Below are 55,938 nucleotides of genomic sequence, written 5' to 3' on the forward strand. Positions count from 1 at the left end.
TCCCCCCCCCCCCCCCCCCCCCTCCCCCTCCTCCCCCCCCCCCCCTCCACCCCCCCCCCCCCCCCCCCCCCCCCCCCCCCCCCCCCCCCCCCCCACGGCGGCTCTAACCGAGCCAGCAGCGCGTGACGGTACCGTCCGTCACCTCGAAGTTGATGCGGCCCTCCAGGTACTCCATGGTGATGATCGAGCCCGGCGGCAGGGAGCGGACCACGCTCCAGCCGTGGTCCCGGGCGAGCCGTTCGGCGTGCTCCTGGTCGAGCCCCACATAGTCTTCCGGCGGTACGGGGAACGTCGGCTTCGGTGTCATGTGCCTCACGTTAGTCCCTTATCGGTCACGCTTGTGTCACAGCTTCTCGACATATGTTTGACACGAACGCCGTCACCCGAAAGGGCAGTTTCCGGCCGATTCTCAGGTAATTCCAGGCCCACTCCGACACCTCGCACGAGGGCCCGGTGAATTCCGTTCCACGCCCTGGTCAGCGGAATTCGGGGGCGAACGGCCGCCGCCCGGTATTCACGATTTCCGCGCACGACGCGCACACGCTCGGCCGACCGGAGCAGCGCGACCGGCGCCCCTCCCGTGCCCCCGCCCCCCGGACGCGCATCATGTCCGGACGATTCGGAACCGGAGGCATCGATGGGAACCGACACCGCGGACGCGGCCGTCGAATCACCTCGGGAACGGCATGGGCGGGTCCTGATCGACTGGCTCACCACGACCGACCACAAGAAGATCGGGCACCTCTACCTGGTCACCTCGTTCCTCTTCTTCCTCGCCGCCGGGATCATGGCGATGCTGATGCGCGCCGAGCTGGCCCGCCCCGGACTGCAGCTCATCGACAACCAGCAGTTCAACCAGGCGTTCACCCTGCACGGCACGATCATGCTGCTGCTCTTCGCGACGCCGACCTTCGCCGGCTTCGCCAACGAGCTGGTGCCGCTCCAGATCGGCGCCCCCGACGTCGCCTTCCCGCGGCTGAACATGTTCTCGTACTGGCTGTTCCTCTTCGGCGGACTGATGGTGCTCAGTTCGCTGTTCGTGCCGAGCGGACCCGCCGCCTTCGGCTGGACCGCCTACGCACCGCTCAACAGCCTGGAGCGGATGCCCGGCATCGGCGCCGACCTGTGGATCATGGGGCTCGCGCTCTCCGGTTTCGGCACGATCCTCGCCTCGGTGAACTTCCTGGCGACGATCATCGGGATGCGGGCGCCCGGCATGACGATGTTCCGGATGCCGATCTTCACCTGGAACGTCCTCTTCACCACGATCCTGGTCCTGATGTCGTTCCCGGTCCTGGCCGCGGCGCTCCTCGTCCTGGAGTCGGACCGGCGGTTCGGCTCGCTGGTCTTCCAGCCGCAGAACGGCGGGGCGCTCCTGTGGCAGCACCTCTTCTGGTTCTTCGGGCACCCCGAGGTCTACATCATCGCGCTGCCGTTCTTCGGCATCATCACCGAGATCATCCCGGTCTTCTCCCGCAAGCCGATCTTCGGCTACGTGACCCTGGTCGCCGCCACCATGGCGATCACCGGCCTCTCGATGGTGGTGTGGGCGCACCACATGTTCGTCACCGGGGCGGTGCTGCTGCCCTTCTTCTCGATGCTGTCGTTCCTGATCGCCGTGCCGACCGGGGTGAAGTTCTTCAACTGGATCGGCACGATGCTGAAGGGCTCGCTCTCCTTCGAGACGCCGATGCTCTGGTCGGTCGGATTCCTGGTGTCCTTCCTCCTCGGCGGGCTGACCGGGGTCATCCTGGCCTCGCCGCCGATGGACTTCCAGGTCAACGACTCGTACTTCGTCGTCGCCCACTTCCACTACACGGTCTTCGGCACGGTCGTCTTCGCGATGTTCGCCGGCTTCTACTTCTGGTGGCCCAAGTTCACCGGCAGGATGCTCGACGAGCGCCTGGGCAAGATCCAGTTCTGGACGCTCTTCGTGGGCTTCCACATCACGTTCCTGGTGCAGCACTGGCTCGGCGCGGGGGGCATGCCGCGGCGGTACTCCGATTATCTGGACGCCGACGGCTTCACCACGCTGAACACGGTCTCGTCCATCGGCTCGTTCCTGCTCGGCGCGTCCACCCTGCCGTTCCTCTACAACGTCTGGAAGACCGCCAAGTACGGGACGAAGGTGGACGTCGACGACCCCTGGGGGTTCGGCCGCTCCCTGGAGTGGGCGACGTCCTGCCCGCCGCCCCGCCACAACTTCGACGAGATCCCGAGGATCCGCTCCGAGTCCCCCGCGTTCGATCTGCACCACCCGGAGTTCGCGACCTTCGAGCGGATCCGTCTCAGCGCTCCGCGCGCTCCACGGCGCGGGAAAGCCGGTCCCTGAGCATCCGCACCCAGTCGTCGAGCTCCCTCGGGGCGACGACCTCGAAGTCGACACCCAGCATCAGCACGTGGACGACCATGCCCGCGAGACTGTCCGCGCCCGCGCGCAGCAGGCAGGCGTCGTCCCCGTCCGGCTCCAGGACACCGTCCATCGGTCCGACGGCCGAGGCGGCCTCGGCAAGCGGGACGTGCAGCCGGATCGTCGCCTCGGCCGCGTAGGCCGCCCCGGAGATGCCCTTGGCGACATAGCCGGCCAGGTCCTCGGCGGGAGGCTCGCGGGGTGGGAAGCGGGGGCCGTGGGGCGGCATCGGGTCGATCCGGTCGGCCCGGAACGTACGCCAGTCGGCCCGGTCCACGTCCCAGGCGACCAGGTACCAGCGGCGTTCGGTGCACACGAGCCGGTGCGGTTCGACGGTGCGCCGGGTCGTGGTCCCGCCGTGGTCGCGGTATGCGAAGCGGAGCCGCTCGCTGTCCCGGCAGGCGTTCGCGAGCTCGGTCAGGACGGCCGGGTCGACCTGACCGGCCGGGGTGCGCAGCATCGGGACGGTGAAGGCGTTGAGCGTGCTCACCCGGCGCCGCAGCCGGCCGGGCAGCACCTGTTCCAGCTTGGCGAGGGCGCGTACGGAGGCCTCGCCGATGCCCTCCACGCCCTGGCCGGCGGCCGTGCGCAGGCCGACCGCGACGGCGACGGCCTCCTCGTCGTCGAGCAGCAGCGGCGGAAGCTCGGCGCCGGCGCCGAGCTGGTACCCGCCGCCCGTGCCGGGGCTGGCGTTGACGGGATAGCCGAGCTCGCGCAGCCGGTCGACGTCCCGCCGTACGGTCCGGGTGGTGACCCCGAGCCGCTCGGCGAGGTCGGCGCCGGACCACTCACGATGGGCCTGGAGCAGCGAGAGCAGACGCAGAAGCCGTGCGGAGGTCTCCAACATGAGGCCGAGTCTGCCAGCCGTCGAGGACAGGTACGGTCCTCGACGGTCGCCCGCCCGGTCAGCGGAAGCGGCGGACGAGAACTCCGATCCGGCGCTTCAGCTCGTACCCGGCGTCGATGATGCCGCCGACCGCGCGATGGCGGGTCTCGCGGAGACGGCCGTGGGTGCGGCCGCTCGCGCCCCGGGCGACGAGCTCGGTCCATATCTCCTCGTGGCGGGCCGCTATACGGACCGGGTCGAAGCGCTCCGAGGCGGTGAGCGCGGCCCGCGCGGTCTTGGCGCGCAGTTCGTCGTCCTCGATGAGTTCGAGCAGGGCGCGCGCCACCGCGGAGGCGTCGTCCACGGGCACGAGGCGGCCGTCGACACCGTCCTCGATGATCTCGCGTGGGCCCAGCGGGCAGTCGGTGGAGACGACCGGCAGACCGCACCGCATCGCCTCGACGATGGTCATGCCGAAGGACTCGCGCCGCGAGGTGACGGCGGCGATCGAGCCCTTGGCCCACTCCGGCTCCATCGGGTTGGCCGTGCCCATGAGGAAGACGTGCTCGCCGAGGCCGAGCCTCTCGATCTGCCGGGTGAGCGCCGGCTTCGTGTTGCCGCCCTGGTCGCCCGTGCCGTAGATCTTCAGCTTCCAGTCCGGGCGGGCCGCGGCCACCTCGGCGAAGGCGTCGACCAGTACGTCGTACCGCTTGATCGGGGTCAGCCGTCCCGCCGCGACGACGAGCTTCGAGGCGGGGTCGGCGGGCGGGACGTTCGGCGCGGGCACGCTGTTGGGCACCGCGTCGATCCGTACGCCGGGCAGCCGCAGGCGGGTGCGGTACGAGCGGGCGTCGGCCTCGGTGACCGTGGTGACGGCGTCCAGGAGCGCGTACCGGTGGGCGATCTCGCGACGCAGCCGGTAGGTGTGGCCGTCCAGGAACAGGTGCTCCTGGCCGACGAGGACCGGGCCGCGCCGGGTCTGCCGGGCGAGGTGGACGTTGAGTCCGGGCCGGGTCGAGACCACCACGTCGGCCTCGACGGACGCCAGATGCGCGCCGATCCGGGCGTCGGTGAGCGCGCTGTACTGCTTCCACCGGCCGTCCCCGCGCGGGAAGACCCTGGCCGGACGGGAGATGTCGGGGTGCTCGCCGTCGTAGTCGGGGCTGTCCTTGCGCAGGTCCACGAGGTGACGCAGGGTCACACCGGCGGGGACGCCCAGGATCGGCTCGTTCCGGTGCCGGAAGACGGAGACGATCTCCACCTCGTGACGCTCGGCCAGGACATGGGCCAGCGTGAACGTCGTCCGGATGGTTCCGCCGATGTGGTAGGCGTTGTGGAGCAGAAAGGAGATGCGCATCGGGCTGCCGGTTCCCCCCGGTCGTCACGTGGTCGGTAGAGGGCGACTGTACTGCCCTCCTCGCGCCCGGCTCTCGGTCGGTGGCTTCACGGTCGGTGGCTTCACGGTCGGTGCCTCACGGTCGGTATCCGAGCTGGGGGACGTCGGCGCAGTTCGTGTTCATGTCCCCCTGGGTGACCCAGCCCCGTCCGTCCTGCCAGCGTGCCACCGACAGACAGGTGTCACGGCTCTTCGGCGGTTCGGCGAGCTTCTCGAAGCGGACGGGCAGCAGCAGCCCGCGGGCGGTGTACGGCTCCGGCCGGTTCATGAACTTCTCGACGCAGGCGCGGGTGAGCCGGTCCCCGCAGGAGAGCGCCGCGTCCGTGAACCACATGGCGGCCGCCCAGCCCTCCAGCTGCCACTGGGACAGCGGCCGGTCCTCCCCCATAGCCTTCCGGAACTCCCGTACCGCGGGATGCCCGGTGTCCTCGTAGTTGCGGCTGGAGCCGGTGACGAAGAGGGAGGCGCGGCACGAGGGCGAGCCGGCGTAGTCGCGGGGCACGGTCGAGGACCAGTTCTGCACGTTGGTCACCTTGGCGGTGACCTTGACGCCCAGCGCCTCCATCGCCTCGCAGAGCCGGGCGTTGCCGTGGGTGTCCATGGCGTCGAAGACGAGGTCGGCGCCCTGGGCCCGCAGATCGGCCGCGACGGCCCGGAAGTTGGGCAGGGCGAAGTCGACCTGCTCGCCCACGACCTTGTACCCCTCGGCGCGGAGCCCCTCGGAGATCAGCCGGGCGTACGCCGTCGACGCGGCCTGGTTGTAGGCGACGACGGCGGCGGTACGGGCGCCGTGCTCGCGCTTGAACCAGCGGTAGACCTCGGTCCCGCCGTACAGCATCCCGTTCCAGCCGGGCTCCTTGCCGGTGCGCGGGGCGGAGCTGCCGTAGATCCCGTACAGATGCGGATAGGTGTCGTACGCCGGGGTGAGCGGCTGGCCCCCGATGTCGGGGACGCCGGCCCTGGAGACGAGCGGGGCGCCCGCGTAGTCGAGGGCGGTGGTGGCGACCAGCGCGAACACTTTCCGCTGGTCGAGCAGCCGCTGCACGCACTCGTTGTTGCCGACGCCGCTGCCGCCGTCGTCGCAGGTGACGACCTCGACCCGGCGTCCGTTCAGTCCCCCGCGGGCGTTGAGGGCGTCGAACCAGGCGCGGGCGCCGTCGCGCGTGCCGGTGAACGCGCCGCCGCCGACGGGGCTGGTGGCGCTGGTGATGATGCCGACCCGGAGCGGCTCACCGCCGGAGGGGAAGGTGGCGGTGGGCCGCGTCTCGAACGCGCGCTCCGGGAGCCGGCTGCCGCACGCCGCGGTCAGCGCAAGCAGCCCGGTGAGGAGCAGCGCTCCGACGGTCTCAGCAGCCCTGAACGGTCGCACCGCTGAGCTGCACCAGACCGCAGAGTGTCTTCACGGACACCTTCCAGGTGTCCTCCTGGAGGACGGCCGTGCCCTTGGAGTCGGTCAGGGCGGGCGTCCCGCCGACCAGCAGGTCCCAGGTCACGTCCGCGTCGTTCGGCGAGGTGAACTCGATGCCCTTGACCTTCGCCGAGGACATGGCCGCGTTCTTGTCGCCCGCGAAGGCGGCGAGGACCGGCGCCATCTGCTCGCCGTTCTCGAGCAGCTTCACCTTCTCGGCCGTGGATGTCTTCGGGTCGAAGAAGGCCGTCCAGTTCTTGGTGATGTCGTTCTTGGCGCTCTCCGGATCGAGTGGCTGGTCCGTCGCGGCGGGCAGGTTGGCCGGTGGGATGTAGCCGCCGTCGCCGTCGCCACAGCCGGCGAGAACGGGCCCGAGCACCAGAGCCGACGCGGCCGCCACCGCCGCGATGCGAGAGCGTCCGCCATGTCGCTTGAGAACCATCTGGCTCACCACCGGATGTCCGTCGAGGCCGGGCGGCCTGATGATTCCAGGGTGTGCTGGTTCCGGGCATAGTGCAAGGAACGGCTCGCCGTCGCGAGGGAGGTCCCGTGCCGACATCCCGGGTACTGCTGTGGGGCGGCCTCGCCGCGGCCGCCGGGGGCGCGGTGCTCTGCGTCCTGGGGTGGTACGGGATCTCCGGCGAACGCTTCGCGGAGCGGCAGCTCCCCTATCTGGCCTCCAACACCGTGCCGGGCGCCGCGCTGATCGTGGCGGGCGCGGTCCTGGTGATCGGGGCGGTGGTCCGGATCCCGGCGCGGGACCAGGAGCCGCCGCCGTCCGACGTATCCGGGGACGACACCCCGCCGGAGGAGCCGCCCTCCTCGGACGAGCCTCCGCTGCGGGTCCCCGGCGGGACGCTCGCGCACCGGCCCGACTGCCCGCTGGTCGCGGGCCGGGCGGACGCCGAACCGGCGGGGGACGCGGAGCTCGAGCCGTGTCCGGTGTGTGAGCCGTGGCCTCGCTGACGTACGACCTCACCCTCGCCGGTCTCGCGGTCGGCAGCGCCGCCGCGCTCACCGGCATCGGTCTTATCGTCACCTACCGGGCGACCGGGGTGCTCAACCTGGCGCACGGGGCGATCGCCATGGTCTGCGCGTACGTGCTGCGGCAGTTGGTGGTCGAGTGGGGCTGGCCGCTCTCCCTGGGCGCGCTGGTGACGCTGCTCGTGGTCGCGCCCGGGATCGGTCTGGTCCTGGACCGGGCCGTGTTCCGGCCGTTGGCGCTGCTCGGCTCGAACCCGGCGCAGACGCTGGTGGCCTCCATCGGCGTCTTCGTCCTGCTGGTGGGCGGGGCGGCGTTGGTGTGGGGCACCGGGGCGCGGGCGGACTCGCCGGTGCTGCTCGGCGACGATCCGTGGACACAGCTCGCGGCGGTGGTCCTGCTGGCGGGGGCCGTGGGGGCGGTGACCCGGTGGACCCGGTTCGGCAGGGAGCTGCGGGCGGTGGTGGACAACCGGCCGCTGGCCATGCTGGGCGGGATCGACGCGGACCGGGTGTCGGCGGCGGGATGGGCGTTCGGCGCGTTCACGGCGGGTCTGACGGGGGTGCTGCTCGCCCCGTACGTACGGCTGGATCCGTACGGGATGCCTCTCCTGGTCGTGGAGGTGATCGCGGTCGCGGTGGCGGCCCGGATGCGGAGCCTGCCGGTCGCGGTCGTGACGGCCCTCGCGCTGGGCGTGGCGCAGGCGCAGCTGACCCGCCTCCATCCGGAGGGCTGGGCGGGTCCGCTGGTGCTGGCGGTGGGGGCGAACCTCTTCGTCGTGGCCCTCCTCGTGGCGGCGCTGGCCCTGCCGGGGGTCGGGGGGCGCGGCCAGGACGTGCTGCCGCCACCGACGGTCGCGCCCCGGACGCCGACGGGGGTGTGGCTCACGGTCGCCGTGCTCTTCCTGCTCCCCCTGGGTTTCGCGGGCACGGACCTGCACACCTCGATTCAAGTGCCGGCGCTCGCGATCGTGCTGCTGTCGCTGGTGGTGGTGACGGGTCGGGGCGGGCAGATCGCGCTCGGCCAGGCGGCGTACGCCGGTCTGGGGGCGCTGTTCACGGCGCTGCTCGCGGCGGGCGGCGTGCCGGAGCTGGGGGCGCTCGCGCTGGCGGTGCTGCTCGTGGCCCCGCTCGGCCTGGCGACGGGGTATCCGGCGATCCGGCGGCACGGTCTGGCCCTGGCGCTCGCGACGCTGGCGGTCGGGGTGGCGGTGAGCCGCTTCGTCTTCGCGCAGCCGTACGCGACGGCCGGCCTTGATCTCGGGCGCCCGGCGGGCTTCGCGGACGACCGCCTCTACTACGCCCTGGAGCTCGTGGTCCTGGCCGGCTGCCTCGTCCTGGTCGCGGCCCTCCGCCGGGGCCGCACGGGCCGCGCGCTCGCCGCGCTGCGCGACCACGAGGTGGGCGCGGAGGCGTCCGGAGTTCGGGTGAGCCTGCTCAAGGTCCTGGCCTTCGTCCTGGGCGCGGCCCTGGCGGCCCTGGGCGGCGGCCTCCTGGGCATGGGCCTGCGCGCCTTCGACCCGGAGGCCTACGACCCGGTCCGCGGCCTCCTCTGGTTCGCCGCGATCATCGTCCTGGGCGCCGACAGCCTCCTCTCCCCCCTGGCCGCCGCGGCCCTCCTGGTAGGCCTGGACGCGGGCACGAGGGGAGGCGTGGCAGCGGCGGCGGTAGGCATCCTGGCGACGCTGGTAGGCCGAATCCCACCCCTGACGTCCTGGCTACCGGCGAGCAGGCGCGTCGCGGCAGCCGCCGACGGCGGGAAACCACCCACGGGAAGACCCGCACCTCTGTCGACTATTGGTACGGGTGGTGCGGGTGGGAAACCCAGGCCGGGCGGAGCCCGGCCGCACCCCCACCGGCCGGCACCGGCCCCCGCACCGACCCCCGAACCCGCCCCCGCGAGGCTCCGCGCGGACGACCTCACCCTCACCTACCCCGGCGGCCTCACCGCCCTCTCCCACGTCACCCTCGCCCTCACCCCCGGCCACGTCACCGCCCTCGTCGGCCCCAACGGCGCCGGCAAGAGCACCCTCTTCGACTGCCTCGCCGGCACCCTCCGCCCCACCCACGGCCGCGTCACCCTCGACGGCACCGACATCACCCACCTCCCCGCCCACGCCCGCACCCGCCTCGGCGTCGCCCGTTCCTTCCAGCAGCTCGCCGTCTTCCCGTCCCTCACCGTCGAGGACAACGTCCGCCTCGGCGCCGAACAGACCCCGGGCCCCGTGGACAGGGCCGAACAGGCCCTCCGCCTCCTCGGCCTCGCCGGCCCCGTCCGCCGCCACGGCGCCGCCGACCTCCCCACCGGGACCCTGCGCCGCGTCGAGCTGGCCCGCGCCCTCGCCGGCGGCCCGCACACCCTCCTCCTCGACGAACCCTCCGCCGGTCTGGACGCCGCGGAGACCGACGCCCTCGCCCGGATCCTCGCCGCCCTCGCCGCCGACGGCCTCACCGTCCTCGTCGTCGAGCACGACCCGGACCTCGTCGCCGGCATCGCCCACACCGTGCTCACCATGGAGGGAGGCAGGATCGTGTCATGAGCGTCGAGATCGCCCTGCGCGCCGCCCGCGTCCGCTACGGCCCCCTGGAGGCCCTGCACGGCCTCGACCTGCCCGTCCCGCCCGCGACCGTCACCGTCCTCGTCGGCCGCAACGGCTCCGGCCGCACCACCGCCCTGCGCGCCCTCGCCGGCACCGTGCCGCTGGCCTCCGGCAGGGTCCTGTGGCGCGGCGAGGACGTGACCCGCCTGCACGCCCACGCCCGTGCGCGGCGCGGACTCTGCTTCGTACCGGATCTACGGGCCGTGTACGCGACGCTCACCGTCGCCGAGAACCTGGACCTGACCCCCGGGGACCCCGATCGGGCACTGGAGGCGTACCCCGAACTCGCCCCCCTCCTCGCCCACCCCGCCGGCATCCTCTCCGGCGGCGAGCGCCGGATGCTCGCGCTCACCCGGGCCATGCTGACCCCCGCCCGCGTGGTCCTCGTCGACGAGCCGTCCCTCGGCATGTCGCCCACGGTGTCCTCCCGTACGTACCGGCTGCTCGCCGACCTCGCCCGGCAGGGCGGCGCCGCCGTCGTACTCGCCGAGCAGCGGCCCCCGCCCGGGCTGCCGCCCGGCACGCTGCTCCACGAACTGCGCCGCGGCTCCCTCGCGTTCAGCGGGGAGGCCGCCGAGTTCACCGCAGGACGGTGAGCGGTGCGATCCGCAGCATCGTTCCGACGAGGAGCCGGTTCGGGTCCGCCCCGACGACGCTCCGGTTCGCCGCGTACAGCGCCTGCCAGCCGCCCGCGATCCCGAAGCGCCAGGCGACCGAGCTGAGCGTGTCGCCCAGCTGCACCACGTGGGCCCGCCCGCTCAGCCCGTACCGCTTCGAGCAGGCCGGCCACGCCGCCCATCCCTGCGTACGCAGGACCTCCTCCGCGATCGTGATCTGCTGCTGACGGGTCGCCAGGTCGGCCCGCTTCGCGTAGCGCAGCCCGCCGTGCTCGACCCACGTCGGCTGCCAGAACTGGAGCCCCCCGTAGAAGCCGTTGCCGGTGTTGACGTGCCAGCGGCCGCTGCTCTCGCACGCGGCGACACAGCCCCACGGCCACTGGTCCTTGGCGCAGGCGTACGCGGGCACGGCCTGCGCGGGCGCTGCCTGCACGCGCACGGCCTGCGCGGGCGCGGCCTGCGCGGGCGCGGGGGCGAGCGCCAGCAGCACGGCGGCGGACGCACCGGCTGCCCAATATCGGATCTTCGACATCGCGGCAGGCTAGGCAGTGTGCGGGCACACCACGCCCGTGCCGCGCGGGACGACGCGCATCCCCCACCCGGTCGGAGTCACGCAAGTTGCCGCACCCGGACGCGTGACCCCGGCCGAGCCTTCCCCGTTGAACTCGTCATGAGACGTGCCGGGATCCGCCCGGCGTCGCACGTACCGAGTCCAGGGAGCCCCCCGTGCCGCGCATGCTCGACGTCAGCGAGGACGTACGCGCCGAGATCGGCGACGAAGAAGCCGACCGGCTGCTCGCCGGCGACAACGCCCCGGGCAGCTACGACTGCACCTCCTGCCGCACGCCGGGCGACTCCGAGCAGGAGCGCACGAGCACGGTGCTGTTCGTCGGCGAGGAGACCGCCGTCCTGGCGTTCGCCCACGCCAGCTGCATCCCGTCCCAGGTGGTCAAGGTCGCCGAGGAACAGCTCCAGGGCGCCGTGCGCTCCATCGCGGCGACGGACGCGGCGGACGAGCTCGGCGCCGCCCACCCCGAGCAGGCGGTCCTGGGTGTCACCAGCGGTCTCGTCCTGATCGAGGGCGAGCTGCACCCGGCCCTTGTCGTCGAACCGACCGCGCCGGTCGCCCGCCCGGGCTCGGACGGGCTGAGCGACGAGTTCCTGCCGCTCCTGATCGAGCAGGGCTTCCAACCGGTCGCCGACGTGAACCAGAAGCCGGGCACCCTCCCGGGCTGGTCCGTCCTCGTCGCGATGGGCCAGCTGCACTCCGTGCTCCAGCCGGGTACGGGCGGCAGCGGCCAGGCCGCCTGGTGGCAGGCGCACCAGCCGCTCCAGGTCACCGAGGGCTGGCGCGCGGCGGCCAACAAGTCGCACACGGTCCTGGTCTTCGCCGCCCCGGTCGGCTCCATCGGCCAGCAGCCGCGCGAGGACCTGCTGCGCGACGCCCTGGAGAAGGCCGCGGCCAACGGCCGTCTGGTGGCCGCCGCGATGCCGCTGGCCGGCACGTGACGGAGCACGGGCGCACCGGCATAGGGCAGCCGGGGTTCGGCCCCTGGATCCCGACCGTGCCCCGTCCCCGGCCGGCACCTCTTTCCGAGAGCCGCCCGCATCCGACGGAGGGCGGGGTCGTTGGCACATACGTGCACACATACGACCCACCCCGCCAGCCCTATTCGAGTCAGATCCCGTCCATGCGTCCGGCGCAGGACATCACGTCAGGCGAGTCGGCGACGCCGATCTACGACGCTCTGTACTCGGAGTACCGCCGGTCGTTCCGCGCGCTGCCGGGTGACCGCAGCGGCGAGGAGGATCTGGGCTTCCGGGCCTTCGGGACGCCGGTGAGCGCGGGGCTGTACGGCAGCCACGGACACCGGCACACGGCGCATCCGGTGGCGTGGTCGGCGCAGCACCACGCTCCGACGGCGCTTCCGGCACTTCCGCCGGGGCCCCGCAGGGGTCTGTAGGGATTCGCAGGAGATACGGCTGAGGGCCGGGGCACATCGCCCCGGCCCTCAGCCGTACTCACGCACTGACGCGCTACTTCTTGCGGCCGCGCTTCTCGCGGACCCGCACCGAGATGTGGATCGGCGTGCCCTCGAAGCCGAACTCCTCACGCAGCCGGCGCTCGACGAAGCGGCGGTAGCCGGCCTCCAGGAACCCGGAGGCGAAGAGCACGAACCGGGGCGGCTTGGTGCCGGCCTGCGTGCCGAAGAGGATGCGGGGCTGCTTGCCGCCGCGGATCGGGTGCGGGTGGGAGGCGACCAGCTCGCCGAGGAAGGCGTTCAGCCGGCCGGTGGGGACGCGGGTCTCCCAGCCGGCGAGCGCGGTCTCGATCGCCGGGACGAGCCGGTCCATGTGGCGGCCGGTCTTGGCGGAGACGTTGACCCGGGGCGCCCAGGCGACCTGCTGCATCTCGGTCTCGATCTCGCGCTCCAGGTAGTAGCGCCGCTCCTCGTCGAGCTCGTCCCACTTGTTGTACGCGATGACGAGCGCGCGGCCCGACTCCACCGCCATCGTGATGATGCGCTGGTCCTGGACCGAGATGTTGTCGGTGGTGTCGATCAGGACGACGGCGACCTCGGCCTTCTCGACCGCGGCGGCGGTGCGCAGGGAGGCGTAGTAGTCCGCGCCCTCCTGGAGGTGGACCTTCTTGCGGATACCGGCGGTGTCGACGAACTTCCAGGTCTTGCCGCCGAGCTCGATCAGCTCGTCGACCGGGTCGCGGGTGGTGCCGGCCATCTCGTTGACGACGACGCGGTCCTCGTTGGCGACCTTGTTCAGGAGCGAGGACTTGCCGACGTTCGGGCGGCCGATGAGGGCGATGCGGCGAGGGCCGCCGATCGCGTTGCCGAAGGTCTGGGCGGGGGCCTCGGGCAGGGCCTCCAGGACGGCGTCGAGCATGTCGCCCGTACCGCGGCCGTGCAGCGAGGAGACGGGGTACGGCTCGCCGAGGCCGAGCGACCACAGGGCGGTGGCGTCGGCCTCGCCGGACGGGCCGTCGACCTTGTTGGCGCAGAGCACGACGGGCTTGCCGGCGCGGCGCAGCAGCTTGACGACGGCCTCGTCGGTGTCGGTGGCGCCGACGGTGGCGTCCACGACGAAGACACAGGCGTCGGCGGCCTCGATGGCGTACTCGGCCTGGGCGGCGACGGAGGCGTCGATGCCGAGGACGTCCTGCTCCCAGCCGCCGGTGTCGACGACCTTGAAGCGGCGGCCGGCCCACTCGGCCTCGTAGGTGACGCGGTCGCGGGTGACGCCGGGCTTGTCCTCGACGACGGCCTCGCGGCGGCCGATGATCCGGTTCACCAGGGTCGACTTGCCGACATTGGGGCGGCCGACGACGGCGAGGACGGGGAGCGGGCCGTGCCCGGCCGCCTCGATCGCGCCTTCGACGTCCTCGATGTCGAAGCCCTCTTCCGCGGCGAGCTCCATGAACTCCGCGTACTCGGCGTCGCCAAGTGCCCCGTGGTCGTGCTGGTCGTTCATGAAGTCCGTTCCTTGATCATTCGTGGTCGGTGGGCGCGAACCCACTACTCAGAGTCTCACTCAGCGCCCGGTGAGGCGCCTGGCGTTTTTCAGGTGGGCGGTGAGCCGCTCCTGAATACGTACGGTGGCGTCGTCCAGCGCCTTGCGGGTGCGGCGGCCGCTGCCGTCGCCGGCCTCGAAGGCATCGCCGAAGACGACGTCGACGCGGCTGCGCAGCGGGGGCAACGCCTTGACCAACCGTCCGCGTCGCTCGGAACTTCCCAGTACGGCGACGGGGACGATCGGCGCGCCGCTGCGGACGGCGAAGTAGGCGAGTCCGGCGCGCAGGGAGGCGAAGTCGCCCTCGCCGCGGGTGCCCTCGGGGAAGATCCCGAGGACGCCGCCGTGCTCGAGCACGCTCAGCGCGTTCCCTATCGCGTTCCGGTCGGTGCTGTCGCGGTCGACCTTGACCTGACCGATGCCCTCCAGGAAAGGCCCGAGGGGCCCGACGAAGGCTTCCTTCTTGATCAGGAAGTGCACCGGTCGGGGAGCCGTGCCCATGAGCATGGGGCCGTCGATGTTGTGCGCGTGGTTGACGGCGAGGATGACGGGGCCGGCGGCCGGCACCCGCCAGGCGCCGAGGACGCGCGGCTTCCAGAGGCCGTACATCAGCCCTATGCCGATGCCACGCCCGACGGCGGCGCCCTTCTCGGAGGGCTGGGTCACTTGACGGCCGCCCGCTTCTTGGTGCGCAGCTCCTCGACGAGGGTCACGACGCACTCTATGACCTGGTCCAGGGTGAGGTCGGTGGTGTCGACCTCGACGGCGTCGTCGGCCTTGGCGAGCGGGGAGTTCTTGCGGTTGGAGTCGGCCGCGTCCCGCTTGATCAGGGCCTGCTGGGTGGTGGCCACGTCGACGCCCTTGAGCTCGCCGGAGCGGCGGGCGGCGCGGGCCTCGGGGGACGCGGTGAGGAAGATCTTGAGGTCGGCGTCCGGCAGGACGGTGGTGCCGATGTCCCGGCCCTCGACGACGATGCCGCCCTCGGCCTCCTTGGCGATGGACCGCTGCAGCTCGGTGATCACGGCCCGCACCTCGGGGACGGCGCTGACGGCGCTGACCTTGGAGGTGACCTCTTCGGTACGGATGGGCCCGGAGGCGTCGGCGCCGTCGACGGTGATCGTCGGGCGGGCTGGGTCGGTCCCGGAGACGATGACGGGCTTGGCGGCGGCGTTGGCGACGGCCTCGGCGTCGTGGACGTCCACGCCGTTGCTGATCATCCACCAGGTGATCGCCCGGTACTGCGCACCGGTGTCCAGGTAGCTCAGCCCCAGCTTGGCGGCAACCGCCTTCGAGGTGCTCGACTTGCCCGTGCCGGAGGGCCCGTCGATGGCGACGATCACGGTTTCCACGGTGGGGAACACCTTCCTGGGGTACGCGGTAGGGCCTCGCGGGACGCGGGGGGCCACCCCAAGGTTACCGAGTCCCAGCCACCCATCTGGCCGAGCGGGCCTGCGGCCCCCGGAACGGGCACCGCCCCCGTGGGCACAACAGGTCCTCACCCCGCCCGCAGCGCCCAGCCCCGCTCCCGCAGCGCAGCCCCCAGCACCGGCGCCGCCGAGGGGGTCACCATCAGCTGGACCAGACCCGCCTGCTGACCCGTCGCGTGTTCGATGCGGACGTCCTCGATGTTGACGCCCGCGCGGCCCGCGTCCGCGAAGATGCGGGCCAGCTCGCCGGGCTGGTCGCTGATGAGGACGGCGACGGTCTCGTACTGCGCCGGCGCCGCGCCGTGCTTGCCCGGGACGCGGGCGCGCCCCGCGTTGCCGCGGCGCAGGACGTCCTCGACCCCGCTGGTGCCCTCGCGGCGCTTGTCCTCGTCCGTGGACTGGAGTGAGCGGAGTGCCCGGACCGTCTCGTCCAGGTCCGCCGCGACGCCGGCGAGGACGTCGGCGACCGGACCGGGGTTCGCCGAGAGGATCTCGACCCACATGCGCGGGTCGGACGCCGCGATGCGGGTCACATCACGGATCCCCTGCCCACACAGCCGTACCGCCGTCTCGTCCGCCTCCTCCAGGCGCGCGGCGACCATCGAGGACACCAGCTGCGGGGTGTGCGAGACGAGCGCGACGGCGCGGTCGTGGGCGTCCGCGTCCATGACGACCGGGACGGCGCGGCAGAGCGCGACCAGCTCCAGGGCCAGGTTCAGGACCTCGGTGTCGGTGTCGCGGGTCGGTGTGAGGACCCAGGGCCGCCCCTCGAAGAGGTCCGCGGTGGCCGCCAGCGGGCCGGAGCGCTCCTTGCCGGACATCGGGTGCGTCCCGATGTACGCGCTGAGGTCGAGCCCCAGCTCCTCCAGCTCGCGCTTCGGCCCGCCCTTGACGCTCGCCACGTCCAGGTAGCCGCGCGCGACGCCCTCCCGCATCGCGGCGGCGAGGGTGGTGGCCACGTGCGCCGGGGGTACGGCGATGACGGCGAGGTCGACGGGGCCCTCGGGCGCCTCGTCGGTGCCGGCGCCGAGCGCCGCGGCCGTACGCGCGCGGGCCGGGTCGTGGTCGCGGAGGTGGACGGCGATGCCGCGCCCGGCGAGCGCGAGCGCCGCCGAGGTGCCGATCAGGCCGGTTCCGATGACGAGCGCGGTTCTCACTGGGCGATGTCCTTGCGCAGGGCGGCCGCGGCACCGAGGTAGACGTGCGCGATCGCGGACTTGGGCAGCTCCGACTCGACGTGCGCGAGGAGTCGTACGACCCTCGGCATGGCACCCTCGATGTCCAGCTCCTGCGCGCAGATCAGCGGCACGTCGACGATGCCGATCCGGCGCGCGGCGGCGGCCGGGAAGTCGCTGTGCAGATCGGGCGTGGCGGTGAACCAGATGCTGATCAGGTCGTCGGTGGTGAGCTCGTTGCGCTCCAGGACGGCGGTGAGCAGCTCCTCGACCTGCTCGTGCATGTGTCCGGCCTCGTCCCGTTCCAGCTGGACGGCGCCTCGGACCGCTCGTACCGCCACGTCGTGCTCCTTACCCTGACCTGCGAACCTTGCGAGAGTGCTCCGATCAGCCTAGTCAGGCCCGCGGACACACCGCCGCGGCGACCGCCCTCCGAGACGGCCAATGTCACCCAGACCAGGCCATGCCGCCACTCGGGGTATGCGGCGGTCGCGGGGCGCGCGGTACAACTGTCGGCATGCTGCTGCACGTCGTACCGCTGGACGAATGGTCCGCCGATCCCGAACTCCCTTACGCCCCGCCCTCGCTGGCCTCCGAGGGCTTCGTCCACTGCTCGCCGGACGAGACGGCGGCGCTGGTCGTCGCGGACGCCCACTACCGGGGTGTGCACGGTCCGCTCCTGGTCCTGGTGATCGACGAGAGCCGGCTGAGCGCCGAGGTGCGCTGGGAGGGCTCGGAGGACGTGCTCTTCCCGCACGTCTACGGGCCGATCGAACGGGCGGCCGTCACGGCGGTCCTGGAGGTGCGCCGGGACGCCGACGGCCGTGCGAGGGAGCTGACGCCCTGGGTCTAGGCGTGTTGCGGACCGTGGGCGGGGGCGCGCGACGAAGCTGTACGGCATGACTGCTGAAGCCACGCCCCGCCGTACCGTGCTGCTGGCCGGCGCGGGTTCCGTCGCCGTCCTGGCCACCGGCTGCGGCAACGACGGCGACGACGGCGACGACGGCGGTACGACCGCCGGCCCGACGACGCCCCTGCCCACGGGCCCGACGACCCCGGGGACGGCGCCCGCCGGGACATCGCTCGGCCGCACCTCTCAGATCCCGGTCGGCGGCGGCACGGTCTTCAAGGACGAGAAGGTCGTCGTGACGCAGCCCACGGCCGGCGAGTTCAAGGCGTTCTCGGCGGTCTGCACCCACCAGGGCTGCACGGTGGGCAAGGTGGAGAACGGCACGATCGACTGTCCCTGTCACGGTTCCAAGTTCCGTATCGCGGACGGCTCGGTGGCCGCGGGGCCGGCCCGGCGCCCGCTCCCGGCCGAGCAGATCACCGTGTCGGGAGACACCATCACCCTGGCGTAGCCTGTCGCGCATGAATGCGACGGACCTGGTGCGCGACCACACGATCTATTCCTGCGTCATGGGGTCGCGCGCCTTCGGTCTGGAGACCGAGGACAGCGACACCGATCGTCGGGGCGTCTTCCTCGCCCCGACGCCGCTCTTCTGGCGCTTCGACAAGCCGCCGGCGCACGTGGAGGGGCCCACGGAGGAGCAGTTCAGCTGGGAGCTGGAACGCTTCTGCGAGCTGGCGCTGCGCGCGAACCCGAACGTACTGGAGTGTCTGCACTCCCCCGTCGTCGAGCACATCGACGACACCGGCCGCGAACTGGTCTCGCTGCGCGGGGCGTTCCTCTCCCGCCGGGCGCACCAGACCTTCGTGCGGTACGCGGGCGGGCAGCGCAGGAAGCTCGACGCGGACGTCCGCCAGTACGGCCATCCGCGCTGGAAGCACGCGATGCACCTGCTGCGGCTGCTGATGAGCTGCCGCGACCTGCTGCGCACCGGCGAACTGACCATCCACGTCGGCACCGACCGCGACCGCCTGCTGGCGGTGAAGCGCGGCGAGGTGCCGTGGGCGGAGGTCGAGTCCTGGATGAATCGTCTCACCGAGGAGGCGGACGCGGCGGCCACCACCTCCCCCCTCCCGCCGGCCCCGGACCACGCCCGCGTAGAAGACTTCCTGATCCGCGCCCGCCGCGCCTCAGCCCTCCACACCCTGTAGCCGCACCCGCACGACGAACTCGTGCAGGGCCTCCAGGGCCCCGGGAGCCTCGCCGAGCGCTGTGGCCGCCTGTGCGGTGTCCAGCACCGCGTGCAGCGCCTCCACGTCCCCGCGGACTCGCGCCAGGTCCACCTCGGCCGGTCCGTGCTCGGCCGCGGCCTTCGCCTCGACCAGCTCCGGCACGTACGCGGGTGCCTCGGCGACCTCCCCGAGGAGCGTGGGCAGATGGGCCTGGACCTCGCCGGAACGCATCAGGTGGATGCCGGTGAGCAGTGCCCGGAGGGTGTAGAGCAGCGGCTTCAGTTCCTCCGTCTTCTCGAACAACCGCCACTGCGTCGCGGCGAACCCACGGTAGTGATGCGCGTGATGGCGGGTGAGCACATGCGGCGCGAGGGATATCAGCTCGGCATGAGCCTCCGAGGTGTGGGCCACCAACGGGGAGAGCAGCTGTTCCAGTACGTAGCCGTTGCGGCGCAGCATCAGCCGGACGAACTTCCGCACGTCGTGCGTGACGAGGTCCATCTCCACGCCGTCGCGGTCCCACATGCGGCTGCGCGTCTCCTCGGGCTCGCGCAGCCCGATCAGCCCCTCCACCGACAGCACGTGCACGCCGCGCAGGTCCACGTCCGAGTCACGGGACGGGAATCCGTACAGATGCGCGCCCGAGACGGTGGCGAAGACCAGGGGATCGGGCTGTTCGGCGACCACGGCGGAGAGGTCGACTTCGGGTACGAGAGCTACGGTCATGGCCCAAGCTTCCCAGCCGGGGCTCACGCGTCCCAGAGGGCGCCCAGGGTCAGGAGTTCGCTGCGGTACTCGATGTGCTCCTCCCAGGCCTTCGGCCACGCGCCCGCGCCGAGGTGGGCCCCGGCGAAGGCGCCCGCGAGGGCGGCGATGGAGTCGGAGTCGCCGCGGGTGCAGGCGGCCCTTCGCAGGGCGGTCAGCGGCTCGTCGGGGAAGAGCAGGAAGCAGAGGAGGCCGGTGGCGAGGGCCTCCTCGGCGATCCAGCCGTCGCCGGTGTAGGTGCAGGGGTCGAGCTCCGGGTCCGCCGTGCGCTGCACCGCGTCCAGCTTCTCCAGGACCGCCAGGCACTCGTCCCAGCCGCGCTCGATGAAGTGCCGGGCCGACGGGTCCTGGGAGCGGGTCCACAGGTCGCCCAGCCAGGTCTCGCGGTACACGGAGCGGTTCTCGTACGCGTACGAGCGCAGGTGGCCCACCAGGCCCGTCGCGTCGACGCCCTGCGTCAGCAGGTACACCGCACGGGCCGTCAGATCGGAGGCCGCCAGCGCGGTCGGGTGGCCGTGCGTGAGGGCCGCCTGGAGCTGGGCGGCGCCCGAGCGCTGCTCCTCGCTCAGGCCGGGGACGAGCCCGAGGGGCGCGACGCGCATGTTGGCACCGCACCCCTTGGAGTGGATCTGGCTGGCGTCCTGCCACACACGGTCGCCGTCGAGGAGGTGGCACGCGCGCAGACAGGTGTTCCCCGGCGCCCGGTTGTTCTCCGGGGAGTGGTACCAGTCCACGAACTCCTCCCGGACCGGCCGCGCCAGCCTCAGCGGAGCGAGGACTCCCCGGTCCATGGCGGTCCGGATGCCGCGCCCCAGGGCGAGCGTCATCTGCGTGTCGTCCGTGACGTATGCCGTGCCGCGCTTCACCGGCAGTTCCATGGCCCGCCAGGGGCCGAACTTCGCCAGGATCGACGGCACGTCGTTGAACTCGGTCGGGAAGCCGAGGGCGTCCCCGAGTGCCAGTCCGACCAGCGCCCCCGTGGCAGCCTGCTTCGTCGCTTGCGTCGTCATGCGGATCGTCCTTCCGGTCGCAGCAACGGCGGGTGGAGGGCCGTGGCCTCGCCCGCCCGGTAGAGAGCGGCCGGTTTCCCCCGTCCGCCGGTGAGGCGCGGCGGTCCCTCCACGGCCTGGACGAAGCCGGGCGTGGCGAGGACCTTGCGCCGGAAGTTGGGGCGGTCGAGTTCGACGCCCCAGACCGTCTCGTACACCTGCCGCAGCTCGCCGATCGTGAACTCCGGCGGGCAGAAGGCGGTGGCGAGGCAGGTGTACTCGAGCTTGGCGCCGACCCGTTCGTGGGCGTCGGCGAGGATCCGGTCGTGGTCGAACGCGAGCTGGCCCTGCGTTCCGTACGGCATCCACCGCGCCCGCGTCGCGTCGCCGCCGCCGCGTGGCTCGGGGGCGTCCGGGAGGAGCGCGGTGAAGGCGACCGAGACGACGCGCATCCTGGGGTCGCGGTCGGGTTCGCTGTACGTCCGGAGCTGTTCGAGGTGGAGTCCGGAGACGGTGTCTTCCGACAGGCCGGTCTCCTCGGCCAGTTCGCGGCGGGCCGCCACCTCCGCGGACTCGCGGGGCAGGACGAATCCGCCGGGCAGCGCCCAGGCTCCGGCGTACGGCTCCTGGCCGCGTTCGACGAGCAGCACCTGCAGCCGCTCGTCGCGGACGGTGAAGACGGCGAGGTCGACGGTGACGGCGAACGGCTCGAAGGCGTACGGGTCGTAGCCCTCAGGGGCCTGGGAAGCGGTCATCGGTACTCCGGCAGAGGGTCGGCGAGGTCCCAGCCCTCGGCGAGCAGCGCGTCCACGGCGGCGACCGCCGCCGCGAGCCGCTCCTCGTGCGGTCCGGTCAGCACGGCCGTCCGGCGGCCGGTGTGGGTGAGCTGGGTGTGGAAGCGGGCCGTCATCCAGGACCGCAGATGCTCCCCGTCCCGCAGCCCGTCGGCCTGGAACGCGACACCCCGGTGGTCGGTCAGCAGCCACAGGTGGTGCCGGCCGCGCGCAGCGACCTCACAGGTGGCCGGGCTGGTGGTGCCCATGTACCGCTCGTGCCAGATGGTGGTGGCGAAGGCGTCGGTGTCGCAGAAGAGCACGGGCGAGCCGGCCCGCGCCGCCTCCTCCTCCAGCTCGGCCTGGCGCAGTGCGATGAGCGGGAAGTCCTCCGAGTGGAAGGTCACGTCCTCCCCCGTGGCATCGGGGCGGCGGGCGCGCAGTTCGGCGAGCTTGAGTTCGCTGAACTCGCGGCCGTACTCCGGTACCCAGCGGGTGCGCGCCCAGACGCCGCCCCTGGACCGGTAGTGCTCGGCGAGGGCGCGGGCCATGGTGGTGACGCCGGTGGACTCGGCGCCGAGCACGACCACGCGCCGGGTGAGCGCGGCCCGCACCGGCGGTTCCAGGTAGTCCCAGCAGCCCACGGGGTCCTTGCGGACGGCCGTGTCGGAGACAGGGAAGAGCGTACGGTCCGGGTCGACGCGGACGGATTCGGCGCCGAAGCGGCGGCCGAGCTCCTCTCCGTACGGCTCCGAGGTGAAGACGGCGTCGACGGGCTCGGGCACCGCGCTCCGGAAGACGGCCATGTGGGCGGCCCACACATCGGGGTCGTGGAGGTCGACGGGGATGGCGTCGACGGCACCCACGACCAGGACGTCGGGGTGGATCTCCCGCATCCAGGCGACCCGGTCCTCCAGGGGCAGTGTCTCCACGGAGGAGGCGCAGACGAGCACGGTGAGGCGCTCGCAGCGGTCGCGGGCGGTGCGGACCAGATGGTGGTGGCCGGCGTGCGGCGGACAGAACGTGCCGAGCACCAGGCCGTGTCCGTAGCGCTTCATGCGACCGCCTCCCTCTCGACCGTACGCCGCTGCTTGCACGTCCCCACCACCCCCGCCGTGAGCAGGGTGTCGGAGCCTGGTCCACCCCCGTGGGTCCAGGTCCACCAGCCGTACACGGCGAGGGCGATGAAGACGCCTCCTTAAGAGTCATGTTGACTATAAAGGGTGGCGGGCTTCGCCCACAAGTGCGAAGAAGCCCGTGACCGCCGGGCGGTCACGGGCTTCTTCTCGTACGAACGACTCGTACGAACAACGGACTACATGCCGACTTCCTTCATCAGCATGCCGACCTCGGTGTTGGTCAGGCGGCGCAGCCAGCCCGACTTCTGGTCGCCGAGACCGATCGGGCCGAAGGCGGTGCGGACCAGCTTCTCGACCGGGAAGCCCGCCTCGGCGAGCATCCGGCGCACGATGTGCTTGCGGCCCTCGTGCAGCGTGACCTCGACCAGGTAGTTCTTGCCGGTCTGCTCGACGACGCGGAAGTGGTCGGCGCGGGCGTAGCCGTCCTCCAGCTGGATGCCCTCCTTGAGCCGCTTGCCGACCTCGCGGGGCAGCGGGCCGGTGATGGCGGCCAGGTAGGTCTTCTTCACGCCGTACTTCGGGTGCGTGAGGCGGTGGGCCAGCTCACCGTGGTTGGTGAGGAGGATGATGCCCTCGGTCTCGGTGTCGAGGCGGCCGACGTGGAAGAGCCGGGTCTCGCGGTTGGTGACGTAGTCGCCGAGGCACTGGCGGCCGTCGGGGTCCTCCATCGTGGAGACGACACCGGCCGGCTTGTTCAGCGCGAAGAAGAGGTACGACTGGGTCGCGACGGTCAGGCCGTCGACCTTGATCTCGTCGTGCTCGGGGTCGACGCGCTTACCCTGCTCCAGGACGATCTCGCCGTTCACCTCGACGCGGGCCTGCTCGATCAGCTCCTCGCAGGCGCGGCGCGAGCCCATGCCGGCCCGGGCGAGCACCTTCTGCAGCCGCTCGCCCTCCTGCTCGGCGCCGGGGAAGGTCTTGGGGGTCTTGATCTCCGGCCGGTCCGCGTACCGGTCGCGGTTGCGCTGCTCGATCTTGGCGTCGAGCTCGCGCGAGCGCGCCGGGGCCTGCCGCTGTCCGTGCGGGCCACGACGGGGCGGGGTGCCGCCCTGCGGGGCCTTGGGGCCGCCCTTGGCGCCACCTCGGGCCGCGGCGCCGCGGCCCTTCTTCGGGGCCTCGGACGTGCCGCCCACGTCGTAGCGGCGCTCCTCGGGGCGCGGGTTGCGCAGCCGACCGCTGTCCTGCCTGTCGTCGCGGCCGCCGCCACCGGCTCCCCGGTAACCGCCACCGCTGCCGCCGCGGCCCCCACCGCTGCCGCCACTGCGGCCCGCGCCACCGCTGCCACCGCTACGGCCCGCGCCGCCGCTACCGCCGCGGCCGCCGCTGTTGCCACCACGGCTCCCGCCGTTGTTTCCGCTGCTGTTCCTGCCGCTGCTGCTTCGCATCAAATTTCCGTCTTGTCGTCTGCGTCCTCGAAACCCGGCGCATCTGGTGCGTCCGGGTCGAACGACGGGACCCCTTCCAGCGTCTCCGCCTCGATCGCGTCCGCCTCGGGGAGGAAGGGCGCGAGCTCCGGGAGCTCGTCCAGGCCGCGCAGGCCCATCCGCTCCAGGAAGTAGTTCGTCGTCCTGTACAGGATCGCACCTGTTTCGGGTTCCGCGCCCGCCTCCTCCACGAGACCCCGCTGGAGGAGGGTGCGCATGACACCGTCGCAGTTCACTCCGCGGACCGCGGAGACGCGGGAGCGGCTGACCGGCTGGCGGTACGCGACGACGGCGAGGGTCTCCAGGGCCGCCTGGGTGAGGCGGGCCTGCTGGCCGTCGAGGACGAAGGCCTCGACGGCGGCGGCGTGCTCGGGGCGGGAGTAGAAGCGCCAGCCGCCGGCGACGAGGCGCAGCTCGAAGCCGCGGCCCTGGACGGTGTACTCGTCGGCGAGCTCGCGCAGGGCGTCGGCGACCTCGCGGGGGGTGCGCTCCAGGACCTTGGCGAGGTGGGCTTCGGTGGCCGGCTCGTCGACGACCATCAGGACGGCTTCGAGGGCGGGCTTGAGGTCGCTCATGCCTTCTCCTCCACGGGTTGATCGAACTCGTCGGTGACCTGGGTCTCGTCGTCCCCGCCGACCCAGGTGACGGTGAGCTCGCCGAGGGCGTCGTCCTGGTCGAGGGCCACGGCCTTCTCGCGGTAGAGCTCCAGGAGGGCGAGGAAGCGGGCGACGACGGTGAGGGTGTCGCCGGCGTCCTGCGCGAGTTCCCGGAAGCTGACGCTCCCGCGCTCGCGCAGCAGGGCGACGACGAAGCCGGCCTGTTCGCGGACGCTGACGAGGGGGGCGTGGATGTGGTCGACGTACACCTGCGGCTTGGCCTTGGGCTGCATGGCCTTGACGGCGAGCCTGGCGAAGCCCTCGGCGCCGATGGAGATGACGACCTCGGGGAGCAGCTCGGCGTGGTGGGCTTCGAGGCCGACGGTACGGGGGTGACGCCGCCCCTCGGTCTCCCACCGCTCGCTGAAGATCTCGGCGATCTGTTTGTACGCGCGGTACTGCAGGAGCCGCGCGAAGAGCAGGTCCCGCGCCTCCAGGAGCGCGAGATCGGCCTCGTCCTCCACCTCGGCGGCGGGCAGCAGCCGGGCGGCCTTGAGGTCGAGCAGGGTCGCGGCGACGACGAGGAACTCGGTGGTCTGATCAAGATCCCAGTCGGGCCCCATGGCGCGGATGTGCGCCATGAACTCGTCGGTGACCTTGGAGAGGGCGACCTCGGTGACGTCGAGCTTGTGCTTGGAGATGAGCTGGAGGAGCAGATCGAAGGGCCCCTCGAAGTTGACGAGCCGCACGGTGAACCGCCCATCGCCGCCGGGGGCGGCCACCTCCCCGGTGCGTGCCGACTCGGACGCCAGCCCCACCGGACCGGAACCGCCCGACGACTCGGGCGCCCACCGCGCCGACCCCACCGCGCCGGTACCCGCCGACGGCTCGGGCGCCGACCCCGCTGGGGCGGCGTCGTCGAGCGTCGTGGGGAGTGCCGACGCGGAAGGGGCGGCCGGAACGCTCGCGGCGCCGCGCGTCTCGGACGGCCCGGGCCGTCCGTCCTGCGGGCGGCTCTCGGCGGACGCCCCGGCAGTCGCCGGTGGCTCTCCGTCCCCGCCGGGCGGGGAGTCGCGGACCGCTCCCGCGGGCTCCCCCACCGTGGCTTCCCCGGTCACGCCGGAGGGTGCGCCCGCAGCCGGGTACACAGCGTCGTCCACCGACAAGGGCTCGGGGGCCGCCGGCAGGGACTCGAGGGCCGATCGAGGCTCGGAGGCGGAGGCCTCCTCGTCCGACCGACGGGGCTCGGGGGCCTCCCCCGTGCCCCCGGCGTTCGCCGACTGGGCCTCCGCAGGGGCCTCGGGCGAGGGCCCTGGGGGCGTGGGCGTCGTGCCCGGGCCTCGGCCCAGGGGGCGGCGGGGACGGGACGTTTCGGCAGGGGGTGGGGGCATCGGGGTCCAGGGAGGAGCAGGGGGCGTTGCAGCCCGCAGGCTACCCTCAGCGGCCGCGCAGGCGGCGTACGAGGATGCTCGCGTCGCCGCGGGACTCCAGGTCCGCCAGGACCACCGCCACCGCCTCGCGGACGATCCGGCCGCGGTCCACGGCCAGGCCGTGCTCGCCCCGCAGCACCAGGCGCGCGTGCTCCAGGTCCATCAGCTCCTCGGCGGAGACGTAGACCGTGATCTTCTCGTCGTGCCGCTCCCGCCCGCTGGGCCGCCGGTTCGGCGACCGGCCGCGCCTGCGCGCCTGGGCGGGCGCCGGGGCCGGGGCCGGAGCGGCCGCGGGCTCCGCCGCGCGGGCCCGGGGCTCCGCCTGTTCGGCGGGCTGCGCCGCCGCGTGCTCCGGGGAGCCGGTACCCGCGCCCTCCGCCCCCGCCTCCGTGTCGCTCTCGCCCGCCGGAGCCGGCACCCGGCCACGGGGCGAGGAGGACTGCAGCGCCATCCCCCCGGTCGTACGGAACAGTTCGTCGGCGCCGGGCAGACTCACTCGGCGTGACACCGGGCGAGCACCTCCCTGGCGAGCTGGCGATAGGCGGCGGCACCCACCGAGTTCGACGCGTACGTCGTGATCGGCTCACCGGCGACCGTGGTCTCCGGGAAGCGCACGGTCCGGCCGATCACCGTGTGGTACACGTGGTCGTCGAAGGCCTCGACCACACGCGCCAGGACCTCACGGCTGTGCACGGTCCGGGAGTCGTACATCGTGGCGAGGATGCCGTCGAGCTCCAGGTCCGGGTTGAGCCGCTCCTGGACCTTCTCGATCGTCTCGGTCAGCAGGGCCACACCGCGCAGCGCGAAGAACTCGCATTCCAGCGGCACGATGACCTTGTGAGCCGCCGTCAGCGCGTTCACGGTCAGCAGACCGAGCGAGGGCTGACAGTCGATCACGATGTAGTCGTAGTCGTTCATCAGCGGCTTCAGGGCGCGCTGCAGCGTCGACTCGCGCGCGACCTCGCTGACCAACTGCACCTCGGCCGCCGAGAGGTCGATATTGCTCGGCAGCAGGTCCATGTTGGGCACGGCGGTCTTGAGCAGCACCTCGTCCGCCGACATGCCCCGCTCCATGAGCAGGTTGTAGACGGTGAGGTCGAGCTCCATCGGGTTCACACCGAGACCGACCGACAGGGCTCCCTGCGGGTCGAAGTCGACGAGCAGCACCCGCCGTCCGTACTCCGCGAGCGCGGCACCCAGGTTGATGGTCGACGTGGTCTTGCCGACGCCGCCCTTCTGGTTGCACATCGCGATGATCTTCGCGGGTCCGTGATCGGTCAGCGGACCCGGGATCGGGAAGTACGGCAGGGGCCGTCCGGTGGGGCCGATCCTCTCGCGGCGCTGACGGGCAGCGTCGGGTGCGAGGGTGGCCGCGTACTCCGGGTCGGGCTCGTACTCGGCGTCGGGGTCGTAGAAGTGCCCCTCGGGCACCTCGTCGTAGGCGGCGAAGTGGGTGGACTCTCGGCCACTCTCGTTGCCGGCCGTGGCGTTCACGTGTAGGCCGTCCATCATCTTCATCGTGTGGGCTGTCGTCACGGGCTGATGCGTCGCGTGCGTCGCGTGGTTCGCGTTGGTCGCGAAGGTCCGGACGGCGACGGAGCCGACAGGGATTCCTGGCTGTCCGCCCCCGGGAGTAAATGTCGACTCATTCACAAGTCGTCTTACCTCCTTGGATGTGACCAGGAACATTTATCGATAGGTCAGCGTGGCACCATGCCGACGGTTGGCGACTCTATGGCGTGTCACCGCTCCGCAGCAACACAATCCGCCGGACCCGGCCCGATGTGTCGGCAACCGAACACCTCTCTGTCAAGGGTGCGCAGCCATGCATCCGCACGTTTCGGGGGTGTGCGAAACGGTTAAAGGGTTACGTTCGAGGCGAGTTGCGCGGCGGCCCGGAAGTGGCCGGATGCACATCCGGCCGGACCTTGGTGCACAAGGTCCGGCCGGATGCGTGAGGTTGACGGCGCGCGTTGACGCGACGTCCAAGAGGGTCAGCCCAGGAGGCTGGTCAGCTCGACGTGCTCGAGGCCGTGCGCCTGAGCGACCTCCTTGTAAACCACCTTGCCGTCATGGGTGTTGAGGCCCAGGGCGAGCGCGGCGTCCCGGCGCAGGGCCTCGGCCCAGCCGTTGTTCGCCAGCGACACGATGTAGGGCAGCGTGGCGTTGGTGAGGGCGTACGTGGAGGTGTTCGGCACCGCGCCCGGCATGTTGGCGACGCAGTAGAAGACCGAGTTGTGGACCTGGAAGGTCGGCTCGGCGTGCGTGGTCGGGTGCGAGTCCTCGAAGCAGCCGCCCTGGTCGATCGCAATGTCGACAAGGACACTTCCGGGCTTCATCTTGGCGACGAGCTCGTTGGTGACCAGCTTCGGGGCCTTGGCGCCCGGGATGAGGACGGCGCCGATGACGAGGTCGGCCTCGACGACGGCCTTCTCCAGCTCGAAGGCGTTGGAGACGATCGTCTTCACCTTGGTGCCGAAGATCTTGTCGGCCTCGCGGAGCTTGTTGATGTCACGGTCGAGCAGGGTCACGTGGAAGCCCATGCCGACGGCGATCTGGGTGGCGTTCCAGCCGGAGACGCCGCCGCCGATGACGACGCACTCGCCGGCGTGGGTGCCGGGGACGCCGCCGGGGAGCACGCCACGGCCGCCGACCGAGCGCATCAGGTGGTAGGCGCCGACCTGCGGGGCCAGGCGGCCCGCGACCTCGGACATCGGGGCGAGCAGCGGCAGGGCGCGGTTCGCGGTCTCGACGGTCTCGTAGGCGATGGCGGTGGTGCCGGACTCCAGCAGCGCGTCCGTGCACTCGCGGGAGGCGGCGAGGTGCAGGTACGTGAAGAGGGTCTGGTCCTTGCGGAGGCGGTGGTACTCCTCCGCGATGGGCTCCTTGACCTTGAGGAGCAGGTCGGCCGTGGCCCAGACCTCGTCCGCGGTGGCGAGGATCTGGGCGCCGGCGGAGACGTACTCCTCGTCCGTGATCGAGGAGCCCACACCGGCGTTCTGCTCGATGAAGACCTGGTGGCCGTTGCGGACGAGCTCGTGGACACCGGCAGGGGTGATGGCCACGCGGAACTCGTTGTTCTTGACCTCGCGGGGGATGCCGACCTTCATCGTCGATCACGGTCCTTGAATCAGGGGATAACGGGGGGTGCACTGCGATACATACCCGGATGCATCATGGCGCACCGGGACAGACCGCGGTCGATCGCGGCGCACCCAGTCTAATGAAGGAGTTCCCTGTGTCTAGCCTTGCAAAGCATTAATCTTCGACGGAAGCACTACGGATTTCGTAGGCGGAAGCCTCGCCTCCGAGGAGTCTTTCGGCCGCGGACCGATGCAATCGGGCCGCAGCGGGGTCGCCGAGCCGGTCGAGAGTGTCCGCAAGCCGGAGCTGGAGCGCCGCCTGGAGCCGTACGTCCTGGGCGCGCCGGGCCCACTCCACCGCCTCCTCGCAGGTCCGCAGGCATTCCTCGGGCCGTCCGGCGTACTCCTGGACCCGGGCCGCCTCGCTCAACGCCCGTGCGTAGCCCGGGAGATCGGCGAGCCGGCGGTAGCCCGCGGCGGCGGCGCGCCAGTTCCGCAGGGCCTCGCCGTAGCGGCCCGCGTACGTCTGCACGGTGCCGAGCCGTGCGTACAGCCGGGCCTGGTCGGCCCGCTCGTCGCGGGCGAGGCGCTGGGCGAGGGCCCGGCCGTACCAGTCGCCGGCCCGCTGCCAGTCCCCCAGTTCCTGGTAGGAACCGCCTACGGATTCCATCGCGCGGCCGATCGCGTACGGGTCGTTCGCGGCCCGTCCGGCGTCCAAAGCTGTCCGGTAGCGGGCCAGGGCGTCCTGGGTGCGGCCGGTCCTGGCGTCGAGATCGGCCAGGTTGAGCAGGGCCGCAGCGCGCTCCCGGTGCAGTCCGCGCCGTTCGGCCACGTCCAGGACCAGCCGGTGCAGGCCGTAGAGCTCGGGCGCCGCGGCCTCGGCGCCCCGGTGCGCGGTCTCGGCCCTGACCAGGGCGGCGACGAGCCGGCGTGCCAGGGTGTCGAGCTCGCCGTCGGCGACGGCGAGGCGGGCGGAGGCGAGCAGCACGGGCCGGCGGCTCTCCAGCCAGTCGGCGGCGGCGCGCACGTTCGGGAAGCGCAGGGCGCGGGGCAGTCCGGCGAGCTTCTTGCGGGCCGAGGACCCCTCGGGCTCGGTGACCGCGCGGCAGGACTGGAGGAGCCGTACGCTCCGCTCCAGCATCCGGGCGCGGGCGAGCTGCACCTCGGCGGGCCGGTCGCGCTCCTCCAGCTGTTCGCGGAGCAGGGGTACGAGATGTCCGGGCACCTCGTACTGGCCGTCCTCGCCCTCGGTGACCAGGCCGAGCGCGATGAAGCCGGCCAGGGTGGTCGCGGCCGCCGAGACGGAGCAGCCGGCCAGGGCGGAGGCGGTGTGGGCGTCGGCCCGGCCGAGCGGGGCGAGGGAGAGGTATCGCAGTATCCGGGCGGCCGGCTGGGCCAGGGACTCGTGGACGAGCTGGAACGCGCGGGAGAGCGGGTCGCCGGAGAGGGCGCGCAGCCGTTTGGCGAGGTCGGCGACGGAGGCCTTGGGGCGGGCGGCGAGCCAGCCGCCGGCGAGGACGACGGCGGCGGGCTGGCCGCCGCATTCCTCGGCGAGGGTCTCGGCGGCCTGCGGGTCGACGGTGACGCGGACGGAGCCGGTGAAGGCGGTGAGCAGTTCGATCGCCGACTTGGGGTCGAGGCCGCCGAGGGTGCAGGGCCGCACGTCGGGGATCCCGGTGAGCGGTCCCCTGGCGACGGCGACGACGAGGGCGTCGGGGTTGTCCGGGATCAGCGGGTCGACCTGTTCGGCGTCGACGGAGTCATCGAGGACGAGGACGGTACGGCGTACAGCGAGGGCCTTGCGGACCAGCTCGGTCAGCTCGTCCTCGCCGGCGCCGGGCGGTTCGGCGACGCCGAGGTCCCGGAGGAGCCCCTGGGCCACGCGCGCGGTGGGGACCGGGTCGCCGCCGGGTTCGGTGAGCCGGGCGCGGAACACCCCGTCGGGGTAGGCGGTTCCGAGTCCGGCGACGAGCTCCTCGGCCAGCGCGGTCCGCCCGGACCCCGGGCGTCCGGCGATCAGCAGGACGCGGGCGCGGGGGGCCTTGTGGCCGGCGAGCGTGTCGAGTCCGGTCCGTTCGATGTCGGCGCGCAGCGCCTTCAACTCCCGCTGCCGACCGTAGAAGTGCCGCACCCCGCCCGCTACCACCGCCTGATCCGCCACGGGCCACGCTCCCGTCCACCTGCACACGAACCGATCCCGCGGGTGTCTCCGACGGGCATCCCGAGCGTAGTTCAGCGCGTGTGCCGGACCTGGCGGAGCGCGGCGGACACATCCCCCAATCGGATCAGCCGATGTTCACACCACCCGCCGTTCGCTCCGTTGTGGGCCGGGGCTACGCCTCGAACGGGCGGGCCGGCCATTCCGCGGTCGCGGGGCGCAGCGCGTTCAGGCCATCGCTCGCGCGGGCTGCCGTCAGGGAGAGGACGCCCACCACCAGGCAGTTGTTGTGGAGGTCGCCCGCGAGCACGCCACGGACGACATCCGCGAGCGGGACCCGGGCCAGTTCCATGTCGGCCTCCTCCTCGGAGACCTCGAAGCGTTCGCCGTGCGCCTCCGACAGGTCCCGCGCCAGGAAGATCCGTACCGCCTCGTCGCAGCCACCGGGCGTCGTATAGACGTCGGTCAGGACCCGCCAGTCCTCGGCCTTGACGTGCGCCTCCTCGTACAGCTCCCGCTGCGCGGCGTGCAGCGGGTTCTCCCCGGGTACGTCGAGCAGGCCGGCCGGGATCTCCCAGAGCTTCTGCCGCACGGGGTGCCGGTACTGCTTCAGCAGCAGCACCCGGTCCTGGTCGTCGAGGGCGAGGACCGCCACCGAGCCGGGGTGGACCTGGTAGTCGCGGCGCGCGACCGTGCCGTCGGGCATGACCACGTCGTCCGTGCGGACACTCGTCTTGTTTCCCTGGAACGGGGTCGTCGTCGCGACGACCCGCCACTCCTCCGGGGTGTCCTGCAACTCCATGTTCGTCCTCCCACACACGAAAGCCGGGGTACCGGCCCTGGCAAGGACCTGTACCCCGGCAACGTTAACTCCTCGTACTACTTGCCCGTCTTGCGCTCGACAGCCGCCTTGACCAGGCCCGCGAAGAGCGGGTGCGGACGCGTCGGACGCGAGCGCAGCTCCGGGTGGGCCTGGGTCGCGACCAGGTACGGGTGCACCTCGCGCGGGTACTCGACGTACTCGACGAGCTTGTTGTCCGGGGAGGTGCCCGAGAAGACGAGGCCCGCCTTCTTCTCCAGCTCCGCACGGTAGGCGTTGTTCACCTCGTAGCGGTGGCGGTGGCGCTCCTCGACGTACGGCTGGTCGTCGTAGACCTCGCGCACGATCGAGCCCTCGGCGAGCTTCGCCGGGTAGAGGCCGAGGCGCATCGTTCCGCCCAGGTCGCCGGCGCCCTCGACGTACGCGAGCTGCTCCTCCATGGTCGAGATGACCGGGTGGGCGGTCGCCGCGTCGAACTCGGTGGAGTTGGCGTCGGGGATGTCGGCCAGGTTGCGGGCGGCCTCGATCACGATGCACTGCAGGCCCAGGCAGATGCCGAGCAGCGGCACCTTGTTCTCGCGGGCGTACTGGATCGCGCCGATCTTGCCGTTGACACCGCGGTCGCCGAAGCCGCCGGGGATCAGGATCGCGTCGACGTCGCCGAGCTGCTTCGCCGCGCCGGCCGGGGTCTTGCAGTCGTCGGAGGTGACCCACTTGACCTTGACCCGCGCCTTGTTGGCGAAGCCGCCGGCCCGCATGGCCTCGGTGATCGAGAGGTACGCGTCGGGCAGGTCGATGTACTTGCCGACGAGCGCGACGTTGACCTCGTGCTCGGGGTTGTGGACGCGGTCGAGCAGGTCGTCCCAGGTGGTCCAGTCCACGTCGCGGAACGGCAGGTCGAGCTTGCGCACGACGTAGGCGTCCAGGCCCTCGGTGTGCAGCACCTTGGGGATGTCGTAGATCGACTTGGCGTCGATGGCGGCGACGACGGCGGCCTCGTCCACGTCGCACATCAGCGAGATCTTGCGCTTGATGGCGGTGGGGACCTCGCGGTCGGCGCGCAGCACGATGGCGTCCGGCTGGATACCGATGTTGCGCAGGGCGGCGACGGAGTGCTGGGTCGGCTTGGTCTTCAGCTCGCCGGAGGGGCCGATGTAGGGCAGCAGCGAGATGTGCACGACGAAGACGTTGTCGCGGCCGACCTCGTGGCGGACCTGGCGGACGGTCTCCAGGAACGGCAGCGACTCGATGTCGCCGACCGTGCCGCCGACCTCGGTGATGACCACGTCGACGTCGTCGGTCGCCATGCGGCGGATCCGGGACTTGATCTCGTTGGTGATGTGCGGGATGACCTGGACGGTGTCGCCGAGGTACTCGCCGCGCCGCTCCTTGGCGATGACCTGGGAGTAGACCTGGCCGGTGGTGACGTTGGCCGAGCCGTCGAGGTCGACGTCGAGGAAGCGCTCGTAGTGGCCGATGTCCAGGTCGGTCTCGGCGCCGTCGTTGGTGACGAAGACCTCGCCGTGCTGGAACGGGTTCATCGTTCCGGGGTCGACGTTCAGGTACGGGTCGAGCTTCTGCATCGTGACCCGCAGGCCCCGCGCCTTGAGGAGCGCACCCAGGCTGGAGGCGGTCAGGCCCTTGCCGAGGGAGGAGGCGACACCCCCGGTGACGAAGATGTGCTTGGTCGTCGTGGTTTTGGGCGGCATCGCCAAGAGGGGGCTCCCGTGGTCGCGTTCTGGAGGTGCGTTCCGGCGTGCCCTCCGGAAGAATCGGGGGGTGCCGTCGCTGCGGTTGCGGGGTCCTCGGCTGTCGCCGTTTCCCACCGGTCCACGGGGTACCAGGGTATCAGCGACAACGGGAGACTGCTTCCGGCCACACGGGGCAGTCGAGTGCACACGGACGGCGATACGCCGCCGGTGCGCGGGCCGCGCCGGGGGGCGGCGTCAAGCCCTGCTCACCCGATCGGAGCAACGACGTGACGAGACCGCAACGAGATGCGTCGTATCCTGCTCGGACACTCGCCGCCGAGCGTCAACGATCAGTTGACCGCCGACCTGACCGTTGACCTGTAGCAAGCGCCCTGCGGGGCGGACGTGGCCGTTCGATCTGGAGAGAGCACGTGGCCGGGCGCATCGAGGATTACGCACTCATCGGAGACATGCAGACCGCCGCCCTCGTCTGCCGGGACGGCAGCGTCGACTGGCTCTGCCTGCCCCGCTTCGACTCGCATGCCGTCTTCGCCGGGCTGCTCGGCACGGAGGAGCACGGATTCTGGCGGGTCGGTCCCGCCGGCCCCGACGGCGCTCTCCCCGCGCCCGCCGACCGCCGCCGATACCGCGGCGACTCGCTCATCCTGGAGTCCGAGTGGGACACCCCGCGCGGCACGGTCCGGGTGACCGATTTCATGCCCCCGCGTGACGGCGCGCCGCAGCTGATCCGAATCGTGGAGGGCGTCTCCGGCCGCGTGCCGGTGCGCTCCGCGCTGCGGATGCGGTTCAGCTACGGACGGGTCGTGCCGTGGGTGCACAAGGTCGGGGACCGCACGGTCGCCGTCGCGGGCCCCGACTCGGTATGGCTGGACACCGAGGTCGAGACGCACGGCGAGCACCTCACCACGTACTCCGACTTCACCGTCACCCCCGGCGACCGGGTCACGTTCACCATCAGCTGGCAGCCCTCGCACAAGGAGCCGCCCGCCCTGCCGGACCCGGAGGGTGCGCTGGAGGCGACGGTCGACTTCTGGCGGGAGTGGGTGGAGCACTGCACGTACCACGGCCCGTACCGGGAGGCCGTGGTCCGCTCGCTGATCACGCTCAAGGCGCTGACGTACGCGCCGACCGGCGGGATCGTCGCCGCGCCGACCACCTCCCTGCCGGAGGAGATCGGCGGCGTACGGAACTGGGACTACCGCTACACCTGGCTGCGCGACGCGGCGATCACCCTGTCGTCGATGCTGCGCACCGGCTACCGCGAGGAGGCCCGCGCCTGGCGGGACTGGCTGCTCAGGGCGGTCGCGGGCGACCCGGAGAACCTGCAGATCATGTACGGCATCGCCGGCGAGCGGGAGCTCGGCGAGGCCGAGCTGGACTGGCTGCCGGGGTACGAGAACTCCAGCCCGGTGCGGGTCGGCAACGGGGCGGCCAACCAGCTCCAGCTGGACGTGTACGGCGAGGTCACCGAGGCCCTGCACCTGGCGCACATGACGGGCCTGTCCCGCAACGACTACGCGTCCCTGCTCCAGCTCAAGCTGATCCGCTACCTGGAGGAGCACTGGGACCAGCCCGACGAGGGCATCTGGGAGGTCCGCGGGCCGCGCCGGCACTTCGTGCACTCGAAGGTGATGGCCTGGGTGGCGGTCGACCGCACGATCAAGCTCATCGAGTCCGGGGACGCCGACGGCCCGCTGGAGCGCTGGCGCGAGCTGCGCGACGACATCCACCGGGACGTCTGCGAGAAGGGCTACGACAAGGAGCGGAACACCTTCACGCAGTCGTACGGCTCCACGGAGCTGGACGCCTCGCTGCTGCTCATCCCGCAGATGGGCTTCCTGCCGCCGGACGACAAGCGGGTCATCGGCACGATCGAGGCGATCCAGCGGGAGCTGTCCACCGAGGACGGCTTCGTGCTGCGCTACCCGACCACGGGCGCGGAGGCCGGTGTGGACGGCCTGGAGGGCGACGAGGGCGCCTTCCTGGCGTGCTCGTTCTGGCTCGCCGACGACCTGGCCATGATCGGGCGGGTGGACGAGGCCCGCAAGCTCTTCGAGCGGCTGCTCGCGCTCCGCAACGACCTGGGGCTGCTTGCCGAGGAGTGGGACCCGCGGCTTCAGCGGCAGGTGGGGAACTTCCCGCAGGCGTTCAGCCACGTTCCGCTGATCGACACGGCGCTGCGGCTGACGGCGAGCGGGGCGTACGGCGGCTGACGGCGAGCGGGGGCTGAGCGGGGCGTACGGCGGCTGAGGCGACGGGCGCCGCCACCCGGAATACGCTGAAAGGGTCCTGTCCCCCCGCAGAAAGGGGGGCACTCCCATGGCTCCCCACGTGTCGAAGAACGCCCTGGCCGGACTCGTCGAGGATCTGGCCGGTGAGGTGTTCGTCCCAGGCGATCCGGGTTACGACGAGGCCCGCGCCATCCACAACGGCATGATCGACCGGCGTCCGGCCGTGATCGCCCAGTGCGCGACCCAGGAGGACGTGTCCAACGCGATCCTCTTCGGCCGCGAGGCGGAACTGCCCATCGCGGTGCGCGGTGGCGGTCACAGCGTCGCCGGGACCTCCGTGATCGACGGCGCGCTCGTCGTCGATCTGCGCCGGATGCACGCCGTCGTCGCCGACCCGGAGAACATGACGGTACGGGTCGAGGGCGGCGCGACCATGAGCCACCTGGACCACGCCTGCCAGCCGTTCCATGTCGCGACGACGGGCGGGCGGGTGTCCACCACCGGGGTCGGCGGCTTCACGCTTGGCGGCGGATCGGGCTGGCTGGAGCGGAAGTTCGGGCTCGCGTGCGACAACCTCCTCGCCGCGGAGCTGATCACCGCCGAGGGCAAGCACGTGCACACGGACGCGGAGACGCATCCGGGGCTGTTCTGGGCGCTCCACGGCGGGGGCGGCAACTTCGGGGTCGCGACCTCGCTCACGCTGCGGCTGCACAAGCTGCCGGAGATGAGCATGGCGATGCTGTTCTTCCTGCCGGAAAGGGCCCCCGAGGTGGTGCGCACCTTCCGCGATCTGGCCGCGTCGGTCCCGGACGAGGCGGGCGGCGGGGTCGTCTACTTCCCCGCGCCGCCCGAGCCGTTCGTCCCCGAGCACCTCGTCGGCAAGCTGGTCTGCGCCACGCTCTTCACGTACGCCGGGCCGGTCGCCGAGGTCCGCGAGCTCTCGACGCCGCTGTTCGAGCTGGAGCCCGTGATGGAGATGGTGATGAACGTCCCGTACACGGAGCTCCAGTGCATGCTCGACGACCCGCCGGGGCTGCGGAACTACTGGTCGGCGGAGTATCTGCGGGAGCTCCCCGACGCGGCGGTGGACGTCTACTGCGAGCGCGCCGCGCGGATCCCGCTCCCCACCGCCACCCAGCACGTGCTGTTCATGATGGGCGGCGCGGTGGCGGACGGTCCCGCCGACTACCCGGTCCCGTGGCGCTCGGCTCCCTGGGCCGTCCACCCGTTCGCGACCTGGGAGGACCCGGCGGACGACGAGCGGGCGAGGCAGTGGGTACGGGACGTGCGGGCCGATGTGAGGCCGTGGTCGACCGGAGCCGTGTATCTCAACTTCATCGGCTCCGAGGGCGAGGACCGGGTCGTCGCCGGCTTCGGTGCCGACAACTACCGCAGGCTCGCCGCCGTCAAGGCCGCGTACGACCCCGACAACGTCTTCCGCTTCAACCACAACATCACACCGGCCGCCTGACACACACTCAGCTCAGAGCGGTGATCACCTCCCGCGCGGCCCGCTCGCCCTCCGTGGCGCCGCCCTCCATGAAGCCCTGGAAGTCGTAGCTGCAGTGCTCGCCACCGATGTGGATGTTGCCCTGGGCGGTGCCCTCGTAGCCGGCGTACCGGTGCAGATAGCCGACGGGCCAGCAGGAGTAGGCGCCGAGCGTGTACGGGTTGCGGTGCCAGGCGGAGAGCTGGGCGCGGCCGGTGTACGCCGTGGACGTGCCGGGGAAGAAGGCGTCGATGCCGCCGAGGTACCGGGTCACCAGGCTCCGTACGTACGGGTCGGACTCGGTGGAGAACGGCCCGGCGGGCGTCAGGGACTTGGCGAGGCTGCCGCCGCCGTACTGGATGAGGATGCCTCCCGTGCCGCCCTGGATCTTGGTGGTGTCCCAGGTCTGCTGGACCTCGGTGTCGGTGAAGCAGTCACCGGCGGAGACCCCGGGCCAGGCGCCGGTGCCGCGCCACGGGCGGGTGCCGAACTGCATGTTGAGCTTGGTGCAGTACCCCATCCTCGCGTCCCGCAGCAGGTTGGTCATCAGCGGGTCGAACCCGGCCTGGGTGAGGTCGAGTTGCTTCAGGATCGGCAGGGGCACGGTGAGGATGGTGTGGTCGGCGGTGACGGTGCGGGTGGCGCCGGCCTCGGTGAAGGTCAGCGTCTGGGTGCCGTCCGCGTTGGCCCGTACGGCGGTCAGGGACCAGCCCTGGCGCAGGGTGCCGGGGGCGAGGGCGCCCGCGATGGCGTTCGGGAGCCGGTCGTTGCCGCCGGTGATGTGGTAGCGCTCGTTGGACAGTCCCCAGATGTTGAAGTTGCCCGGATTGGTCTGGTAGCCCATGAGCAGGACGAGGGCGAGCGAGGACTGTTCGGTGGTGTCGGCGCCGTACTCGACGTTGTAGGCGACGTCGATGAAGCGGCCGAGCGGAGAGGAGTGGCCGCCGGGGACGCGGGACTCGATCCATTCGTATATCGACATGTTGTCGAGTGCGGTGCCGGTGGCGGTGGTCTGGTTCCACTTCACCTCCCCCGCTTCCAGCAGATCGCGGTGGAGGGCCTGGTAGACGCCGTTGAAGTCCTCGTCGGCCTGGTGGCGGGGGTAGTACGCGCCGTTGAACCAGAGGACTTCCTCGGCGCCGTTGGGTCCGCCGCCGAGGAAGTCCTCCGTGGGCAGATTGAAGCGGCGGCAGAGCTCCAGGATCTTCTTGTGGCTGGTGTCGATGAGCTCGCCGCCGATCTCGGAGGTCTGCCCGTACGCCCAGTGGTTCCGCTGGGTCCACATGCGGCCGCCGACCCGGGAGGGGTTGGCCTCGTAGAGCGTCGGGCTCAGGCCCGCGTCCTGGAGGGTGAGGGCGGCGGTGAGGCCGGAGATGCCGGCGCCGACCACCGCGACCCTGGCCGGGGTCACGGCCCGGGCCACGGCCGGCCGGGAGACGGCCGTGCCCGCGGAGACGGCGATCCCGGCCGCGGCGGCGTACTTCAGGAGGGAGCGGCGGCCGACCGGATCGGACCGCATCCCCCTCAGCTCGTCGACGGGGAGGTTCAGCCGTCGGGCGTCGGCGTGCTCGGCGGCGAGGCGGTTCAGGAGGTGCATCGGGTTGGTGCGTGCCATGGGGCGCTCCTGGAGGAGGTGAGGGTCAGCTCTGCGGTACGGGGGCGGGTGCGGTTTCGTCGACGTCGTCGTCGCGCTCGGTGGCGTCCTCCAGGACGATCCGGCCGATGATCGCGTAGCGCTCGGGCTGCCGGGCCTTGAGGTAGAAGCCGAGGCCGAGGCCGCCGAAGAAGACCGCTCCGACGATCCAGGGGATCGCCTTGAAGAAGAGCGAGTCGGCGGCGAGTCCCGCCGCGGTCTCCATGTTGACGACGAGCAGCACGACCACGGCGGTCATCCCGATGCCGCCGAGCAGCGGCGCGGTGAGCGTCCTGAACCAGTGCCGGTCCTCGGGGTGGTTCTTGCGGAAGTAGCCGATGACGGCGAAGGAGCAGAGGGTCTGGACGATGAGGATGGCCATCGTGCCGAGGATCGCGAGCAGTGTGTAGAGGTGGATGTACGGGTCCTGGCCGCTGAGCCAGAAGGCGCCGACGAGCACGACCGCGATGGCGCTCTGGACGTAGGAGGCGATGTACGGCGAGCCGTGCCGGGGGTGCGTACGGCCGAGGGCCGGGTGGAGGAAGCCCTCGCGGCCGATGGCGTACAGGTAGCGGGAGGCGCACTGGTGGAAGGCCATGCCGCAGGCGAAGGAGCCGGTGAGCAGCAGCCACTGGAAGGCGTCGACGGCCCAGGCGCCGATGAAGGACTGGGTGGGGGCGAAGAACAGGTCGAGGGGGCTCGCGGACGAGGAGAGCTTCACGGAGCCAGCGAGTCCGTTCCCGGCGATGGTCATCCAGGAGACGTAGATGTAGAAGAGGCCGACGCCGACGACGGAGATGAGGGTGGCGCGGGGGATGACGCGCTTGGGGTCGCGGGACTCCTCGCCGTACATCGCGGTCGACTCGAAGCCGACCCAGGACCAGAAGGCGAAGAAGAGGCCGAGGCCGGCGGAGGCGCCGGTGAAGGCGTTCTTGGGGTTGATCGGCTCGACCGGGATGCCGTCGGGGCCGCCGCCGGCGATCAGGACGGCGGTGGCCACGGCGAACAGGACCGCGATCTCGGCGATGAGCATCACGCCGAGTGCCTTGGCGGTGAGGTTGATGTCGAAGTACGCGAGGACGGCGGTCACGGCGAGCATCGCCGCCGCGTACACGACCCACGGCAGGTCCACACCGAGCTGGTCGGCGACCGTCGTCTTGGTGAAGTACGCGAAGACGCCGACGATCGAGGCCTCGAAGACGACGTACGCGAGGACGGCGAGCATGCCGGAGGCCATGCCGGCGATCCGGCCGAGGCCGTGCGAGATGTAGCCGTAGAAGGCGCCGGCGGCGGTGATCCGCTTGGCCATGGCGACGTAGCCGACCGAGAAGACGGTCAGGACGAGGGTCGCGAAGAGATAGCCGGCGGGGGCGCCGGTGCCGTTGCCGAAACCGACGGCGATGGGGAGGTTGCCGGTCATCGCGGTGATGGGGGCGGCGGTGGCGACGGCCATGAAGACGACGCCGACGATGCCGACCGAGTTCGCTTTGAGGCGCTGCACCTCGGGAGTGGGGTTCTCTGCCATGGCCGGAGAGGATCCTCCTGCGTGACGTACGCCACAATCGACATGCGGTCGCACAAATGGCCGCACGGGGCGACGAGTTGTCGACGGTACGGACGAACTGTCGGGTGCCGTAACTGTCGGGTGATGTTGCCGGAACATGTACGGAGGTAGCGTCCGGCTCCATGGACAATCAGGGCGGGATCACCGTGCAGCGGGCGCTGGAGCTGCCCGGACTCCGCAGCGGGCTCCCGGAGGTGGTCGCCGGCGCGGACCGGCTGAACCGCACGGTGCGCTGGGTGCACGCGGGCGAGGTCCCGAACATCGCGTCGCTGCTCAAGGGCGGCGAGCTGTTGCTGACGACGGGGCTTGGCCTCGGGACGCGCCCGGCGGAGCAGCGCGCTTTTGTACGCCGGCTGGCGGACCGGGGCATCGCGGCGCTGGTCGTGGAGCTGGGCCCCCGCTTCTCCCGTCTGCCGGCGACGATCGTGGACACGGCGCGCTCGGCGGGCCTGCCCCTGGTGCAGCTGCACCGCGAGGTCCCTTTCGTGGCCGTCACGGAGGAGATCCACACCGAGATCGTGAACGGCCACTACGCGCTGCTGCGGCAGGCGGAGGAGGTCCACCGGCAGTGCACGGAGGCGCTGCTGGGCGGGGGCGGGGTGCCGCAGGTGCTGCGGATCCTGGCCGACTTCACGGCGAACCCGGTGTTCCTGGAGACGGCGGACGGGCAGCTGCTGTACGCGGCGGGTACGGAGTCGGGTCCGGCGGACCCGCTCCAGGTGTGGGACGGGCTGCGGGGCCAGCGGGCGGCCCGGGAGTCGGGCCCGCCGGTGGGGTCGGTCCTGGTGGACGTGCCGGGCGGCGGCCCGGGAACGGGCTCGGTTCGCGCGCGCCTGGTACTGCTGTCGGTCGCGGCCCCGCTCTCCCTGGTGCACCGGATGGCGGCGGAACGGGCGGCGGGGATCCTGGCGGTCGTGCTGATGCAGGCGAGGCAGGAGGAGGAGCTGGCGGCGCGGGGCAGGGGCGACTTCCTGACGGACCTGGCGGAGGGCCGGATCACGGCGGAGGACGCGCCGGCGCAGGCGCGGGTGCTTGGCTTCCGCCCGGGGGACGGCCCGCTGCTGCCGGTGGTGATGCGCCTGGCGTCGGAGCTGTCCCCGTCGGGCAACTGGGCGCTGCTGGCGAGGGCGGTCCTGGAGGAACTCTCGTCCGTGGGAGTCCCGGTCCTGCTGGGCGTCCGCCCGGTGGAAGGCCGTGTCCCTCTCTTGCTGGGCCTGCGCTCGGAGTCGGAGCGTACGGCGGTGGCGGACCGGGTCGCGGCGGCGCTGCGGGCGGGCGTGGAGCGGGCGGGCCTGGAACGCGCGGGCGGCCAGGCGCCGGTGGTCGTGGTGGGCGTCGCGGGCGGCTGGGCGGCGGCGTCGGCGGCGCTGCGGCACGCGGGTGAGACGGCGACGGCGGCGCAGGGGCTCTCCGACCGGCCGTGGTACGACGCGCGCCGCCTGGACATCGACCTGCTGCTGTGGCGCCTGCGGGACCACCCGGACCTCGCGGCCTTCGTGGACCGCGCGATCGGCCCCCTGCGCGACCACGACCGCGCGTCACGCCCTCCGTTGCTCCCCACCCTGGAGACGTACCTGGCCCACGCGGGCCGCAAGGCGGAAACGGCGAGGGAACTCCACTTGAACCGCCAGACGCTCTACAACCGCCTGGCCCGCATCTCCGAACTCCTCGGCACGGACTTGGACGACCCCCAAACGGTCCTGGCCCTCTCCCTGGCCCTCAGGGCGAGGCGCCACACGGCGTAGGACCCGGCCACGGCCCGCCAACGCCCTCGCGGCCACCACCCGCTCGAAGCGCACCCTCCCACCGGGGAAGCCCACGTGGGCACCGCCCGATCGGAGCGGACGCGCCCGCCAGGGCGCCGTCCGTTGTGCCCACCCGTCCCGCCCTGCGGGACGATTGCCCACAACGCGGCGGGCGCTGCGGCGCGAAGCTGCCGCGCCCGGGGGGGTACGGGGGCGGAGGCCCCGGTCTCGTCAGGGTTTCGGGGAGGGGCGGGGTGGGGGGATCCGCCCCCGCGCGCACGATCAGCGGCGCCCCGACAGCTCGTCGTACACGCTCAAGACGTGCGCGATCGTCTCGTCCTCCGTCGGCCACGTCCTCGCCTGCACCCGCCCCGCCGCCGCCAGATCCATCCGCCGGTCCACGTCCTCCAGCAACCCCCGCACCGCCGCCGCCAGCGCCCCCGCGTCCCCCCACGGCACCAACTCCGCCGCGTCCCCGACCAGTTCCGGCACCCCGCCCACCGCCGTCGCGACCAGCGGCACACCAAGCCGCAGCGCCTCCTGCGCCAGCAGGGCACGTGCCTCCCACCGCGAGGGGAGGACCGCCACGTCCGCCGCCGCCAGCAGCTCCGCCACGTCGTCCCGGCGGCCGATCAGCCGCACCGCGAGCCCCTCCGCCTCGATCCGCCGCTGCAGCGCCGCCCGTTCGCGCCCCTCCCCCGCGATCACAAGCAGCGGCTGCGGGTCCATGTCCCGCCACTCACGCGCCGCATCGAGCAGCAACCCGTACCCCCGCTCGGGCACCAGCGACCCGACCGCCATCAGCAACGGCCGGTCCACCGCCCCCAGTTCCGCCCGCGCCTTCCCGTCGTGCAGACAGACCGGCGCCCGCGACGCGGGCACCGTCACCGGCGCGAGCCGAGCGTCCCGCGCCCCGCGCCGCCGCGCCCGGTCCACCAGCTCCGAGGACGTCCCGAGGACGACGGTCGCCGCCCGCGCCGTCCTGCGTTCGAGCAGCCGCAACAGCCCGCCCCGCGCCCCGTCCACGTGGTTGCGGGTGTGCCAGGTCGTCACCAGCGACGGCCCCCGCACCGCCCCCGACAGCGCGAGCGTCGCCCGCACCGAGGCGTGGAGCCCGTGCGCGTGCACCACGTCCGCGCCGATGCACGCGTTACGGAGCTGCGCGACCGTCGCGGGGTCGTTGCGGCGCGCAACGGGCACGAAGTGTGCGCCGACGCCGATGAAGTCGTAGGCGCGGTCGAGTTCGGCCGGGGCGCACACGGTCACCCGCACGCCCCTCGCCACGAGCCCCGAGGCCAGTGATCGGACGTGAGCGCTGCTGCCCGCGCTGCCGCCGCCCAGCACTTGGACCGTACGGAGCTGTGTCACGCGCCCAAGGATGCCAGCCCGTACGCACGTTCCGGCACCGAAGCCGCGTCATGGCCGTGTCGTGGCCGTGTCCAAGGCTTCAACTCGTCACGCGCTATCACTCACATGGGTGAGCGCGCGAGCTCGCTGACCTTCTCTCCGTACGCCGCTGCCGCGATGAGCCCGGCCGCGTGGACGGCGAGTCCGAGCCGCCCGTTCCCGGCGGCGATCGCACTGCCGACGGCCGCGCCGAGCGCGTGCGCGCCCATGTCGCCGAGCATCGTTCGCTCTCCGAGGTCGTCGGCGAGGACGGCGGCCGCGGCGCCCATCGGCGCGGCGGCGAGCGTCCCGCGCAGCAGTCCGGGCGCGCCGAGCCCGAGCACGGTCAACAGGGCACGCCCCGGCGCCACGTCCACGAGGTTGACGAAGTGCGCGGTCCCCGCGATCACGACGCCCGCGAGGACCTTGTCGACGGGCCGCTCCTTGAGCAGCGCCCCGGCCACGAGCCCGGCCGCGCCGATCCCGATGAGCTTCACGGCCCCACTGGTGACCTCGCCGTCGCGCAGGGCCCCGAGGTGCGCCCGGAAGCCCCGTCGATGGTCACCCTTCCAGTCGTCGTACGCCCCACAGGCCCCGGCGGCGAGCACGGCGAGCGCCGCGGGGCCGCTGCCCGCCCCCACGGCCGCGCCGACAGCGGTGGCGGGACCGGCGTACAGATCGACGCTCCGTCCGGCGTGGTTCTCGCGCCGCCAGCGCGCGTCGTCCCCACGGCGCAACGCCCCGTACATCGCCCGGCTGACGCCCGCGGCCACCGCGAACGCCCCGACCCTGCCCAGCTTCCCGATCATGCGACCACCCTAGGCGGGCGAACCTCACGGGACAGCGGCGGGTCGGCACGAGCCGACACCCGCCGCCGGGTCGGCCGCGCCATGGCCGGACGGGACATCGGTCGGCCGACGCGGGTCCGCACGCGCCGCCGGCCGGCACGCACCGTCGGCCGAGCAGCCGGCGGACCGGCCACGCCGGTCGAGCCGTCTCAGATCATCGCGCCGGCCGCCGCGCGGCCGAGGTCGGACGACCGCCGTCAGACGCCCGACGGCTGTCTCGACGCGTCGCCCGCCGTCAGGCTTCGCCGCCGCCGGGCCATGGCCCCGTTCGGTCCGCCGCCGTCCGCCGGCAGGGCCGCCGTCGCCGGGCGCGGGCCCGCAGACGGCGCTGCCCCCACGGACCGTCACGCCGCCCCGGCGACCGTCAGCCGTCCGCCCGCGCCGTCGCCAACAGCTCCTCCGCGTGGGCCCGGGCCGTCTCCGAGTCCTCCTGGCCGGCCAGCATGCGCGACAGCTCGCGGACCCGGTCCTCGCCCTCGAGGACGGTGACGCCGGAGCGGGTCACCGAGCCGTCGTTGGTCTTCTCGACCAGCAGCTGCCGGTCGGCGAACGCCGCGACCTGCGGAAGGTGCGTGACCACGACGACCTGCGCCGTCTTGGCGAGCTTCGCCAGCCGGCGGCCGATCTCCACCGCCGCCTTGCCGCCGACACCCGCGTCGACCTCGTCGAAGAGATACGTCGGCACCGGGTCCGTACCCGCGAAGACGACCTCGACCGCCAGCATCACCCGGGACAGCTCACCCCCGGACGCGCCCTTCGCGATCGGCCGCGGCGGCGCGCCCGGGTGCGGGGCGAGCAGCAGCTCGACCTCGTCGGCCCCGGACGGCGAGTACGCGACCCGCCGCCCGCCGACCTCGACCCCCTCCGGGTCCTCGGTCTGGCTGATCGCGAACGACACGCGCGCGTGGGGCATGGCGAGCGAGGCCAGTTCGGCGGTCACGGCCTCGGCGAACCGTGCCGCCGCCTCCGTACGGGCGTCGGTGAGCGCCTGCGCCAGGACGGACAGTTCGGCCCGCAGCGCGTCCCGCTCGGCGGTCAGTTCGCCCACGCGGTCGTCGTCGCCCTCCAGCTCCGTGAGCCGGGCCGCGCTCTCCTGCGCCCACGCCAGGACGGCCGCGACGTCCGCGCCGTACTTCCGCGTGAGCTGGGTCAGTGCCGCGCGCCGCTCCTCGACGGCCGCGAGGCGGCGCGGGTCGGCGTCCAGGTTGTCGGCGTATCCGGCGAGCTCTCCGGCCACGTCGGCGAGCAGGATGGAGATCTCGCCCATCCGGTCGGCGAGCGCGGCGAGCGCGGGATCGTGCGACCGTACGGCTTCCAGGGCGCGGCCCGCCCCCGCGACCAGGGTCGTCGCGTCGACGGCCTCCGGGTCCTCGGGCTGTCCGGCCAGCGCCGCGTGGGCGAGCGCGGCGGCCGAGGCGAGGGCCTCGGCGTGACCGAGCCGTTCCGCCTCCGCGGCCAGCTCGACGTCCTCCCCGGCCCGCGGCTCGACGGCCTCGATCTCGCCGAGCCCGAAGCGCAGCAGATCGGCCTCCTGGGCCCGCTCCCGCGCCCGGGTGGTGATCTCGTCCAGCTCGGCGACGACGGCCCGCAGCCGCCGGTACGCCTCTCCGTACGCGGCCAGCGGTACGGCGACGGCCTCACCGGCGTACCGGTCGAGCGCGCCGCGCTGCCGGGCCGGCTTGAGCAGTCCCTGCTGGTCGGTCTGGCCGTGCACGGCGACGAGTTCGTCCGCGAGCTCGGCGAGCAGGCCGACGGGCACGGAGCGCCCGCCGAGGTGGGCGCGCGAGCGGCCCTCGGCCGAGATCGTCCGGCTGACGAGCAGCGCGCCGTCGTCCAGTTCGGCGCCCGCCTCCTCGGCGCGTACGGCGACGCCCGAGTCGCGGGGCAGCGTGATCCGCCCCTCGACCACGGCCGAACCCGCGCCGATCCGCACCAGGGCAGGGTCGGCGCGCCCGCCGAGCAGCAGCCCGAGGCTGGTCACGACCATCGTCTTGCCCGCACCGGTCTCGCCCGTCACCGCGGTGAAACCGGGCGACAGCTCGACAACCGCGTCGTCGATGACCCCGAGCGACCGTATCCGCATCTCCTCCAACACGGGGAAGACCTTACGAGGTCCGGCCCCGCCTGTGCGACGGGCCCTGCCGGAACGGGGCGAACCCGCAGGTCGGGAGTGCGCCTGTCACCCGTGGGGGTGGGGAGACCGGGACCGGGCCCTGGCCTAGTGCGGCGCGCCCCGCCACCCCGACACCGGCAGGGCGAACTTCGCCACCAGCCGGTCCGTGAACGAGGCGTGGTGCAGCCGGGCGAGCCGTACCGGCACCTCGCCACGCCGGACCTCCACCCGTGCCCCCGCCGGGAGTTCCACCGTCCGGCGCCCGTCGCACCACAGCACGCCGTTCGGCGTGTGCGGCTCGACCTCCACCGCGAGCACGGACTCCGGCGTCGTCACGAGCGGCTTGGCGAACAGCGCGTGTGCCCCGATCGGGACCATGAGCAGCGCCTCGACCTCGGGCCAGATGACCGGCCCGCCGGCCGAGAACGCGTACGCCGTCGAACCCGTCGGGGTCGCGCAGATCACTCCGTCGCAGCCGAACCCGGTGACCGGCCGGCCGTCGATCGCGAGCACGACCTCCAGCATCCGCTCCGGGGACACCTTCTGCACGGCCGCCTCGTTCAGCGCCCAGTCCCGGTGCAGCACGTCACCGTTCTCGTACACGACGACGTCGAGGGTCATCCGCTCCTCGACCTCGTACGCGCGCGTGACGACCCGGTCGACGACCTTGTCGAGGTCGTCGCGCTCGGCCTCCGCGAGGAAGCCGACCCGCCCCAGGTTGACCCCCAGCATCGGCACGCCGGAGGCACGCGAGAACTCCGAGCCGCGCAGCAGCGTCCCGTCACCGCCGAGGACGACCAGCAGCTCACAGTCCTCGATCGCCTCGGAGCAGGCCTCCGGCACCGTCTCCACGGACGGCGGCAGCGGCAGGTCGGCCGCCTCCGCCTCCAGGACACGAACGCCGATCCCGCTGCGCAGCAGCCCGAGGACGACGAGTTCGGCGCTGCGCACGGCGGCCGGCCGGCCGGTGTGCGCGAGCAGGAAAACGGTGCGCTGTGCTGCTGTCGTTGAGCTCAACGAGGTCCCTCCGCCACGGCGCGGTCGACATCCGCCGGATCCAGCGCGGGCGCCCCTGCCCGCAGCCAAAGAAAGTACTCGACGTTGCCGGAGGGCCCGGGCAGCGGGCTCGCCGTGACGCCGAGGACCCCGAGCCCGAGCTCGCCGGCCTGCCGGGCCACGTTCTTCACCGCGTCGGCCCGCAGCTCCATGCTGCGCACCACACCGCCCGCGCCGAGGCGTTCCTTGCCGACCTCGAACTGCGGCTTGACCATGAGCACGAGGTCCGCGTCGGGGGCGGTGCAGCGCACGAGGGCGGGCAGCACGAGGCCGAGCGGGATGAAGGAGAGGTCGCCGACGACGAGGTCGACGGGGGTTCCGTCGATGGCGTCGAGCGTCAACTCGCGTACGTTCGTCCGGTCCTTCACGGTGACCCGGTCGTCGCTCTGCAGCGACCAGGCGAGCTGTCCGTAGCCGACGTCGACGGCGACGACGTGCGCGGCGCCGGCCCGCAGCAGTACGTCCGTGAACCCGCCGGTCGACGCGCCCGCGTCCAGCGCCCGGCGGCCCTCGACCTTCAGCCCCTGCGGTACGAAGGCGGCGAAGGCCCCGGCCAGCTTGTGGCCGCCGCGCGAGACGTAGTCGGGGTCGGTGGCGTCCTGTGCGACGACGATGGCCGCGGCCGTCTCGACCTGGGTGGCGGGCTTGGTCGCGACCGTCTTGCCGACGGTCACCCGCCCGGCGGCGATCAGCTGGCCGGCGTGCTCGCGCGAGCGGGCGAGCTTGCGGCGTACCAGCTCGGCGTCCAGTCGGCGGCGTGCCACTCCTGCCACGTTCGGTTCAGCTCCTGAGGTTGTACGACTCGTTGTACGACGATGTCGGCGGCGTCGGTCCGGAGCCGGGGGTCGGTCCGGGGCGGACCGCGTCGAGCGAGGTCAGCTCGTCGCGCAGTCCACGGTGTACATCCTCGTACACCTCCAGGTGTCCGTCCGCCGGAAGGTGGTCGGCGTCGGCCAGCCGCTCCAGGAGCGCGTCTACGACAGCCCGGCCGGTGGGGACGCGCTCCACGCCGAGGGGCGAGGGCGCGACGGGCTCGAAGGCCGCTTCCTCGTCGGGGTCCGGCGTTGCATCCGTCACGTCGCTCATGCCCCGACGCTATCGCGAAGCCCTGGGGTACGGTCGACGGCGATGGCCACGATCACGGAGTGCCGCAGCGCACTCGACAGACTTTCGGACAATCTCACCCGCGCGGACGGCGAGGTGCGCAGCGCCGCCGCGCTCGACCGCAGCCTGAGCTGCCACATCACGGACCTGGACACGACGTTCACCGGCCGCCTCGCGGGCGGCCGGATCGAGGTCCAGGACACGGTGCCGGGCCCGCCGGCCGCCAAGGCGCAGATCCGCCTGGCGATGACGGGCGACGACCTCGTGGCGATGGTGGACGGCGAGCTGAACTTCGCGAAGGCGTGGGCCTCCGGCCGGGTCAGACTGGAGGCCGGCTTCCGTGACCTGCTGAAGCTGCGCTCACTTCTGTAGCGGGGGCCGCGCGCGGCCTTCCGGTCGGCCTGCTCGGTCTACGCGGTCTGCACGGCTTGCGCAGCCTGCGCCGACTGCCGTCCACCGGCCCGCGCCTTCCGTCCCGCCGGTACGACCAGCGGCGTGCCCGTCTCCGGGTCCTCGATGACCTGGCAGCGCAGCCCGAAGACCCGCTCGACGAGCTCGGCCGTCACGACCTCCGCCGGCGGCCCCTCCGCGACGACCTCGCCGCCGCGGCAGGCGATGAGGTGGGTGGCGTAGCGGGCCGCGTGGTTGAGGTCGTGGAGGACGGCGACGAGCGTCCGGCCCTGGTTCTCGTGCAGCTCGGCGCACAGGTCGAGGACGTCGATCTGGTGCTGGATGTCGAGGAAGGTCGTTGGTTCGTCGAGGAGCAGCAGCGGGGTCTGCTGGGCGAGTGCCATCGCGATCCACACCCGCTGGCGCTGGCCGCCGGACAGCTCGTCGACGTACCGCCCCGCCAGCTCGGCGATCCCGGTCGCGGTCATCGACTCCTGGACGATCCGCTCGTCCTCGGGCGACCACTGCCGCAGCAGCCCCTGGTGCGGGTAGCGCCCGCGGGCCACCAGGTCGGCGACCGTGATGCCGTCGGGGGCGAGGGAGGACTGGGGCAGCAGACCGAGGGTCCTGGCGACCTTCTTGGCGGGCATGGAGTGGATGCTCTGCCCGTCGAGGAGCACCCGGCCCTCCGAGGGCTTGAGCATCCGGGAAAGGGCGCGCAGGAGGGTCGACTTGCCGCAGGCGTTGGGCCCGACGATGACCGTGAACGAGTTGTCGGGGATCTCGACGGACAGATCGCGGGCGATGACCCGCTGGTCGTAGGCGAGGGTGACGGACTCCGCGCTGAGCCGCTGGGTCTGACGGTCCATGGAGGTGCTCCTGAGGTTCTTCTCGTTCATATCCGTCACATCCGTCACATCACTCATATCCGTCCCGCCTTGCGTTCGGTGACGAGCAGCCACAGCAGATAGCAGCCGCCGAGCACCCCGGTGATGACACCGACCGGCAGCTGCCGCTCACCGAAGGCGTTGGTCGCGGTCCAGTCGGCGACCAGCAGCAGCGCGGAGCCCATGAGGGCCGAGGCGCCGAGGTTGGGGCCGGGCGAGCGGGTCAGACGGCGGGCCAGCTGCGGGGCGCTGAGGGAGACGAAGACGATGGGTCCGGCGGCGGCGGTGGCCACGGCGACGAGCAGGACGGCGGAGCCCATCAGCACGATGCGGGTCCGCTCGACCCGCACACCGAGGGCGTACGCGGCGTCGTCGCCCATCTCGAGCATCCGCAGCGCCCGCCCGTGCCCCAGGACCAGCGGGATCAGGACGCAGCAGACGGCGAACAACGGCCAGAACTGCTCCCAGTCCCGCCCGTCGAGCGAGCCGGTCATCCAGACCGTGGCGCGGGTGGCGTCGACCAGGTTGGCCTTGGTGATGAGGTAGTGGATGACGGCCGTGAGCATGGCGGCCGCGCCGATGCCGACGAGGACGAGGCGGTAGCCGTGGATCCCGCGCTTCCAGGCGAGCAGGTAGATCGCGGCGCCGGTGACCAGGGCCCCGACGACGGCGCCGCCCGCGGCGGCCATGGCGCTGCCCTGGACGAGCACGATGACGGCCAGCGCGCCGACGGTGGCGCCCTGGCCGAAGCCGATGACGTCGGGGCTGCCGAGCGGGTTGCGGGAGATGGACTGGAAGACGGCGCCGCCGATGCCGAGCGCGGCGCCGACGAAGACGGCGACGAGGACGCGCGGCAGCCGCAGGTCCATGACGGCGAACTCCTGCACGGGGGTGCCGTCGCCGAGGAGGGTGGCGACGACGTCGCCGGGGGCTATGGGGAAGTCCCCGCTGCCGATGAGGACGACGCCGGCGGCGAGGGTGACCACGAGCAGCGCGAGCACGGAGAGCACGGCGCGCGGCTCGTAGCGTACGGAAAGCCCGCCACCGGTCCGTATCGACTTGGTGGTCACAGCTGGGCCATCCTCTTGCGGCGTACGAGACGGATGAAGACGGGTCCGCCGACGAGCGCGGTGACGATCCCGACCTGGAGCTCGGCGGGGCGGGCGACGAGCCGGCCGATCACATCGGAGCCGAGGAGCAGCACGGGCGAGAGGACGGCAGCGTACGGAAGGATCCAGCGCATGTCGGGCCCGGTGATGGCGCGGACGAGGTACGGGACCATAAGGCCGAGGAACACGATCGGCCCGCAGGCGGCGGTCGCGGCGCCGCACATCAGCGTGACGGCGGCCATGGCCACGACCCGGGTGCGGTTGAGGTTCGCGCCGAGGGCGCGGGCGGTGTCGTCGCCCATCTCCATGGCGTTGAGGGGCCGGGCGATCAGCAGGGCGAGGACGACGCCGACGAGGATGAAGGGCGCGACGCGACGCACGGTGTCCATGTCGGCGGAGGCGAGCGAGCCGACCGTCCAGAACCGCAGCCGGTCGAGGGCCGCGGAGTTCAGGAGCTGCACGGCGTTGACGTAGCCGTACAGCGCGGCGGTGGCGGCGGTTCCGGCGAGCGCGAGGCGCACGGGTGTGGAGCTGCGGCTGCCGCCGAGTACGTACACGACGACGGAGACGACGGCGGCGCCGACGAAGGCGAACCAGACGTAGTCGTCGACATCGCTGACCCCGAGGAACGCGATCGCGGAGACGGTGGCGGCGGCGGCCCCGGCGTTCACGCCGAGGAGTCCCGGCTCGGCGAGCGGGTTGCGGGTGAGGCCCTGCATGACGGCGCCGGAGAGGCCGAGGGCGACGCCGACGAGCAGCCCGAGGAGGGTGCGGGGGACGCGGACGTCATGGATGATGACGTCGTTTCCGGCACCGGTGTTCTGGAACAGGCCGTGCCACACGTCGTCGAGCGGCACGGGTTTGGCGCCGACCACGATGCTGAGGACACAGACCAGCAGCAGGACCGCGACCCCCACGACCAGCCCGACGGCCCGCACGGAATGCCTGCGGGCCGTGGCCTGGGGAGGGTTCGTCGTCTCCGCGCTCGCTCGGGAGGAACTCTCGACCAACACGAAGTTAGGTTAGCCTACCCTCCCCACCACCCCGGCACCCCGCCCACGTCCCGCCCGGCGTCACGTCCCCGGGCACTCCCGGCACCCCGGCCGGCGTCGCCCCGGCACCCTCGGCACCCGCCCCGCCTCACATCCCCAACCGCCCGAGCGCCTTCCCCGCGTCCAGTCCGCACGCCCCCGCGCCCGCCTCCGACCACGCCGCGCCGCACAGGGCCCGCACTCCGTCCATGACGTCGAGCCCGTCACCGTCGCCGCTGCCATCGGCCTCAAGCACGAGCGCTCCCCCGCTCACGGACGCCCGCCACCCCCCGCACAGGAACTCCCCGCCGGCCTCCACCACCTCCGGCTGACCCACCAGCAGCCCGCGCAGGTCGGCGTCCACATACGTCGGCCGGTGCTCCGGCACCGCCGCAAGGAGTTGCGCCACATCCGTCACCCCGGTGAACACCAACAGCGAGTCCACGCCCCCGTTGAACGCCCCCTCGATGTCCGTGTCCAGCCGGTCCCCGACCACCAGCGGCCGCCGGGCCCCGGTCCGCAGCACCGTCTCCCGGTGCATCGGCGGCAACGGCTTCCCCGCCACCTTCGGCTCCGCGACACCGCCCGTGGCGATCCGCACGACCTCCACCGCCGCCCCGTTCCCCGGCCCGATCCCCCGCGCCCCCGGAATCGTCAGGTCCGTGTTCGAGGCGTACCACGGCACCCCGCGCGCCACGGCGTAGCTCGCCTCCGCGAACCTCCCCCACGGCAGCTCCGGCCCGCCGTACCCCTGCACCACCGCCGCAAGACCGGCCTCGTCGGCCGATTCCACCGGCACCAGGCCGCGCTCCCGCAGCGCCACCCGCAGCCCCTCCCCGCCGATCACCAACACCCGTGATCCGGCGGGCACTTCGTCGGCGATCAGCCGCGCCACCGCCTGCGCCGAGGTGATGACGTCCCCCGCCTCCGCCGGCACCCCGAGCTCGGTCAGATGCGCGGCCACCGCATCCGGAGTCCGCAGCGCGTTGTTGGTGACGTACGCGAGATGCATCCCACCGGCCCGGGCCGCCCCCAGCGCCTCCACGGCGTGCGGAATCGCCTCCCCGCCCGCGTACACCACGCCGTCCAGATCGAGCAGCGCCGTGTCGTACGCCTCGCTCAGCGCCCGCGCACTGCCACCGGGCCTACTCCTGCCCAACCGCACGCCCTGACCGCGCTGACCGCCCTGACCGCTCCGGCCGCCGTCACCCATGACCTCGTACTCCTCACGTCTCAGCCACCCCGCTCCCCCGATCATCGCTCATTGCCACCGCGCACTTACGATTGCTCAATGAACAGCAGAGGTCCCGCGGCCAACGACGGTCTGCACCTGGTCCCGTTCCGGGGACTGCGCTACGTCCCCGAACGGGTCGGCAGCCTGGCCGCCGTGACCTCACCTCCGTACGACGTCGTCGTACGCCCCGACGGACTGCACCACCTCGAGTCCGCCGACCCGCACAACATCGTGCGGCTGATCCTTCCGCAGGCCATCACGGCGGGCACCCGCCACCGCAAGGCCGCCGTCACCCTCGACCGCTGGCTCGCGGACGGCGTCCTCGCACCCGACCCCGAGCCCGCGCTGTACGTATACGAGCAGAGCAGCGGCGACATCCTCCAGCGCGGCATCATCGGCGCCCTGGAACTCTCCACCCCGGCCGAGGGCATCGTGCTCCCCCACGAAGACGTCATGCCGCACGTCGTCGAGGACCGCGCCGCGCTGATGCGGACCACCGCGGCCAACCTGGAGCCGCTCCTCCTCACCTACCGCGGCAACGGCAACGGCACCGCCGACGTCATCGAACGCACCGTCCGACGCGAGCCGCTGCTCGCCACGACCACGGAGGACGGCTTCAGCCACCGCCTCTGGGCGATCACGGACCCCACCGAACTCGCGGTCGTCTCCGCCGGCCTCGCCGAGCACCAGGCGCTGATCGCCGACGGCCACCACCGCTGGGCCACGTACCTCCGTCTCCGCGAGGAACACGCCCAGCCCGGCCCGTGGAACTACGGCCTGGTGCTCCTCATCGACACCGCCCGCTACCCCCTCCGGGTCCGCGCCATCCACCGCCTCCTCAACCGCCTCCCGGTCCCTGACGCTCTCGCCGCGCTCGGCGACGGCTTCCGCGTCCGCCGTGTCGAGGGCTCCCTGCCGGCGGCCATGGAGTCCCTGGCGTCGGCCGCCTCCGACGGCAACGCCTTCCTCCTCGCCGGCGACGGCGCCTTCCACCTCGTGGACCGGCCCGCCCCGGATCTCCTCACCCGCACGATCCCCGCGGACCGCCCGGAGGCCTGGCGCACCCTGGACGCCACGGTCCTGCACGCCACGCTCCTGGACCACCTGTGGCACATCCCGGACACCCCGGAGGAGATCAGCTACATCCACGACACCGAGGCCGCCGTCGCCCAGGCCGAACGCCGCGGCGGTACGGCGGTGTTGATGCATCCGGTACGGGAGGAGGTCGTACGGGAGCTTGCCCGACAGGGCGTCACGATGCCCCGAAAGTCGACCTCCTTCGGACCGAAGCCGGCGACGGGTCTGGTGCTCAGAAGCCTGGCGCTGGACTGACCGGACATGACGAAGGGCGGCACCCCGGCAGGGGTGCCGCCCTTCGCGTTCCGCAGGACGCGTCAGCCTTACTGCTTGTCGTCCAGGTCCTCGTCGAAGTCCTCGTCCTCGTCGCCGGACTCATCGGACTCGTCGGACTCCTCCGACTCATCGGCCTCGTCCAGCTCGTCGATGGCGTCCACGAACTCGACACCGTCCAGCTCGGCGAGCCGGTCGGAGGCGTCCGTGGCCCCGTCCTTGTCCGACTCCAGCGCCTTGGCGAACCACTCACGGGCCTCGGCCTCGCGCCCGGCCGCGAGCAGCGCGTCGGCGTAGGCGTACCGCAGGCGCGCGGTCCACGGGTGGATGGCGGTGGACGCGAGCTCGGGGCTCTGGAGGGTCACGATGGCGGCGTCGAGCTGCCCCATGTCCCGACGGGCACCGGCGGCGACGAGCCGCATCTCGACCTGCCCGGCCTTGTCCAGCTTCTGCACCTCGGGCTCACCGGCCATGGCGAGCGCCCGCTCGGGCCGGCCCATGCCGCGCTCGCAGTCGGCCATCACGGGCCACAGCTCGACACCACCGTTCATCCGCCGCGCGGCCCGGAACTCGGCCAGCGCCTCGGAGTACTTCTGGGTGGCGTACGCGGCGAAGCCGGCGGCCTCGCGGACGGCGGCGACACGGGAGGCGAGCCGCAGGGCGATACGGGAGTACGCGTACGCCTGCTCCGGGTCCTCGTCGATCAGGTTGGCGACCATGACGAGGTTGCGCGCGACGTCCTCGGCGAGCCCCTTGGGCAGGCTCATGAGCTCCTGGCGCACGTCTGCGTCGATCTCGTCACCGGTGACGTCGTCCGGGATCGGCAGCCGCTTGATCGGCGCGCGGTCCGGCCGGTCCCGGTCACGGTCGTCACGACGGCCGTAGCCACCCCGGTCGTCCCGCCCGCGGTACCCGCCCCGGCTGTCGTCCCGCCGGTCGTCACGGCGGAAGCCTCCACCGCGGCTATCGTCACGACGGGGCCCACGGGGACGGTCGTCACGGCGGTCATCACGGCGGTCGTCGCGCGGACGGTCGTCGCGACGGAAACCGCCACCACGGCTGTCATCGCGGCGATCGTCACGCCGGTCGTCCCGGCGGTCGTCACGACGGTCGTCACGACGGAAGGCCGGCCGCTCGTCACGACGGTCGTCCCGACGGAACGACGGACGATCGTCACGCCGGTCATCGCGACGGAAGCCACCACCACGGCTATCGTCACGACGGTCATCGCGACGGTCGTCACGCCGATCGTCACGACGGAACGAGGGACGGTCATCACGGCGGTCATCACGCGGACGGTCGTCACGACGGAAACCGCCACCACGGCTGTCATCGCGGCGATCGTCACGACGGTCATCCCGACGGTCGTCACGACGGAAGGCCGGCCGCTCGTCACGACGGTCGTCCCGACGGAACGACGGACGATCGTCAC

At 72.4% G+C, this 55,938-nt stretch carries 52 protein-coding genes and 1 pseudogene (1 of these 53 only partly in view); 14 read left to right on the forward strand and 39 right to left on the reverse strand.

Annotated features, from left to right (window positions below; all coding sequences use genetic code 11):
• Positions 1 to 103: 103 nt before the first annotated feature.
• Positions 104 to 307, reverse strand: coding sequence for a proteinase inhibitor I78 (locus tag ACZ4VI_RS11075; protein ID WP_467998727.1), 204 nt, complete (start codon positions 305 to 307; stop codon positions 104 to 106).
• Between the two features lie 330 nt (positions 308 to 637).
• Between ACZ4VI_RS11075 and ctaD the strand changes: the two genes are divergently transcribed.
• The gene (gene ctaD, locus ACZ4VI_RS11080; RefSeq protein WP_467998729.1) at positions 638 to 2,332 is read left to right on the forward strand and encodes an aa3-type cytochrome oxidase subunit I; all 1,695 of its coding nucleotides are present in this window, start codon (positions 638 to 640) and stop codon (positions 2,330 to 2,332) included.
• Here the strand turns inward: ctaD and ACZ4VI_RS11085 are convergent.
• From ACZ4VI_RS11085 to ACZ4VI_RS11100, 4 genes are all read right to left on the reverse strand, one after another.
• Entirely contained in the window at positions 2,289 to 3,257 is a 969-nt protein-coding gene (locus ACZ4VI_RS11085; protein WP_467998730.1) for a helix-turn-helix transcriptional regulator, read from the reverse strand. The genes ctaD and ACZ4VI_RS11085 overlap by 44 nt on opposite strands.
• A gap of 58 nt (positions 3,258 to 3,315) precedes the next feature.
• The gene (locus ACZ4VI_RS11090) at positions 3,316 to 4,593 is read right to left on the reverse strand and encodes a glycosyltransferase family 4 protein (RefSeq protein ID WP_467998732.1); all 1,278 of its coding nucleotides are present in this window, start codon (positions 4,591 to 4,593) and stop codon (positions 3,316 to 3,318) included.
• Positions 4,594 to 4,708: 115 nt separating this feature from the next.
• On the reverse strand, positions 4,709 to 6,001 hold the full coding sequence (locus ACZ4VI_RS11095; protein ID WP_467998733.1) for an ABC transporter substrate-binding protein: 1,293 nt from the start codon (positions 5,999 to 6,001) through the stop codon (positions 4,709 to 4,711).
• Complete coding sequence (locus ACZ4VI_RS11100; RefSeq protein ID WP_467998734.1) at positions 5,979 to 6,482, reverse strand: MTB12 C-terminal domain-containing protein; 504 nt, start codon at positions 6,480 to 6,482, stop codon at positions 5,979 to 5,981. The genes ACZ4VI_RS11095 and ACZ4VI_RS11100 overlap by 23 nt, the downstream gene beginning before the upstream one ends.
• A gap of 107 nt (positions 6,483 to 6,589) precedes the next feature.
• Between ACZ4VI_RS11100 and ACZ4VI_RS11105 the strand changes: the two genes are divergently transcribed.
• From ACZ4VI_RS11105 to ACZ4VI_RS11115, 3 genes are read left to right on the forward strand one after another with little or no spacing between them, the layout of a single operon-like run.
• Complete coding sequence (locus ACZ4VI_RS11105; RefSeq protein WP_467998735.1) at positions 6,590 to 7,006, forward strand: hypothetical protein; 417 nt, start codon at positions 6,590 to 6,592, stop codon at positions 7,004 to 7,006.
• Positions 6,994 to 9,561 carry an ABC transporter permease subunit gene (locus tag ACZ4VI_RS11110; RefSeq protein WP_467998736.1) on the forward strand — a complete coding sequence of 856 codons (2,568 nt, stop codon included), beginning with the start codon at positions 6,994 to 6,996 and terminating at the stop codon, positions 9,559 to 9,561. Before ACZ4VI_RS11105 ends, ACZ4VI_RS11110 begins: the two co-directional genes overlap by 13 nt.
• Positions 9,558 to 10,217: an ATP-binding cassette domain-containing protein gene (locus ACZ4VI_RS11115; protein ID WP_467998738.1), complete on the forward strand. Its 660-nt coding sequence runs from the start codon at positions 9,558 to 9,560 to the stop codon at positions 10,215 to 10,217. Before ACZ4VI_RS11110 ends, ACZ4VI_RS11115 begins: the two co-directional genes overlap by 4 nt.
• On the opposite strand, the gene ACZ4VI_RS11120 is transcribed toward ACZ4VI_RS11115, so the two are convergent.
• Positions 10,201 to 10,770 carry a LysM peptidoglycan-binding domain-containing protein gene (locus ACZ4VI_RS11120; protein WP_467998740.1) on the reverse strand — a complete coding sequence of 190 codons (570 nt, stop codon included), beginning with the start codon at positions 10,768 to 10,770 and terminating at the stop codon, positions 10,201 to 10,203. The genes ACZ4VI_RS11115 and ACZ4VI_RS11120 overlap by 17 nt on opposite strands.
• 194 nt (positions 10,771 to 10,964) lie before the next feature.
• On the opposite strand from ACZ4VI_RS11120, the gene ACZ4VI_RS11125 reads away from it, so the two are divergent.
• Positions 10,965 to 11,747, forward strand: coding sequence for a hypothetical protein (locus ACZ4VI_RS11125; protein ID WP_467998742.1), 783 nt, complete (start codon positions 10,965 to 10,967; stop codon positions 11,745 to 11,747).
• A gap of 182 nt (positions 11,748 to 11,929) precedes the next feature.
• Complete coding sequence (locus tag ACZ4VI_RS11130) at positions 11,930 to 12,202, forward strand: hypothetical protein (RefSeq protein WP_467998744.1); 273 nt, start codon at positions 11,930 to 11,932, stop codon at positions 12,200 to 12,202.
• Positions 12,203 to 12,275: 73 nt separating this feature from the next.
• Here the strand turns inward: ACZ4VI_RS11130 and der are convergent, their stop codons facing one another.
• From der to aroH, 5 genes are all read right to left on the reverse strand, one after another.
• Positions 12,276 to 13,724, reverse strand: coding sequence for a ribosome biogenesis GTPase Der (der, locus tag ACZ4VI_RS11135; protein ID WP_467998746.1), 1,449 nt, complete (start codon positions 13,722 to 13,724; stop codon positions 12,276 to 12,278).
• Positions 13,725 to 13,784: 60 nt separating this feature from the next.
• Positions 13,785 to 14,483 carry a lysophospholipid acyltransferase family protein gene (locus ACZ4VI_RS11140; protein ID WP_467998748.1) on the reverse strand — a complete coding sequence of 233 codons (699 nt, stop codon included), beginning with the start codon at positions 14,481 to 14,483 and terminating at the stop codon, positions 13,785 to 13,787.
• Complete coding sequence (gene cmk / locus ACZ4VI_RS11145) at positions 14,426 to 15,124, reverse strand: (d)CMP kinase (RefSeq protein ID WP_467998750.1); 699 nt, start codon at positions 15,122 to 15,124, stop codon at positions 14,426 to 14,428. Before cmk ends, ACZ4VI_RS11140 begins: the two co-directional genes overlap by 58 nt.
• Positions 15,125 to 15,258: 134 nt before the next feature.
• Complete coding sequence (locus ACZ4VI_RS11150) at positions 15,259 to 16,347, reverse strand: prephenate dehydrogenase (protein ID WP_467998752.1); 1,089 nt, start codon at positions 16,345 to 16,347, stop codon at positions 15,259 to 15,261.
• On the reverse strand, positions 16,344 to 16,706 hold the full coding sequence (gene aroH, locus ACZ4VI_RS11155; RefSeq protein WP_467998754.1) for a chorismate mutase: 363 nt from the start codon (positions 16,704 to 16,706) through the stop codon (positions 16,344 to 16,346). Before aroH ends, ACZ4VI_RS11150 begins: the two co-directional genes overlap by 4 nt.
• Positions 16,707 to 16,882: 176 nt before the next feature.
• Between aroH and ACZ4VI_RS11160 the strand changes: the two genes are divergently transcribed.
• From ACZ4VI_RS11160 to ACZ4VI_RS11170, 3 genes are read left to right on the forward strand one after another with little or no spacing between them, the layout of a single operon-like run.
• Positions 16,883 to 17,218 (forward strand): DUF952 domain-containing protein, encoded by a 336-nt coding sequence (locus tag ACZ4VI_RS11160; RefSeq protein ID WP_467998756.1) that lies wholly within the window; start codon positions 16,883 to 16,885, stop codon positions 17,216 to 17,218.
• Positions 17,219 to 17,264: 46 nt separating this feature from the next.
• Positions 17,265 to 17,726, forward strand: a complete 462-nt coding sequence (locus ACZ4VI_RS11165; protein ID WP_467998758.1) for a Rieske (2Fe-2S) protein — start codon at positions 17,265 to 17,267, stop codon at positions 17,724 to 17,726.
• Positions 17,727 to 17,736: 10 nt separating this feature from the next.
• Positions 17,737 to 18,426, forward strand: a complete 690-nt coding sequence (locus tag ACZ4VI_RS11170) for a nucleotidyltransferase domain-containing protein (protein WP_467998760.1) — start codon at positions 17,737 to 17,739, stop codon at positions 18,424 to 18,426.
• On the opposite strand, the gene ACZ4VI_RS11175 is transcribed toward ACZ4VI_RS11170, so the two are convergent.
• The 14 genes and pseudogenes from ACZ4VI_RS11175 to ACZ4VI_RS11240 form a co-directional block, all read right to left on the reverse strand.
• Positions 18,406 to 19,173, reverse strand: a complete 768-nt coding sequence (locus ACZ4VI_RS11175; protein WP_467998762.1) for a nucleotidyltransferase domain-containing protein — start codon at positions 19,171 to 19,173, stop codon at positions 18,406 to 18,408. The two genes, ACZ4VI_RS11170 and ACZ4VI_RS11175, sit on opposite strands and share 21 nt — an antisense overlap.
• 23 nt (positions 19,174 to 19,196) lie before the next feature.
• The gene (locus tag ACZ4VI_RS11180; protein WP_467998764.1) at positions 19,197 to 20,222 is read right to left on the reverse strand and encodes an ADP-ribosylglycohydrolase family protein; all 1,026 of its coding nucleotides are present in this window, start codon (positions 20,220 to 20,222) and stop codon (positions 19,197 to 19,199) included.
• Positions 20,219 to 20,956 (reverse strand): NUDIX hydrolase, encoded by a 738-nt coding sequence (locus tag ACZ4VI_RS11185; protein WP_467998766.1) that lies wholly within the window; start codon positions 20,954 to 20,956, stop codon positions 20,219 to 20,221. The genes ACZ4VI_RS11180 and ACZ4VI_RS11185 overlap by 4 nt, the downstream gene beginning before the upstream one ends.
• Entirely contained in the window at positions 20,953 to 22,032 is a 1,080-nt protein-coding gene (locus ACZ4VI_RS11190; RefSeq protein WP_467998768.1) for an AAA family ATPase, read from the reverse strand. Before ACZ4VI_RS11190 ends, ACZ4VI_RS11185 begins: the two co-directional genes overlap by 4 nt.
• Positions 22,033 to 22,070: 38 nt before the next feature.
• Positions 22,071 to 22,166 (reverse strand): annotated as a pseudogene (locus ACZ4VI_RS11195) (nicotinamide riboside transporter PnuC); the annotation flags it as partial.
• A 123-nt stretch (positions 22,167 to 22,289) separates the two neighbouring features.
• On the reverse strand, positions 22,290 to 23,498 hold the full coding sequence (locus ACZ4VI_RS11200) for a pseudouridine synthase (RefSeq protein WP_467998770.1): 1,209 nt from the start codon (positions 23,496 to 23,498) through the stop codon (positions 22,290 to 22,292).
• Positions 23,498 to 24,112 carry an SMC-Scp complex subunit ScpB gene (gene scpB / locus ACZ4VI_RS11205; protein ID WP_467998772.1) on the reverse strand — a complete coding sequence of 205 codons (615 nt, stop codon included), beginning with the start codon at positions 24,110 to 24,112 and terminating at the stop codon, positions 23,498 to 23,500. Before scpB ends, ACZ4VI_RS11200 begins: the two co-directional genes overlap by 1 nt.
• Positions 24,109 to 25,251 (reverse strand): segregation and condensation protein A, encoded by a 1,143-nt coding sequence (locus tag ACZ4VI_RS11210; protein ID WP_467998774.1) that lies wholly within the window; start codon positions 25,249 to 25,251, stop codon positions 24,109 to 24,111. Before ACZ4VI_RS11210 ends, scpB begins: the two co-directional genes overlap by 4 nt.
• 319 nt (positions 25,252 to 25,570) lie before the next feature.
• Positions 25,571 to 26,071 (reverse strand): hypothetical protein, encoded by a 501-nt coding sequence (locus ACZ4VI_RS11215; RefSeq protein ID WP_467998776.1) that lies wholly within the window; start codon positions 26,069 to 26,071, stop codon positions 25,571 to 25,573.
• A complete protein-coding gene (locus ACZ4VI_RS11220; protein ID WP_385157552.1) occupies positions 26,056 to 27,081 on the reverse strand; it encodes a ParA family protein in 1,026 nt (341 codons plus the stop codon). The genes ACZ4VI_RS11215 and ACZ4VI_RS11220 overlap by 16 nt, the downstream gene beginning before the upstream one ends.
• 476 nt (positions 27,082 to 27,557) lie before the next feature.
• Positions 27,558 to 28,673: an alanine dehydrogenase gene (gene ald, locus ACZ4VI_RS11225; protein ID WP_467998777.1), complete on the reverse strand. Its 1,116-nt coding sequence runs from the start codon at positions 28,671 to 28,673 to the stop codon at positions 27,558 to 27,560.
• A 148-nt stretch (positions 28,674 to 28,821) separates the two neighbouring features.
• Complete coding sequence (locus ACZ4VI_RS11230) at positions 28,822 to 30,807, reverse strand: AAA family ATPase (protein WP_467998779.1); 1,986 nt, start codon at positions 30,805 to 30,807, stop codon at positions 28,822 to 28,824.
• A 172-nt stretch (positions 30,808 to 30,979) separates the two neighbouring features.
• The gene (locus tag ACZ4VI_RS11235) at positions 30,980 to 31,606 is read right to left on the reverse strand and encodes an NUDIX domain-containing protein (RefSeq protein ID WP_467998781.1); all 627 of its coding nucleotides are present in this window, start codon (positions 31,604 to 31,606) and stop codon (positions 30,980 to 30,982) included.
• 77 nt (positions 31,607 to 31,683) lie between these two features.
• Complete coding sequence (locus ACZ4VI_RS11240) at positions 31,684 to 33,333, reverse strand: CTP synthase (RefSeq protein ID WP_467998782.1); 1,650 nt, start codon at positions 33,331 to 33,333, stop codon at positions 31,684 to 31,686.
• A 413-nt stretch (positions 33,334 to 33,746) separates the two neighbouring features.
• On the opposite strand from ACZ4VI_RS11240, the gene ACZ4VI_RS11245 reads away from it, so the two are divergent.
• Complete coding sequence (locus ACZ4VI_RS11245) at positions 33,747 to 35,549, forward strand: glycoside hydrolase family 15 protein (protein ID WP_467998784.1); 1,803 nt, start codon at positions 33,747 to 33,749, stop codon at positions 35,547 to 35,549.
• A 106-nt stretch (positions 35,550 to 35,655) separates the two neighbouring features.
• Entirely contained in the window at positions 35,656 to 37,038 is a 1,383-nt protein-coding gene (locus tag ACZ4VI_RS11250) for an FAD-binding oxidoreductase (protein ID WP_467998786.1), read from the forward strand.
• A 7-nt stretch (positions 37,039 to 37,045) separates the two neighbouring features.
• Here the strand turns inward: ACZ4VI_RS11250 and ACZ4VI_RS11255 are convergent, their stop codons facing one another.
• Entirely contained in the window at positions 37,046 to 38,671 is a 1,626-nt protein-coding gene (locus ACZ4VI_RS11255) for a flavin monoamine oxidase family protein (protein WP_467998788.1), read from the reverse strand.
• Between the two features lie 25 nt (positions 38,672 to 38,696).
• Positions 38,697 to 40,214: an APC family permease gene (locus ACZ4VI_RS11260; RefSeq protein WP_467998790.1), complete on the reverse strand. Its 1,518-nt coding sequence runs from the start codon at positions 40,212 to 40,214 to the stop codon at positions 38,697 to 38,699.
• Positions 40,215 to 40,375: 161 nt separating this feature from the next.
• Here ACZ4VI_RS11260 and ACZ4VI_RS11265 point away from each other — a divergent pair, with 161 nt between their 5' ends.
• On the forward strand, positions 40,376 to 41,998 hold the full coding sequence (locus tag ACZ4VI_RS11265; protein ID WP_467998791.1) for a PucR family transcriptional regulator: 1,623 nt from the start codon (positions 40,376 to 40,378) through the stop codon (positions 41,996 to 41,998).
• A gap of 282 nt (positions 41,999 to 42,280) precedes the next feature.
• Here ACZ4VI_RS11265 and ACZ4VI_RS11270 read toward each other — a convergent pair whose 3' ends face one another.
• The 6 genes from ACZ4VI_RS11270 to ACZ4VI_RS11295 all read right to left on the reverse strand — a co-directional run bounded on the left by ACZ4VI_RS11270 (position 42,281) and on the right by ACZ4VI_RS11295 (position 48,487).
• Positions 42,281 to 43,366: a glycosyltransferase family 4 protein gene (locus ACZ4VI_RS11270; protein ID WP_467998793.1), complete on the reverse strand. Its 1,086-nt coding sequence runs from the start codon at positions 43,364 to 43,366 to the stop codon at positions 42,281 to 42,283.
• Positions 43,367 to 43,467: 101 nt separating this feature from the next.
• The gene (locus tag ACZ4VI_RS11275) at positions 43,468 to 44,193 is read right to left on the reverse strand and encodes a hypothetical protein (RefSeq protein ID WP_467998795.1); all 726 of its coding nucleotides are present in this window, start codon (positions 44,191 to 44,193) and stop codon (positions 43,468 to 43,470) included.
• Between the two features lie 403 nt (positions 44,194 to 44,596).
• Positions 44,597 to 46,315 (reverse strand): DNA repair protein RecN, encoded by a 1,719-nt coding sequence (gene recN / locus ACZ4VI_RS11280; protein ID WP_467998845.1) that lies wholly within the window; start codon positions 46,313 to 46,315, stop codon positions 44,597 to 44,599.
• Between the two features lie 135 nt (positions 46,316 to 46,450).
• Positions 46,451 to 47,362 (reverse strand): NAD kinase, encoded by a 912-nt coding sequence (locus ACZ4VI_RS11285; RefSeq protein WP_467998797.1) that lies wholly within the window; start codon positions 47,360 to 47,362, stop codon positions 46,451 to 46,453.
• Complete coding sequence (locus ACZ4VI_RS11290; RefSeq protein ID WP_467998799.1) at positions 47,359 to 48,174, reverse strand: TlyA family RNA methyltransferase; 816 nt, start codon at positions 48,172 to 48,174, stop codon at positions 47,359 to 47,361. Before ACZ4VI_RS11290 ends, ACZ4VI_RS11285 begins: the two co-directional genes overlap by 4 nt.
• A gap of 7 nt (positions 48,175 to 48,181) precedes the next feature.
• The gene (locus ACZ4VI_RS11295) at positions 48,182 to 48,487 is read right to left on the reverse strand and encodes a hypothetical protein (RefSeq protein WP_467998801.1); all 306 of its coding nucleotides are present in this window, start codon (positions 48,485 to 48,487) and stop codon (positions 48,182 to 48,184) included.
• Positions 48,488 to 48,529: 42 nt separating this feature from the next.
• Here ACZ4VI_RS11295 and ACZ4VI_RS11300 point away from each other — a divergent pair, with 42 nt between their 5' ends.
• The gene (locus tag ACZ4VI_RS11300) at positions 48,530 to 48,877 is read left to right on the forward strand and encodes an SCP2 sterol-binding domain-containing protein (RefSeq protein WP_467998803.1); all 348 of its coding nucleotides are present in this window, start codon (positions 48,530 to 48,532) and stop codon (positions 48,875 to 48,877) included.
• Positions 48,878 to 48,915: 38 nt separating this feature from the next.
• Here the strand turns inward: ACZ4VI_RS11300 and ACZ4VI_RS11305 are convergent, their stop codons facing one another.
• The 4 genes from ACZ4VI_RS11305 to ACZ4VI_RS11320 all read right to left on the reverse strand — a co-directional run bounded on the left by ACZ4VI_RS11305 (position 48,916) and on the right by ACZ4VI_RS11320 (position 53,135).
• Positions 48,916 to 49,764: an ABC transporter ATP-binding protein gene (locus ACZ4VI_RS11305; protein WP_467998805.1), complete on the reverse strand. Its 849-nt coding sequence runs from the start codon at positions 49,762 to 49,764 to the stop codon at positions 48,916 to 48,918.
• A 53-nt stretch (positions 49,765 to 49,817) separates the two neighbouring features.
• Positions 49,818 to 50,852 (reverse strand): FecCD family ABC transporter permease, encoded by a 1,035-nt coding sequence (locus ACZ4VI_RS11310; protein WP_467998807.1) that lies wholly within the window; start codon positions 50,850 to 50,852, stop codon positions 49,818 to 49,820.
• A complete protein-coding gene (locus tag ACZ4VI_RS11315; protein WP_467998847.1) occupies positions 50,849 to 51,808 on the reverse strand; it encodes an iron chelate uptake ABC transporter family permease subunit in 960 nt (319 codons plus the stop codon). Before ACZ4VI_RS11315 ends, ACZ4VI_RS11310 begins: the two co-directional genes overlap by 4 nt.
• Positions 51,809 to 52,031: 223 nt before the next feature.
• Positions 52,032 to 53,135 carry an HAD hydrolase-like protein gene (locus tag ACZ4VI_RS11320; RefSeq protein WP_467998809.1) on the reverse strand — a complete coding sequence of 368 codons (1,104 nt, stop codon included), beginning with the start codon at positions 53,133 to 53,135 and terminating at the stop codon, positions 52,032 to 52,034.
• A gap of 78 nt (positions 53,136 to 53,213) precedes the next feature.
• On the opposite strand from ACZ4VI_RS11320, the gene ACZ4VI_RS11325 reads away from it, so the two are divergent.
• Positions 53,214 to 54,488, forward strand: coding sequence for a DUF1015 domain-containing protein (locus tag ACZ4VI_RS11325; RefSeq protein WP_467998811.1), 1,275 nt, complete (start codon positions 53,214 to 53,216; stop codon positions 54,486 to 54,488).
• Between the two features lie 68 nt (positions 54,489 to 54,556).
• Here ACZ4VI_RS11325 and ACZ4VI_RS11330 read toward each other — a convergent pair whose 3' ends face one another.
• Positions 54,557 to 55,333 carry a tetratricopeptide repeat protein gene (locus tag ACZ4VI_RS11330; protein WP_467998849.1) on the reverse strand — a complete coding sequence of 259 codons (777 nt, stop codon included), beginning with the start codon at positions 55,331 to 55,333 and terminating at the stop codon, positions 54,557 to 54,559.
• Positions 55,270 to 55,938: the 3' portion of a hypothetical protein gene (locus ACZ4VI_RS11335; RefSeq protein WP_467998851.1), read on the reverse strand. Its footprint extends 387 nt past the window's final position; the window shows 669 of its 1,056 coding nt (coding positions 388–1,056); the start codon falls outside the window, past its right edge; it ends in the stop codon at positions 55,270 to 55,272. The genes ACZ4VI_RS11330 and ACZ4VI_RS11335 overlap by 64 nt, the downstream gene beginning before the upstream one ends.

This window comes from Streptomyces sp. NPDC029169 (assembly GCF_055563935.1).

Coding starts and splice junctions, on each gene's coding strand:
- ACZ4VI_RS11075 (WP_467998727.1), bottom strand. CDS start 307: ATGACACCGAAGCCGACGTTCCCCGTACCGCCGGAAGACTATGTGGGG.
- ctaD (WP_467998729.1), top strand. CDS start 638: ATGGGAACCGACACCGCGGACGCGGCCGTCGAATCACCTCGGGAACGG.
- ACZ4VI_RS11085 (WP_467998730.1), bottom strand. CDS start 3,257: ATGTTGGAGACCTCCGCACGGCTTCTGCGTCTGCTCTCGCTGCTCCAG.
- ACZ4VI_RS11090 (WP_467998732.1), bottom strand. CDS start 4,593: ATGCGCATCTCCTTTCTGCTCCACAACGCCTACCACATCGGCGGAACC.
- ACZ4VI_RS11100 (WP_467998734.1), bottom strand. CDS start 6,482: ATGGTTCTCAAGCGACATGGCGGACGCTCTCGCATCGCGGCGGTGGCG.
- ACZ4VI_RS11115 (WP_467998738.1), top strand. CDS start 9,558: ATGAGCGTCGAGATCGCCCTGCGCGCCGCCCGCGTCCGCTACGGCCCC.
- ACZ4VI_RS11120 (WP_467998740.1), bottom strand. CDS start 10,770: ATGTCGAAGATCCGATATTGGGCAGCCGGTGCGTCCGCCGCCGTGCTG.
- ACZ4VI_RS11130 (WP_467998744.1), top strand. CDS start 11,930: ATGCGTCCGGCGCAGGACATCACGTCAGGCGAGTCGGCGACGCCGATC.
- der (WP_467998746.1), bottom strand. CDS start 13,724: ATGAACGACCAGCACGACCACGGGGCACTTGGCGACGCCGAGTACGCG.
- ACZ4VI_RS11160 (WP_467998756.1), top strand. CDS start 16,883: ATGCTGCTGCACGTCGTACCGCTGGACGAATGGTCCGCCGATCCCGAA.
- ACZ4VI_RS11165 (WP_467998758.1), top strand. CDS start 17,265: ATGACTGCTGAAGCCACGCCCCGCCGTACCGTGCTGCTGGCCGGCGCG.
- ACZ4VI_RS11170 (WP_467998760.1), top strand. CDS start 17,737: ATGAATGCGACGGACCTGGTGCGCGACCACACGATCTATTCCTGCGTC.
- ACZ4VI_RS11175 (WP_467998762.1), bottom strand. CDS start 19,173: ATGACCGTAGCTCTCGTACCCGAAGTCGACCTCTCCGCCGTGGTCGCC.
- ACZ4VI_RS11180 (WP_467998764.1), bottom strand. CDS start 20,222: ATGACGACGCAAGCGACGAAGCAGGCTGCCACGGGGGCGCTGGTCGGA.
- ACZ4VI_RS11185 (WP_467998766.1), bottom strand. CDS start 20,956: ATGACCGCTTCCCAGGCCCCTGAGGGCTACGACCCGTACGCCTTCGAG.
- ACZ4VI_RS11190 (WP_467998768.1), bottom strand. CDS start 22,032: ATGAAGCGCTACGGACACGGCCTGGTGCTCGGCACGTTCTGTCCGCCG.
- ACZ4VI_RS11200 (WP_467998770.1), bottom strand. CDS start 23,498: ATGCGAAGCAGCAGCGGCAGGAACAGCAGCGGAAACAACGGCGGGAGC.
- scpB (WP_467998772.1), bottom strand. CDS start 24,112: ATGAGCGACCTCAAGCCCGCCCTCGAAGCCGTCCTGATGGTCGTCGAC.
- ACZ4VI_RS11220 (WP_385157552.1), bottom strand. CDS start 27,081: ATGAAGATGATGGACGGCCTACACGTGAACGCCACGGCCGGCAACGAG.
- ald (WP_467998777.1), bottom strand. CDS start 28,673: ATGAAGGTCGGCATCCCCCGCGAGGTCAAGAACAACGAGTTCCGCGTG.
- ACZ4VI_RS11235 (WP_467998781.1), bottom strand. CDS start 31,606: ATGGAGTTGCAGGACACCCCGGAGGAGTGGCGGGTCGTCGCGACGACG.
- ACZ4VI_RS11240 (WP_467998782.1), bottom strand. CDS start 33,333: ATGCCGCCCAAAACCACGACGACCAAGCACATCTTCGTCACCGGGGGT.
- ACZ4VI_RS11250 (WP_467998786.1), top strand. CDS start 35,656: ATGGCTCCCCACGTGTCGAAGAACGCCCTGGCCGGACTCGTCGAGGAT.
- ACZ4VI_RS11255 (WP_467998788.1), bottom strand. CDS start 38,671: ATGGCACGCACCAACCCGATGCACCTCCTGAACCGCCTCGCCGCCGAG.
- ACZ4VI_RS11260 (WP_467998790.1), bottom strand. CDS start 40,214: ATGGCAGAGAACCCCACTCCCGAGGTGCAGCGCCTCAAAGCGAACTCG.
- ACZ4VI_RS11265 (WP_467998791.1), top strand. CDS start 40,376: ATGGACAATCAGGGCGGGATCACCGTGCAGCGGGCGCTGGAGCTGCCC.
- ACZ4VI_RS11275 (WP_467998795.1), bottom strand. CDS start 44,193: ATGATCGGGAAGCTGGGCAGGGTCGGGGCGTTCGCGGTGGCCGCGGGC.
- recN (WP_467998845.1), bottom strand. CDS start 46,315: ATGCGGATACGGTCGCTCGGGGTCATCGACGACGCGGTTGTCGAGCTG.
- ACZ4VI_RS11295 (WP_467998801.1), bottom strand. CDS start 48,487: ATGAGCGACGTGACGGATGCAACGCCGGACCCCGACGAGGAAGCGGCC.
- ACZ4VI_RS11300 (WP_467998803.1), top strand. CDS start 48,530: ATGGCCACGATCACGGAGTGCCGCAGCGCACTCGACAGACTTTCGGAC.
- ACZ4VI_RS11305 (WP_467998805.1), bottom strand. CDS start 49,764: ATGGACCGTCAGACCCAGCGGCTCAGCGCGGAGTCCGTCACCCTCGCC.
- ACZ4VI_RS11320 (WP_467998809.1), bottom strand. CDS start 53,135: ATGGGTGACGGCGGCCGGAGCGGTCAGGGCGGTCAGCGCGGTCAGGGC.
- ACZ4VI_RS11325 (WP_467998811.1), top strand. CDS start 53,214: ATGAACAGCAGAGGTCCCGCGGCCAACGACGGTCTGCACCTGGTCCCG.